Origin of the sequence: Lacihabitans sp. LS3-19 (assembly GCF_024343575.1) — a bacterium.
GTDB lineage: Bacteria > Bacteroidota > Bacteroidia > Cytophagales > Spirosomataceae > Leadbetterella.
Window position 1 is genome coordinate 1 of the sequence record NZ_RJUA01000014.1, and the last position, 57,671, is coordinate 57,671.

At 35.5% G+C, this 57,671-nt stretch carries 59 protein-coding genes (1 of these 59 running past the window's edge); 10 read left to right on the top strand and 49 right to left on the bottom strand.

The window, feature by feature from the left end; all coding sequences use genetic code 11:
* Positions 1 to 383: 383 nt before the first annotated feature.
* The 4 genes from EGI22_RS11360 to EGI22_RS11375 are packed head-to-tail and all read right to left on the bottom strand — an operon-like array spanning position 384 to position 4,333.
* Positions 384 to 1,370 (bottom strand): MoxR family ATPase, encoded by a 987-nt coding sequence (locus EGI22_RS11360; protein ID WP_255068504.1) that lies wholly within the window; start codon positions 1,368 to 1,370, stop codon positions 384 to 386.
* Between the two features lie 8 nt (positions 1,371 to 1,378).
* Entirely contained in the window at positions 1,379 to 2,614 is a 1,236-nt protein-coding gene (locus tag EGI22_RS11365) for a DUF4350 domain-containing protein (RefSeq protein ID WP_255068506.1), read from the bottom strand.
* Positions 2,611 to 3,345 (bottom strand): hypothetical protein, encoded by a 735-nt coding sequence (locus EGI22_RS11370; protein WP_255068507.1) that lies wholly within the window; start codon positions 3,343 to 3,345, stop codon positions 2,611 to 2,613. The genes EGI22_RS11365 and EGI22_RS11370 overlap by 4 nt, the downstream gene beginning before the upstream one ends.
* Positions 3,335 to 4,333 carry a stage II sporulation protein M gene (locus tag EGI22_RS11375; RefSeq protein ID WP_255068509.1) on the bottom strand — a complete coding sequence of 333 codons (999 nt, stop codon included), beginning with the start codon at positions 4,331 to 4,333 and terminating at the stop codon, positions 3,335 to 3,337. The genes EGI22_RS11370 and EGI22_RS11375 overlap by 11 nt, the downstream gene beginning before the upstream one ends.
* Before the next feature lie 192 nt (positions 4,334 to 4,525).
* Between EGI22_RS11375 and EGI22_RS11380 the strand changes: the two genes are divergently transcribed.
* The 4 genes from EGI22_RS11380 to EGI22_RS11395 all read left to right on the top strand — a co-directional run bounded on the left by EGI22_RS11380 (position 4,526) and on the right by EGI22_RS11395 (position 7,343).
* Positions 4,526 to 5,296, top strand: coding sequence for an RDD family protein (locus tag EGI22_RS11380; RefSeq protein ID WP_255068510.1), 771 nt, complete (start codon positions 4,526 to 4,528; stop codon positions 5,294 to 5,296).
* Positions 5,297 to 5,375: 79 nt separating this feature from the next.
* Entirely contained in the window at positions 5,376 to 5,786 is a 411-nt protein-coding gene (locus EGI22_RS11385; protein ID WP_255068511.1) for a DUF805 domain-containing protein, read from the top strand.
* A 117-nt stretch (positions 5,787 to 5,903) separates the two neighbouring features.
* Positions 5,904 to 6,680, top strand: coding sequence for an SUMF1/EgtB/PvdO family nonheme iron enzyme (locus EGI22_RS11390; RefSeq protein WP_255068512.1), 777 nt, complete (start codon positions 5,904 to 5,906; stop codon positions 6,678 to 6,680).
* 129 nt (positions 6,681 to 6,809) lie between these two features.
* Positions 6,810 to 7,343 (top strand): VanZ family protein, encoded by a 534-nt coding sequence (locus EGI22_RS11395; protein WP_255068514.1) that lies wholly within the window; start codon positions 6,810 to 6,812, stop codon positions 7,341 to 7,343.
* A 150-nt stretch (positions 7,344 to 7,493) separates the two neighbouring features.
* Here the strand turns inward: EGI22_RS11395 and EGI22_RS11400 are convergent, their stop codons facing one another.
* A complete protein-coding gene (locus EGI22_RS11400; RefSeq protein ID WP_255068516.1) occupies positions 7,494 to 9,125 on the bottom strand; it encodes a carboxylesterase/lipase family protein in 1,632 nt (543 codons plus the stop codon).
* A gap of 91 nt (positions 9,126 to 9,216) precedes the next feature.
* On the opposite strand from EGI22_RS11400, the gene EGI22_RS11405 reads away from it, so the two are divergent.
* On the top strand, positions 9,217 to 9,915 hold the full coding sequence (locus EGI22_RS11405) for an NUDIX domain-containing protein (RefSeq protein WP_255068635.1): 699 nt from the start codon (positions 9,217 to 9,219) through the stop codon (positions 9,913 to 9,915).
* On the opposite strand, the gene EGI22_RS11410 is transcribed toward EGI22_RS11405, so the two are convergent.
* The 7 genes from EGI22_RS11410 to EGI22_RS11440 all read right to left on the bottom strand — a co-directional run bounded on the left by EGI22_RS11410 (position 9,912) and on the right by EGI22_RS11440 (position 15,250).
* A complete protein-coding gene (locus EGI22_RS11410; protein ID WP_255068517.1) occupies positions 9,912 to 11,090 on the bottom strand; it encodes an acyltransferase family protein in 1,179 nt (392 codons plus the stop codon). The two genes, EGI22_RS11405 and EGI22_RS11410, sit on opposite strands and share 4 nt — an antisense overlap.
* Before the next feature lie 386 nt (positions 11,091 to 11,476).
* Positions 11,477 to 11,599: a hypothetical protein gene (locus EGI22_RS11415; RefSeq protein WP_255068518.1), complete on the bottom strand. Its 123-nt coding sequence runs from the start codon at positions 11,597 to 11,599 to the stop codon at positions 11,477 to 11,479.
* Positions 11,584 to 11,787 carry a sulfatase-like hydrolase/transferase gene (locus tag EGI22_RS11420; RefSeq protein WP_255068519.1) on the bottom strand — a complete coding sequence of 68 codons (204 nt, stop codon included), beginning with the start codon at positions 11,785 to 11,787 and terminating at the stop codon, positions 11,584 to 11,586. The genes EGI22_RS11415 and EGI22_RS11420 overlap by 16 nt, the downstream gene beginning before the upstream one ends.
* A gap of 375 nt (positions 11,788 to 12,162) precedes the next feature.
* Complete coding sequence (locus EGI22_RS11425; RefSeq protein WP_255068520.1) at positions 12,163 to 13,104, bottom strand: hypothetical protein; 942 nt, start codon at positions 13,102 to 13,104, stop codon at positions 12,163 to 12,165.
* A 582-nt stretch (positions 13,105 to 13,686) separates the two neighbouring features.
* Entirely contained in the window at positions 13,687 to 14,016 is a 330-nt protein-coding gene (locus EGI22_RS11430) for a hypothetical protein (protein ID WP_255068522.1), read from the bottom strand.
* 18 nt (positions 14,017 to 14,034) lie between these two features.
* Positions 14,035 to 14,277 (bottom strand): sulfatase-like hydrolase/transferase, encoded by a 243-nt coding sequence (locus EGI22_RS11435; protein ID WP_255068524.1) that lies wholly within the window; start codon positions 14,275 to 14,277, stop codon positions 14,035 to 14,037.
* A 70-nt stretch (positions 14,278 to 14,347) separates the two neighbouring features.
* A complete protein-coding gene (locus tag EGI22_RS11440) occupies positions 14,348 to 15,250 on the bottom strand; it encodes an MBL fold metallo-hydrolase (RefSeq protein ID WP_255068526.1) in 903 nt (300 codons plus the stop codon).
* Positions 15,251 to 15,371: 121 nt separating this feature from the next.
* Between EGI22_RS11440 and EGI22_RS11445 the strand changes: the two genes are divergently transcribed.
* From EGI22_RS11445 to EGI22_RS11455, 3 genes are all read left to right on the top strand, one after another.
* Entirely contained in the window at positions 15,372 to 16,094 is a 723-nt protein-coding gene (locus EGI22_RS11445; RefSeq protein WP_255068528.1) for a YqjF family protein, read from the top strand.
* A 62-nt stretch (positions 16,095 to 16,156) separates the two neighbouring features.
* Positions 16,157 to 17,482, top strand: coding sequence for a M24 family metallopeptidase (locus EGI22_RS11450; protein WP_255068529.1), 1,326 nt, complete (start codon positions 16,157 to 16,159; stop codon positions 17,480 to 17,482).
* A gap of 31 nt (positions 17,483 to 17,513) precedes the next feature.
* Positions 17,514 to 18,431: a sugar phosphate isomerase/epimerase gene (locus tag EGI22_RS11455; RefSeq protein ID WP_255068530.1), complete on the top strand. Its 918-nt coding sequence runs from the start codon at positions 17,514 to 17,516 to the stop codon at positions 18,429 to 18,431.
* A 326-nt stretch (positions 18,432 to 18,757) separates the two neighbouring features.
* On the opposite strand, the gene EGI22_RS11460 is transcribed toward EGI22_RS11455, so the two are convergent.
* From EGI22_RS11460 to EGI22_RS11520, 13 genes are all read right to left on the bottom strand, one after another.
* A complete protein-coding gene (locus EGI22_RS11460; protein WP_255068531.1) occupies positions 18,758 to 19,285 on the bottom strand; it encodes a DinB family protein in 528 nt (175 codons plus the stop codon).
* Positions 19,286 to 19,290: 5 nt separating this feature from the next.
* Positions 19,291 to 20,163 carry an alpha/beta fold hydrolase gene (locus EGI22_RS11465; protein ID WP_255068532.1) on the bottom strand — a complete coding sequence of 291 codons (873 nt, stop codon included), beginning with the start codon at positions 20,161 to 20,163 and terminating at the stop codon, positions 19,291 to 19,293.
* A gap of 39 nt (positions 20,164 to 20,202) precedes the next feature.
* Complete coding sequence (locus EGI22_RS11470; RefSeq protein WP_255068534.1) at positions 20,203 to 20,760, bottom strand: TetR/AcrR family transcriptional regulator; 558 nt, start codon at positions 20,758 to 20,760, stop codon at positions 20,203 to 20,205.
* 49 nt (positions 20,761 to 20,809) lie between these two features.
* Entirely contained in the window at positions 20,810 to 21,895 is a 1,086-nt protein-coding gene (locus EGI22_RS11475; protein WP_255068535.1) for a hypothetical protein, read from the bottom strand.
* A 104-nt stretch (positions 21,896 to 21,999) separates the two neighbouring features.
* Positions 22,000 to 22,572: a DUF2911 domain-containing protein gene (locus EGI22_RS11480; protein ID WP_255068536.1), complete on the bottom strand. Its 573-nt coding sequence runs from the start codon at positions 22,570 to 22,572 to the stop codon at positions 22,000 to 22,002.
* Between the two features lie 89 nt (positions 22,573 to 22,661).
* Entirely contained in the window at positions 22,662 to 23,615 is a 954-nt protein-coding gene (locus tag EGI22_RS11485) for an alpha/beta fold hydrolase (RefSeq protein WP_255068537.1), read from the bottom strand.
* A gap of 155 nt (positions 23,616 to 23,770) precedes the next feature.
* The gene (locus EGI22_RS11490) at positions 23,771 to 24,577 is read right to left on the bottom strand and encodes an SUMF1/EgtB/PvdO family nonheme iron enzyme (protein WP_255068538.1); all 807 of its coding nucleotides are present in this window, start codon (positions 24,575 to 24,577) and stop codon (positions 23,771 to 23,773) included.
* 63 nt (positions 24,578 to 24,640) lie between these two features.
* Positions 24,641 to 25,765 (bottom strand): Fic family protein, encoded by a 1,125-nt coding sequence (locus EGI22_RS11495; RefSeq protein WP_255068539.1) that lies wholly within the window; start codon positions 25,763 to 25,765, stop codon positions 24,641 to 24,643.
* Between the two features lie 113 nt (positions 25,766 to 25,878).
* The gene (locus EGI22_RS11500; RefSeq protein ID WP_255068540.1) at positions 25,879 to 26,874 is read right to left on the bottom strand and encodes a GRP family sugar transporter; all 996 of its coding nucleotides are present in this window, start codon (positions 26,872 to 26,874) and stop codon (positions 25,879 to 25,881) included.
* Between the two features lie 79 nt (positions 26,875 to 26,953).
* Complete coding sequence (locus EGI22_RS11505; protein WP_255068541.1) at positions 26,954 to 28,522, bottom strand: ADP-ribosylglycohydrolase family protein; 1,569 nt, start codon at positions 28,520 to 28,522, stop codon at positions 26,954 to 26,956.
* Between the two features lie 215 nt (positions 28,523 to 28,737).
* Positions 28,738 to 29,679, bottom strand: coding sequence for a nucleoside hydrolase (locus EGI22_RS11510; RefSeq protein WP_255068542.1), 942 nt, complete (start codon positions 29,677 to 29,679; stop codon positions 28,738 to 28,740).
* A gap of 8 nt (positions 29,680 to 29,687) precedes the next feature.
* Positions 29,688 to 30,590 carry a ribokinase gene (gene rbsK, locus EGI22_RS11515; protein WP_262925435.1) on the bottom strand — a complete coding sequence of 301 codons (903 nt, stop codon included), beginning with the start codon at positions 30,588 to 30,590 and terminating at the stop codon, positions 29,688 to 29,690.
* A 71-nt stretch (positions 30,591 to 30,661) separates the two neighbouring features.
* Positions 30,662 to 31,411 carry a DeoR/GlpR family DNA-binding transcription regulator gene (locus tag EGI22_RS11520; protein WP_255068543.1) on the bottom strand — a complete coding sequence of 250 codons (750 nt, stop codon included), beginning with the start codon at positions 31,409 to 31,411 and terminating at the stop codon, positions 30,662 to 30,664.
* Positions 31,412 to 31,464: 53 nt separating this feature from the next.
* Here EGI22_RS11520 and nudK point away from each other — a divergent pair, with 53 nt between their 5' ends.
* Entirely contained in the window at positions 31,465 to 32,034 is a 570-nt protein-coding gene (gene nudK / locus EGI22_RS11525; protein WP_255068544.1) for a GDP-mannose pyrophosphatase NudK, read from the top strand.
* A 560-nt stretch (positions 32,035 to 32,594) separates the two neighbouring features.
* On the opposite strand, the gene EGI22_RS11530 is transcribed toward nudK, so the two are convergent.
* The 16 genes from EGI22_RS11530 to EGI22_RS11605 all read right to left on the bottom strand — a co-directional run bounded on the left by EGI22_RS11530 (position 32,595) and on the right by EGI22_RS11605 (position 47,423).
* Positions 32,595 to 32,972, bottom strand: coding sequence for a VOC family protein (locus tag EGI22_RS11530; RefSeq protein WP_255068545.1), 378 nt, complete (start codon positions 32,970 to 32,972; stop codon positions 32,595 to 32,597).
* Between the two features lie 198 nt (positions 32,973 to 33,170).
* On the bottom strand, positions 33,171 to 33,677 hold the full coding sequence (locus EGI22_RS11535; protein ID WP_255068546.1) for a thioredoxin family protein: 507 nt from the start codon (positions 33,675 to 33,677) through the stop codon (positions 33,171 to 33,173).
* A gap of 86 nt (positions 33,678 to 33,763) precedes the next feature.
* Positions 33,764 to 34,783, bottom strand: a complete 1,020-nt coding sequence (locus tag EGI22_RS11540) for a proline-specific peptidase family protein (RefSeq protein WP_255068548.1) — start codon at positions 34,781 to 34,783, stop codon at positions 33,764 to 33,766.
* Between the two features lie 324 nt (positions 34,784 to 35,107).
* Complete coding sequence (locus EGI22_RS11545; RefSeq protein WP_255068549.1) at positions 35,108 to 35,566, bottom strand: DinB family protein; 459 nt, start codon at positions 35,564 to 35,566, stop codon at positions 35,108 to 35,110.
* Positions 35,567 to 35,805: 239 nt separating this feature from the next.
* Positions 35,806 to 36,780 carry a permease gene (locus EGI22_RS11550; RefSeq protein ID WP_255068550.1) on the bottom strand — a complete coding sequence of 325 codons (975 nt, stop codon included), beginning with the start codon at positions 36,778 to 36,780 and terminating at the stop codon, positions 35,806 to 35,808.
* Between the two features lie 16 nt (positions 36,781 to 36,796).
* Entirely contained in the window at positions 36,797 to 37,180 is a 384-nt protein-coding gene (locus EGI22_RS11555; protein WP_255068552.1) for a rhodanese-like domain-containing protein, read from the bottom strand.
* Between the two features lie 4 nt (positions 37,181 to 37,184).
* Positions 37,185 to 37,418 (bottom strand): thioredoxin family protein, encoded by a 234-nt coding sequence (locus tag EGI22_RS11560; protein WP_255068553.1) that lies wholly within the window; start codon positions 37,416 to 37,418, stop codon positions 37,185 to 37,187.
* A 62-nt stretch (positions 37,419 to 37,480) separates the two neighbouring features.
* Positions 37,481 to 37,771 (bottom strand): helix-turn-helix transcriptional regulator, encoded by a 291-nt coding sequence (locus EGI22_RS11565; protein ID WP_255068554.1) that lies wholly within the window; start codon positions 37,769 to 37,771, stop codon positions 37,481 to 37,483.
* Positions 37,772 to 37,950: 179 nt separating this feature from the next.
* Positions 37,951 to 38,823: an aldo/keto reductase family oxidoreductase gene (locus tag EGI22_RS11570; protein ID WP_255068555.1), complete on the bottom strand. Its 873-nt coding sequence runs from the start codon at positions 38,821 to 38,823 to the stop codon at positions 37,951 to 37,953.
* A gap of 373 nt (positions 38,824 to 39,196) precedes the next feature.
* Positions 39,197 to 39,763, bottom strand: coding sequence for a dihydrofolate reductase family protein (locus EGI22_RS11575; protein WP_255068556.1), 567 nt, complete (start codon positions 39,761 to 39,763; stop codon positions 39,197 to 39,199).
* A 43-nt stretch (positions 39,764 to 39,806) separates the two neighbouring features.
* A complete protein-coding gene (locus EGI22_RS11580) occupies positions 39,807 to 40,700 on the bottom strand; it encodes an NAD(P)-dependent oxidoreductase (RefSeq protein ID WP_255068557.1) in 894 nt (297 codons plus the stop codon).
* A gap of 298 nt (positions 40,701 to 40,998) precedes the next feature.
* A complete protein-coding gene (locus EGI22_RS11585) occupies positions 40,999 to 41,790 on the bottom strand; it encodes a nucleotidyl transferase AbiEii/AbiGii toxin family protein (protein ID WP_255068558.1) in 792 nt (263 codons plus the stop codon).
* Positions 41,787 to 42,578, bottom strand: a complete 792-nt coding sequence (locus tag EGI22_RS11590) for a type IV toxin-antitoxin system AbiEi family antitoxin (protein ID WP_255068559.1) — start codon at positions 42,576 to 42,578, stop codon at positions 41,787 to 41,789. Before EGI22_RS11590 ends, EGI22_RS11585 begins: the two co-directional genes overlap by 4 nt.
* 546 nt (positions 42,579 to 43,124) lie before the next feature.
* Entirely contained in the window at positions 43,125 to 43,802 is a 678-nt protein-coding gene (locus tag EGI22_RS11595; RefSeq protein WP_255068560.1) for a carboxypeptidase-like regulatory domain-containing protein, read from the bottom strand.
* Positions 43,803 to 44,154: 352 nt separating this feature from the next.
* Positions 44,155 to 45,495 (bottom strand): amidohydrolase family protein, encoded by a 1,341-nt coding sequence (locus EGI22_RS11600; RefSeq protein WP_255068562.1) that lies wholly within the window; start codon positions 45,493 to 45,495, stop codon positions 44,155 to 44,157.
* 503 nt (positions 45,496 to 45,998) lie between these two features.
* Entirely contained in the window at positions 45,999 to 47,423 is a 1,425-nt protein-coding gene (locus EGI22_RS11605; RefSeq protein ID WP_255068563.1) for an aldehyde dehydrogenase family protein, read from the bottom strand.
* Positions 47,424 to 47,585: 162 nt separating this feature from the next.
* Between EGI22_RS11605 and EGI22_RS11610 the strand changes: the two genes are divergently transcribed.
* Complete coding sequence (locus EGI22_RS11610) at positions 47,586 to 50,612, top strand: aminotransferase class III-fold pyridoxal phosphate-dependent enzyme (RefSeq protein ID WP_255068564.1); 3,027 nt, start codon at positions 47,586 to 47,588, stop codon at positions 50,610 to 50,612.
* A gap of 107 nt (positions 50,613 to 50,719) precedes the next feature.
* Here EGI22_RS11610 and EGI22_RS11615 read toward each other — a convergent pair whose 3' ends face one another.
* From EGI22_RS11615 to EGI22_RS11650, 8 genes are all read right to left on the bottom strand, one after another.
* Positions 50,720 to 51,910: an FAD/NAD(P)-binding oxidoreductase gene (locus tag EGI22_RS11615; RefSeq protein WP_255068565.1), complete on the bottom strand. Its 1,191-nt coding sequence runs from the start codon at positions 51,908 to 51,910 to the stop codon at positions 50,720 to 50,722.
* Positions 51,911 to 52,163: 253 nt separating this feature from the next.
* Entirely contained in the window at positions 52,164 to 53,042 is an 879-nt protein-coding gene (locus tag EGI22_RS11620; protein ID WP_255068567.1) for an AraC family transcriptional regulator, read from the bottom strand.
* 19 nt (positions 53,043 to 53,061) lie between these two features.
* A complete protein-coding gene (locus tag EGI22_RS11625) occupies positions 53,062 to 53,481 on the bottom strand; it encodes a DsrE family protein (RefSeq protein ID WP_255068568.1) in 420 nt (139 codons plus the stop codon).
* 15 nt (positions 53,482 to 53,496) lie between these two features.
* Positions 53,497 to 54,534 carry a c-type cytochrome gene (locus EGI22_RS11630; protein WP_255068569.1) on the bottom strand — a complete coding sequence of 346 codons (1,038 nt, stop codon included), beginning with the start codon at positions 54,532 to 54,534 and terminating at the stop codon, positions 53,497 to 53,499.
* A gap of 6 nt (positions 54,535 to 54,540) precedes the next feature.
* Complete coding sequence (locus tag EGI22_RS11635) at positions 54,541 to 56,226, bottom strand: bifunctional UDP-sugar hydrolase/5'-nucleotidase (protein WP_255068570.1); 1,686 nt, start codon at positions 56,224 to 56,226, stop codon at positions 54,541 to 54,543.
* Positions 56,227 to 56,258: 32 nt separating this feature from the next.
* Positions 56,259 to 56,732, bottom strand: a complete 474-nt coding sequence (locus EGI22_RS11640) for a DUF6691 family protein (protein WP_255068571.1) — start codon at positions 56,730 to 56,732, stop codon at positions 56,259 to 56,261.
* A 4-nt stretch (positions 56,733 to 56,736) separates the two neighbouring features.
* Entirely contained in the window at positions 56,737 to 57,309 is a 573-nt protein-coding gene (locus EGI22_RS11645) for a YeeE/YedE family protein (protein WP_255068572.1), read from the bottom strand.
* Positions 57,310 to 57,508: 199 nt separating this feature from the next.
* On the bottom strand, positions 57,509 to 57,671 hold the 3' end of the coding sequence (locus EGI22_RS11650; protein WP_255068573.1) for a rhodanese-like domain-containing protein. The gene runs 1,256 nt beyond the window's last position; the window shows 163 of its 1,419 coding nt (coding positions 1,257-1,419); the start codon falls outside the window, past its right edge; the stop codon is at positions 57,509 to 57,511.

Here is a 57,671-nt window from a genome sequence, read left to right on the forward strand (position 1 = left end):
CCCCATTTGATACTCATTTTGGTTGAATATGCTAACGTTGTAACGAAAACCAAGGGCGTTGCCCCCGGCTATTGATTTTGCCCCTTCGGGGCTATTTTGAAATTTCATTTTTCAATATCGCACCGTGAGCCTCTCTGTATACTTTTTACTAGATGCCCCGGACTATTGATTTTGCCCCTTCGGGGCTATTTTGAAATTTCATTTTTCAATATCGCACCGTGAGCCTCTCTGTATACTTTTTACTAGATGCCCCGTGCTATTGATTTTGCCCCTTCGGGGCTATTTTGAAATTTCATTTTTCAATATCGCACCGTGAGCCTCTCTGTATACTTTTTACTAGATGCCCCGGACTATTGATTTTGCCCCTTTGGGGCTATTTTGTTTTATCTTGGTATTTCCATCGTATTAAACAATTCCCCTAGAACCTCGTCCTCGGTTATGCCTTCCATTTCGGAGTCGGCGGTTAAGATGATTCGGTGTCTTAAAACCGGTAAACCTATTGTTTTTATATCTTCTGGAATCACGAAATCTCTACCCGAAATAGCTGCGAGGGCTTTTGAGGCTTGCATTAGTGCCAATGAAGCTCTTGGCGAACCACCCAAAGCTATTTGCTTATGATTTCTGGTGGCCTGCACTATATCGGTTATGAATTTCAATAGGTGATCTTCAATTATTATTTGTTGGATCGTTTCTTTTAATGAAAGAATCTGCTCTTTCCCTAAAATCGCATTTACGGTTTCAGTAACCTGAATTTGCGTTTGATAATTGAATTTTTTCAATAGTTCAATTTCTTCATCTGGCTTTGGATAGTCCACCAATATTTTCATGAAAAATCTATCCAGCTGAGCTTCTGGGAGCCTATAGGTGCCTTCTTGCTCTATAGGATTTTGGGTTGCCAACACCAAAAATGGTTGCTGCATAGGAAAGGTTTGCCCATCTATGGTAACTTGTTTTTCTTCCATTAGCTCAAACAATGCCGCCTGGGTTTTAGGAGGAGAGCGGTTTATTTCATCTATTAGAATAATATTGCTAAAAATAGGCCCGCGTTTGTATTCAAACTCCAAACTTTTTGGGTTGAAAACCGAAGTCCCCAACACATCAGACGGCATAAGGTCAGGCGTGAATTGTATACGTTTAAAACTAATGTCTATGGCTTGGGCCAAGAGTTTAGCCGTTAAGGTTTTGGCAACACCTGGCACGCCTTCCATTAATACGTGTCCGCCGCATAATAAGCTGGTAATGAGCAAGTCAATATTCTCCTGTTGACCAATGATTACTTTTCCTAGCTCGTTTTTAATTTTGGAAACGGCCAAGGCGAGTTCGCCAAGTTCTATTCGGTTGTTAAATATTTCTTCTTCTTGATTTTCCATTGAATAGTCTATTTTGTAAATTTATATACGTCTCTGTAAAATTTTATTAAGTCTTTTTTGCTAAATATTTCCTCCGAATTTATCAGGTTACATTGTTGCACTAGTTCCAAAACATCCTCAGGTTTTTTGTTGGTTTTTTGGGCTATTTTTTCAGTGTTTTTTTCTGTGAAATCTTTTGGGAAAATTCGGTATTTTGAATGTAAAAAGTCATGTAACTGCAATACCAGTTTTTCGGCGATTTTGTTGTGGTCTTTTTTTAACCAATACAATCCGGCCAAAGCTTTTGTGAATTCGTAAGAAGTATTTTTGATTTCAGGAAGTACCGGAATTGGTTTTTGAACCCTTCGCATATTTACCAAAATAAACAATCCAATAGCCAAAATAAAAGTAAATACTGCCCAAGCCAATGGCGGATTTCGCATTATCAAATCCCAAAAAAAGCTTTCTCTAGGTACAGAAGGGTCGCTTTCGGGTCTTTGCGTTGGGTGGTTTCTATAAAAATTATCCCAAATTATCTTTTTGTTTTTTGCACCTGTATAATCTAAAATCAGATTGAAGTATTCGAAGTTGTTTTTATGCAACAAAAAATAATTGGTCATAGTCATGGGCCGCATTTGTATGAAAAAATGTCCATCGCCCAAAGGTAAATCTACCAAACCCATGCCGCCAGATTTATCATAACTGAGGATATTCAAGGTGTCGGCTTTTGAGATATAGCCTTCATTGTAAAAAGAAACCGCATGCCCTGGATACGAAAACGTTTTATTCAAACTATCCCCACCTTTCCATCCAATCGATATAGAATCTTTTTCATCAATTATTGGCGGCCATTGGTTGTAAAATACCGCACTTTCCTCGAGATTCAATAAAGTGTCTAAAAATGAAGGTTCTATCGTAAAAGCACTGATATATAGGTTGTTGCCATTTGATACAAACGCTAAGAGCTTGCCTATTTCTTCTTGTGTAGGCAAAAAATGTGGGCTGGCTATTACCAAAAACTTGTTTTTCTGCTCAAATTTTTTGTTGAGATAGTCGGGCTTTATGTCGTTTATTTCAAAACCTTCCTTTGAATATTTGGAAAGCGTTTCATAGAAATATTTGATGTCATAAGGCCTATAAGTGCTTGTTTTGTAGCTGATTTTGTCATAAAAAATTTGCTTTGATTTTCCTGGTCGTGTACCCAAATACACCAAATATCCCAATATTAGGACAGTTATTGCAGCTATTAGTATCCTTTTTGTCATATATATTTGCCTAAAAGGTTTTTATAGTTGGTGGTGATTTTTTGATAAACTTCTTCCTGAATTTGGAATTCGCCAAACCATACTGAATTATAATAATGCGTGCATTTTTCAAATTCTATCGCATATTTATTCCCACGCATTTCATCACAATATTGTCGGTTGGTTTTGTTGATATGAAATACAATCAATCTGCTTTTATCTAGTTTTTTTATAAGCCATAAATAGTATAATCTCACCGCCAATCTATAATTTTTACTTTCTTCGGCATTGGCTATTTGGGAGGCAAAGTTTATGTTTTCTAATGAACCTATGTCCTCTATTTTGGTGTCTTCAGTAATTATTTCGTTTACTGGAGCATTTGTTGGTTTGTTAAAAACATTGCTAAATTTCGTAGTTACAATCAAATAAATTACTGCAGCGGCTAGTATTGCCAAAAATAACCACTGAATAAATTCAAACGATCTACTAAAATATTCTTCATCAATTTCTGACTCGTTTTCTGTTTTTCTGCCTGAATATTTATCACCTTTTCTGTTAGCATTTGTTGAATCATCCAGATTTCTATTTTTCGATTTTACACTGTCCATTGGCGGTAAACCGTCCACATACCAAAGTTCTGGGTCTGATTTTTTCAAAGAATCCACAAATGGTTTTGAGGGAGATTTTTGTGCAAAAACGATTTGCCCTAACAAAAACAAAACCAGAAGAAAATACCAAGGTTTATTTCTCATGACTGATGTTTTTAAGGTATTGCTCAAGTGGTGTTTCTTGAGCCAGTTTTCGACTATAAATAAAGAAATACCAAACTAAAAATGTCCAACAAGCTATGAATAAAACCACCAATAGTCCTGAAACTAAGAGATTGGATTTTTGCAAACCAGCACTGCCTAGTCGGGTTATGTAACTTTCTATAAATGCTGCAATGAAGGTAAATGGAATAGTCCCGATAAATATTTTGGCACTCTCAAACATGCCTTTTTTGATCGCTTGTTTGCGTGTAAGTGTATATGGAAACAAAAAACTTAAGCCTAAAATCAATCCTGCGGTGCATTCTAAAATCAATCCCATTAGCTCAAATGTGCCGTGAAGATTTATCACAAATATGGCCTGAAAACCTAAATGGTGTTTGAAAAACATTGTTAAAAATGTACCTACCATGAGGCCGTTTTTGAAAGTATGATAAAATGTGCCAATGCCCAAAAGCACCCCAGACATAAAGACCAATAGACCCACAAAAAAATTGTTTGAAAATATCATCAAGAACATTTTGAAAGGCGAAGCGTCGGCATATACGCCAAAGGGAATTCCTTTTCTGATGTTGTCTTCGGTCATGTCTACGTATCCTTTTCCTAAAACAGCTTCAATGAAATTGGGCTCGATATTAGAGCAAATAGCTCCTAAAACACAGAAAATTATAAAAAATGCTGTGGCTAACCAAAGTACTTTTTGGTTATGACCCAAAATGAGCGGAAAGTCTTTTTTCCAAAAATTGACAATCGGGTTTTTATCTTGTTTTTGATAAATAGACTTGTAAACGCCTGCTGAAAGAAAATTCAGATAGCTTGTGATTTTACTGTGTGGATAATGTGTTTGGGCATAGGATAGGTCACTTGTAAGGTCAATAAAGTCAGATGATATTTCGTCAGGGTCTTCTTTTTCTGAAGCCTCAATTTCAAGCCATCTCGACCTATTCTTGTCTATAAATGTGGTTTCTCTCATAAAAAGCTGCCTGAGATTGGGTTTTTAATAGGTTTTTTTATTAGGAACAATTCAGAATAATATTCTAAATCTATACCTGAAATATTTCTTATCAAATTTCTTTCCAATTTTTTTTCGGCATAAAAATTGAACAGCAAATTTAAAAAATATTCAAAGTTTGCAATTTTATATTTTTCCTCATAAACTTACAGCATGAATGCAATAAATATTCCAACTTTTTTAAACATCGACCTGGCTTTTACGCTTAGTGGTACAGCCCGAAGGTTTGGTGCGTTTTTTATTGATTGGATCATAAAGTTCGGGTATGTTTTTTTTATTTCATTTGTATTTTCAATTCCTATTTTCTCTGATAGTTTCCTCCTTGGTTTCGTTATTTATTTACCTCTTTTTTTCTATACTTTTTTGTTAGAATGGCTATTTAAAGGCCAAACAGTCGGCAAAAAACTTATGAATATCAGAGTGATAGGTGTAGATGGAAATTATCCTTCAGTTAGCCAATGTGCCATTAGATGGATGTTTTTGTTAGCAGATGCTTATGTGTTTTTCTTGGCGGCTTTGATTACCCCTTGGTTTGGAGCTGTTTCTTTTTTGGGGCCTTTGGTGGGTGCACTTTTGATAGGCCTTACCAAAACCGAACAAAGACTGGGAGACATAGCAGCCCAAACCTATGTTGTGAGTGCCAAAGAGGACCATTTCAGCATTGAAGATACTATTTATTCTTATGCCAATAAACGGACAAACTACATCGTAAAATACCATGAAGTAATGAAACTGTCTGACAAAGACATGACTATTATTAAGAACCTTTTGGAAAAATCCGAAAATCAAATCGACAGTGATTTGGCTAATCGATTGGCTAAGCATGTGAAAAAATTATTAAAAATAGAAACCGAGGAAAACGACATGCTTTTCTTGAAAAACTTATTGAGAGATTATAATTACTTGTCTATCAACGAAAAATAATTGGAGTCCAGAAACCACACATCAAACGGGGCGAATCTGAAAAGCCATACGAGTAAGAAAACCACAAAAATCAATTTTTATGTTAATCGACTATTTTTTCGGAGCTTTTAAAAAGTATGCGGACTTTAAAGGCCGAGCTAGAAGAAGCGAATATTGGTATTTTCAACTTTTTAATATACTTACAATTATTGTTTTAGCCATGTTGGGTTTCCCAATATTTAAAGACGCTGGAAGTTTTATTATTTTACTTTATGTTCTTATTTCAATAATTCCGACTTTAGCCTTGGTAGTAAGGCGATTACATGATGTAGGTAAAAGTGGCTGGTTTTATTTTATAAGTATTGTACCAATAATTGGCTCTATTTGGTTATTTGTTTTGCTAGTTACAGACAGTGATTTTGGACCGAACGAATATGGCCCAAATCCGAAGGGAATTGGAAATGAAGATGATGAGGAAGATGAAGTTCAAATTTCACAAATTGGTCAATAAAACTTTAGATTTTCAAAATGGCTGCAATTTAAAATGAATTGCGGCCATTTTTTATGCGTTTTAATTTGGGTAAAAATCAATAATGATCTAATTTTAATCCATCAAATGTATTTATTAATGAGAGTTTTAATTCTTTATTTTTCAATAATTCTAACAATATTTTCTTGTAAATCAGACCCCGAAATTATAGAAAAAGATGGGATGGTTTTGGTAAAAGGGAAAGATGGTTTAAAGGACTTTTGGATAGATAAATACCCAGTTACAGTTGCACAGTTTGCTGAATTTGTAAAAGCCACAAACTTCAAAACCCAAGCAGAAGAGTTTGGAGATGCAGGGTATTTTGACTTTAAAACTGGTCTGTGGAGTTTAAAAAAAGGAGCAGATTGGCAATATCCATTAGGGAAAGATACTATAGCGGCACCTCTGAATCATCCTGTCACGCAAGTGTCCTGGAATGATGCCGTGGCATATTGCAAATGGGCAAATAAACGCCTTCCAAGCAGCGAGGAATTTCTTTTTGTAGAGAAAAACGGAAACCCAGACTATGAAAAAACCTATACTTGGGGCGATGAATTCATAGAAAATGGAAAGTATAAAGCCAATTTTTGGCAAGGAGTTTTTCCCTATGAAAATACGGTGGACGACGGTTTTCTAACTACTTCGCCTGTTGGCTATTTTGGTTTGAACAAATTGGGAATGGGTGACGTTGGAGGTAATGTTTGGCAATGGTGCAGCGACGAAAATCCCGAAAAGCCAACAGAGTGGTACCAAAGAGGAGGCTCATACTTGTGCGACCCAAAAGTCTGCCACGGATTTAAACTTGGTGGAATTTCTTCCTCCACACAAGAAACTTCACTTCAGCATGTTGGTTTTAGATGTGTTAGGGATATTTAGGGTTTGGGTTTATTGGTGAATTTGTTATTAGTTAATTGGTTATTTAGTTATTAGTTAATTAGTTATTGGTGAATTCGTTTATTGGATTTTTTAACAATTTGTCTTTTGTAGGAATTTATGAATTTGAAAATGAATTGGAAAGAAGAAAATGATTCTACCAAATTAACCATACTGCTTTTTAGCATTTATTTGGCTGCACTTGCGTGGATTTTGATATTCAAATTGGGTGTTCGGTTTTCATATATGGAGCAGCGACAAGTAAATTTGATTCCATTTGTTGATTATTTTTCGAAAACTGGTAAACTAGACCTCGCAGAAGTCATAATGAATATTTTCATTTTTATTCCTCTTGGTGTTTATGCAGCTATTTTATTCAAAAGGTGGTTTTTTATATCTAACGTTTTCTTTTTTTTCTTGACAAGTCTTCTGGTTGAAAGTATCCAATTTGTTTTTAAAATTGGGGCATTTGACAGCTCCGATATAATTACCAACACATTTGGAGGAATTATTGGTTTCTTTCTTTTTCAGTTATTTGCAAAAGTGTTTAACAGTAGTGAAAAAGCTCAAAAAATCACAAATGTTATTGCAGGCATTGCTACTTTTTTGATGATAATATTTTTGATTCTTCTTAAAACAAATCAACTAGGTGTAAGATATCAATAGTTTTAGATTGCTAGTTTTTTGTGAGGTTAGAAAATTTAATTCTAAAGAATTATAAAGCTAAGATGCTTTAAGTAAGCCTTGTATAAACTATTTGTAAAAAGTAAAAGCACCCTAAAAGATGCTTTTACTTTTTTTTGAATAACCTAAAAATTACTTATTACCATAAGCCTTATCCAAAAACTCATAACGAGCATCGTTTTGGGCTTTTTCGGTTTTTGAATCCGCCGTTATTACCATTACTGCAGGTTGTTTATCACCTGGTTTGGCTACTTCCCATACTGGCAATTTATCGCCGTTTGGATTTCCCGTTTTTATGAAATTCGCAAAATAATTAAACATCGTTTCAGAGGCTTTATAGTCATCTGCGGTCCAGTCATAATCTTTGATTAAGTGCAGGTTGCCCATGCAATATTCAATTTCGCTTGCGTGAGATGCACCCACCGGTTCTGGTGCTTTTGGAGCATTGCTGTCTTTTTTAACTGTTCCTCCAGCCAAGCCTTCCGTACGGCTTTTGTCTATCAAAGCAGGGCGAATCTGGCTAAACATATATCTGTAAACTGGTTGAGAGCTATTGTTGATGGCCAAGTTTGACCATTTCCATGTACTGTACGAAATAAACCTATCTGACGCCAATGCCGTAGCTGACAATTCGGTTTCTTTATCGTTAGCATGAGGATAAAGTTTCAAAACCTCGTCTGCTGTTTCAGGATATTCTTTTTTTACTCTTGTAATAAAATTCTCTGGCGTATTAGGCATGCCATACATAAATCCACCAGCAGGTATTTCTGCTGAGTTCCAGCCTACCAAAAGCGGCACTTGCGAATGTTCTTTCGCACTGAATATTTGTGGCAATGTTTTAGGTAAAAAGTAATTGTCCAAAACTACCGGAAAACCAAAACGCTTTGATTCATCGTACATTTCATACAAATCTCTTGTTGACAATGCTCGCAATTGTTTCAAGGTAGGAGCACCCGCTTTGTTCGCAAATTCCGATCCTTGTTTTTCGGCTTCTTCCAAGCTCACTGGGGACATGGTTGGATTTATTCCAGCTCCACTTTCGCCTATTGCTCCTGCTATCAAGCCTTTGGTAAGTGGCGAAGCCATTTGGTAACTTACTGATATTGAGCCTGCAGATTCACCCGCAATCGTTACTTTTTTAGGGTCACCACCAAATTTGCTGATGTTTTTTTGCACCCATTTCAATGCAGCTATTTGGTCATAATAACCATAATTTCCAGATCCTTTATAGCTTGATTCAGCCGTCAACTCTGGGTGAGCCAAGTTGCCAAAAATATTCAAACGATAGTTGCAGGTTATAACTACGATGCCTTTTTTGGCCATGCTTTCTCCATCATATCTCGGTTCTGAGGCATCTCCGGCTACATTTCCGCCACCGTAGAAATAAACCAAAACTGGTAAATCCTTGGTGTTTCTTTTGGCTGGTGTCCACACATTTAAATACAAACAATCTTCGCTAAGACCATCTGAGCGAGAGTTCATATCGCCGAAAACAACTTTTTGCATGGGTCTTGGCCCGAAGTTTTTGGTTTGTTTTACACCTACCCAATTGGTCACTGGTTGCGGCAATTTCCAACGAAGATTGCCTACGGGTGGCTTTGCAAATGGTATTCCAAAATAGGTTTGGATACCAGTTTTTACGTCATAATTGCCTTCAATCGTTCCATTTTCTATTTTTGTTTGTACCGAAAAGAAATTATTTTGGGCTTGGATAGACGTAAAAGCGATTATACAAAAGGTGAAAAGAAGAAAGATTTTTTTCATTATTTAAAGTTTAAAATTAATATTGTCTCATATTGAGACAATATTAATTAGTTTTATAAATAAATCCTATTTATTTTTGAAAAAATAAGTAATAGACTTGCCTCAAAATTCTTATCTAAAACATATTGCCTACGACTCCGTTGTATTTGGTTTTTCGGGTGAAAAACTAAAGATATTGCTAATGAAATACCACAATACGGGCTTTTATGCTTTGCCTGGAGGTTTTGTTGGTGTTTCAGAAAACCTCAACGATGCAGTAAGGAGAGGATTAAAAGAGCGAACAGGTCTTGATAATATCTACTTAGAGCAATTTTATACTTTTGGAAACTTGGAGAGATATAAGCCAGAGGTGATGCAAACCATTTTGGAAGCTAACGGAGGACTTGGAAATGGGCTTGAATGGCTTTTAGATAGATTTATTTCTGTAGCCTATTTTGCTTTGATAAATTATAAAGACGTTATTCCACAGCCAGATGCCTTATCCGACTCCTGTGACTGGTATGATTTAGACACGCTTCCAACTTTGATTTTAGATCATGCTGAAATTGTGAAAAAAGCCTTAGAAACACTGAGATTTAACCTCGACAGGAAATTGGTTACGACCAATCTTTTGCCTACCTATTTTACAATGAAAGACCTCCAAAATGTATACGAAGCGATTCTTGGAGAAAAACTTCATAGAGGTACTTTTCAAAGAAAAATGTTGGGACTTGGTGTACTCAAACGCCACGAAAAACAATATACCGGTGCTGCCAATAAAGCTCCGTTTTTATATAGTTTTGAAGATTAAATTTTTATGAAAATTTTCTTTCTAAACATCCAAAGCAATGCCAACCATTCTATGAAAAGAACCAATCCACCATTTACCAAATGCTCATATTGCTCTCCAAATATTTTGGCGAAATTATGCCCTAAATGAATTGGTAAATTGTCAGCAATAAAATAGACCAAAGTGTGAGCGATTACATAAGCGGCGATTGAATTGATACCAATAATTCTTAAAAACTCAAACCATTTCCCGTTGTTTTTTATTTCTACCAAAAAATAGAAAATCGATAACAAAATAAAACACCAGCCACCACTGAAAAGCACCCATGTGGGTGTCCAGATTCGTTTTACGTTGGGACAAATACCCGTGATATTTAGAATAAAACCAATAGCTACTAATGCTATACCATACATCAAAAAGGTTTTTAGTTTTTCTTGATTGGTTTTGGCAGATTTTAGGATATTTCCTGCAAAAAGTCCCAAAATCATAGTGCCAAGGGTGGGAATAAAACTCAAAGTTGCATATCCACCGCCATTAAAAAGAAAGGGTTTTTCTCTTGGAAAAAGATTTAGAAACCAGGTGTCAAAAGCCCATGCAAGGTTTGTGTTTTTGTTCCAGTGAGAAGAAATACCTGACAACCAATGTGGCCAATCTGGAGAAACTCCTACGGAATTAAGGTCAAAATTTGCCTCGGGAAGTGGAAAAAGTACAAAAGCCAGCCAATAGCCAAAAAGAATAATACCTAAAGAAATCATCTGCATTTTGGGCTTTAAAAAGCCAATAACGAACAAAAATGTATAACCCAATCCGATTTGAGAAAGTGTATCTTCAAAGGTCCAATAAGTCATTTGTCTATCTATTGATCTAAGAAAAACACCGAGCAAAACCAAAATAAGCGATCGCTTGATGGTATGCATTAAAAGAGATTTGAAATTTGCTCCTTTTGAGAGCCTCGCCGCGATAGAGTAGGGGAGAGCCACGCCAACTAAAAATGTAAATGAAGGCTGAATCATGTCGTGGAGAGAGCAGCCAATCCATTCTACATGCGATTGGTTAAACGCTAAAAACTTCCAAAAACCGCTTTCGGGAATAGCCTTTGATACTTTTGAAAACTCAAGTACCTCAGCCATCATCAAAAACATTACAAATCCTCTATAAATATCTACTGCATGGTTTCTTTTTACTGTATTTTCCATTTTGTTATAGGGTTGAATAGGCAAATATATGAAATAGAAATAGCTTAATTATCAGGAATATTAAAGTTCTTTCTTAACAATATTGCTAAGTTTTTGCAAGTTTGAATGTTTAAGTTGGTCATGTTTTCATTTAGGTCTTTTATATGATCAATAAGTTCTTTTGCTAAAATATTCCTTTTTTTATCATTTTTCCTTTTATACAATTCGACGTATCTATACTTGATTGTTCTAATTGCATAACCCATTTTTTCAGGACTCTTACCGTTTTTTGGAAATCTACCTAATAGAAATTGGCTATATGCCGCTTCTTTTGTATTCTTTTCAAAGTCTATTAGAATTGGAACAAAACTTTTTGCTTTTAATTGGCTTGGGATTTTTAGTTTAGCTTAATCACAAAGAGATGAGAATATGTCAACTAATTCAACAATTGATTTTGTTGATTTTCCTTTAGAGTTTACGCCTGCACCACTAATTATCTGTGGAAGATTGGTGTCTATTTCTTCGCACATGAGTTGTGTTCTCCGAGTTTATACCCATGGCCTCCCCAAAGTACAAGTATTGTATTTTTTGATAAACCTAAACGGTCTGATTCGTCAAGTAATCTCCCAATTTGTGCATCTATGTAGGATATGCATGCATAGTTGCCATGAATTAACTCTAGTTGTTTATCCTTGGAATGGGGCCTGTCTCTAGGCAATGGTAAATTTCTGAAGTCATCATAACGTCTAAATTCTTGGTCGCCATGGTCAGCAAATTCAGGACTGTTTTTTTGGGTAAATTTATTTTCTGCAGTTTTTAACTAAAGTTTCGAAGAAAAGTTAAACTATTGGTTATCAATGTAATATAAACTATATTTTTTAATATAATCTTTGATTATCGATTAAATAGATTTTATCAAAAAACTAAAAAATATATTGACATATTCAAAGATTCAAAAACCTTATCCAGAATTTTGGCGGTCTAGACGAGGCTTTTGAGGCCTTTTTCAGGCAACCAGTGTTGTAAAAATCTCAAAATAACTTTTATTTTACCCCGAAACTTTAGATGGTATAAAATATGAATAACATATGGTTCAGTTTCCGATAGCTACACAATTCCAAGTAATATTATAATTGACAGAGCTTGCACTATGATTTATTAGCCTTGCTTTACATGAAGTCGTATTGCAGCCATATAATACCAATTCAACCATATAAAGTTGTCCAACAGTACCCCCAGTTGCATCAATATCACCTACAAATACCCGAGGCGTACTTGTGAAACCTGCCGGTAAGCCAATAGACCCTTCCGCAGATATTGCATGAGCACCTAGAATTGCTCCAAACGTTGCGGTAGTAAAAGGAATAATTTTCAGATTGGTTTCAGAACTGGGATTGTAAGCAACTCCTTTTCCATTATTCACTGTTAAAGCACCTAAAGTACTTACGGCACCGTCTAGAATTGTTGTGCCATCCACATGCAAATTATTATTAAATTCTACATCGCCATTTACAGTAAGAGCCTTACCAGCTTGCGGGCCTGTACTTAACCCTACGCCTAATGCTTCTATCCCAGCGGTACCATTTACATCTAAATTATAATCTGGGAAATTATCATTAATAGCAAGCCTATTGGCAAATCTTACATTCCCGTTTACTGTAAGAGGAAAGTCGGGGTCTGTAGTTCCAATGCCAACATTACCTGTTGAATATGAAATTTTAGTTCCGTTTACGTTCCATTGGTTTCCAAAAAGACCAGCTTGCCAAGCTGTACCGTCATAAAACTTAAAAGTATGACCCGTAGTATTGTAATACAAAAGGCCTTCAATGGGACTAGCAACATCTGAGCTTAGCCTTGGAAGTAAAACCCCCTTAGTACTGCTTCTAACATCAAATATTGAAGAAGAATAAGGTATATCCGTTCCACCAACATTCGAAATAACCGTACCATTTGGAGAATCTATAGTTTTTGTGTTTTGGGCAATTAAGGCGTAATTGGTACTAAAAAAACCAACGAGAAGTAATATTTTTTTCATCCTTACAAAAATGTTTTATTTGTTAAATTTCAGAATGTTACTGGCTTGCCAAAAGATGTGAAATTTTCATGTTCAATATATAACCTCAGAAAATCTCGACCAATATCTTAAAACCCATGCGAAACTGGTCGTAGCCCTACCCATCGCTCTGTTTGTGTGCTAATTTTATTCGCTCATGGACATTTAATAATTTTCTTTTTTAAATGTAAACTATTAAAATAAAAAAAGCTATTGGATTTTATTTTACGGAGGAGGGCAATTAGTAACTAAAGTTTCGGAGAAAAGTTAAACTATTGATTATGAATTAATTAGATTTTATCAAAAAACTAAAAAATATATTGCATATTCAATGATTCAAAAATCTTATCCAGTATTTTGTCAGTCTAGACGAGGCTTTTGAGGCCTTATTCAGGCAACCAGTGCTGTAAAAACCTCAAAATAGCTTTTATTTTACGCTGAAACTTTAATTTTTAATTTATTTCTTTCGTATGGATCCCAGTATTTTTTAGGTGCATTGATAGGTAAATGAGGCTTATAAAAACCAACGAAAAGGAAAGAAGGTTCTTTAGACTTTTTCAATTTCTATAGTTGTTTTATGGCTTCAGATGTTTGAGCTTCATCAAAATAGGAGTAGTCACCTACATTTTCGTTTTCAGTTGCATTAGCTTTGATATACCAAATACCATATTTATCTATTCTAGAAATGTTGTTTTCTGCTAAAAATTTAAGTTTTTTTTCTTCTATAATTTTTAAATTTTCTGAACCTGCATAGATAGCATCTGGGTCAAATTGATAGCCTTCAATATGGATATCTTTAGTCCAAGAGAGAGAGTCGGGGGAAATGTTTTGAAAAGTTTTGCCTAATCCGATTGTTGTATAGCTATTTTGTTTAAAATATTGTGGTATTGTCATCAAATCACGGTTAGTTTTTCACATATCAGTCTGTAAATCCCAGACTTTTAAGTTATCAGATCTAAGACCAGTAAGTAGACTTGCCCTTGACAGATTACAAACTGCTTGTTGGCAATAGGCTCTTTCAAATACGACGCCGTTTTGGGCCAAGCGACTAAGATTCGAACTTATAATATCAGGGTTTTTATATGCTGCAAAATCAGGTCTTAAATCATCCACAGGGATAAAAAGAACGTTTATTGGTTGATTTTTTTTTTTCATTTTCGAAATTAAAAGCAGTCGATAATTAGAAGAACAAAATGGCTATTGTTTTATTCATATTTTGAATTTTTTAAAGATTGATAACTTGACCACTTTTTGAAATTTTAAAACCTGATTTTAGAGTATATATGGTCTCTTTTGATTTAATATTCAAAAGTGGATTGGTGTGGTTGAGATGAATAAAATGCACTTTTTCTTTTTCATTTTGTGGCAAATCCGCTAACAATCCCATCGTTTCAGTTACGAATGGATGTGGCACTTCACTCATAGGTCTGGCTATTTCTCCATCTTTATAAAAAGTGCCATCTAGTAGAAGAAAATCGTTTTCTTTCACCAATTCTTTTAGATCTTTATTCCATTTTTGCCATTTGTCAATGTCTGGTATAAATATCAGGCTTTTTGTATTCGTAATTATTTTATAACCAACGGTTTCTGAGAATTCATCGCGATGTGGTACTTTGAAAGGCATCACTGTAATTCGTGAATTTAAAACCATTTCTTTGCCGTCTTCAAGGTTTTCTAAGCTTATATTTTGCAAACTTACCAATTGGCTCCAAGGGTTATTGGTTTCTAAAAAAACCTTCATTTTGGGCATAGCGTACACTTTGGTTTCTGTAGCACCCATCACTTCTCTGCCCAAATTCATAAGACCCGTGTAATGTCCAATGTGGGCATGGGTGAGGAAAATCCCGTCTAGAGATTTATTGTTTTCGGTTGTTTTATTGAGCAGATATAATTGTTCCGAAAAGTCAGGCGTAGCATCGAATAACCATTTTTCATTGCTTATTGGGTCAACTAAAGCAATGCACGAAACCCCAATATGTTTCTCAGGTTTAACCCAAATGTTTTTGCAGCATTCTTTCATGCAAGCAGCCTGAGGGAATCCACCGTCTTGTGCAGTTCCAAGTATGATTACGTAAGGATTTTGGGCATAAACTTGTATGGTTAAAAAAATAAAGAGTAAAATTTTCATTTTATGTTTAGCAATAGTTTTGAAAATGAAATTTAAGATTTTTTATCCAAAATTCTCAATTGTAATTTATATTAGTATTTTGCAAAAAGAAAATTAAACTGAATTTAAAACTAAGCAAGAATTGACGATCAATGAAATATTAAATTCAACTGAACACCGAAATTGGGTGAAGCCTAAAGAAAGTTGGAGGTTTTATCAAGAATGGAATGAAGCTGTCTTTTTCCATTGGAAAGTTGAAGTAGATATTTTACAGAAATATATTCCTAATGGCTTGGAAATAGACCTTTTTGAAGGTCAGGCCTGGGTTTCACTGGTTGTGTTTAAAATGGAAAAGATTCGACCGAAAGGTTTTCCTGCTTTTTCGCCAATATCAAACTTTGACGAGATAAATATTCGAACTTATGTGAAATCAGGAAATAAAACAGGCGTTTATTTTTTAAGTATAGAGGCGAGTTCTAGGATATCATGTTTTATAGCAAGAAAAATATCAGAATTACCCTATCGGTTTTCTAATATTAAAAGGAGTTTTGGTAAAATCCATTCAGTAAATAATACCTTTGAGGAGAGTCTTAAAATTGAATATCAACTAAGTGAAAATGTAAATGAAAAGAGTGATTTAGATAAGTGGCTAACTGAAAGATATGCACTTTTTCAAGACGCCGATTTAAAAATAAATTCTTTTGATATTCATCATTTAGAATGGCCGCTCAAAGCTATAGAAGTTTCTTATTTTAAGTTAAATTATAATAGATTTGAAAATTTAATTGGGAATACGCCGGATAAAATTCAGTATTCAAAAGGTGTTAAAGTATTGGCTTGGGGGAAGAAGCAATTGAATGTTTAGATTAAACTATTTCTAAACCAAAAAATATATTTAAATTATTAAAAAACAGATATTTGATAAATATGAGAACTATTTTGATTTCCTTCTTTGTACTTACGACTTCTTTGGTTTTTTCTCAAAAAATACTCTCTGAAAAAGAAAGAGCAGTAGTTATTGATGAAATACTCGAGGACAGAATGACCAATCTTTTGCCGAAATTGATGCGAAAAGCGGGCATAGATATGTGGGTGATTATCGGCAGAGAATACAATGAGGATCCTGTCATGAAAACTATGTTGCCAGCAGTTTGGCTTTCGGCTCGTCGTCGTACCATGATGGTTTTTATGGACAAAGGTGGTGACGAAGGTGTGGAAAGATTGGCCATAGCTCGCTATGATGTAGGACATCTGCTAAAAGGCGAATGGGACCTCAACACCAATCCAGACCAATGGGATGCTTTGGTAAAGCTAATAAAAGAAAGAAATCCAAAAAAAATAGGCTTGAATTTTTCCAAATATTATGCACATGCCGACGGATTGACTTTTACCGAACATGAAGAGTTTTTTAAGAAATTACCGCCTGAATTTCAAAAGAAAGTAGTTTCGGCTTCTGATCTGGCGGTAAACTGGCTTGAAACCCGCACCGAAAGAGAAATGGTAATCTATCAGCAGATTTGTAGAATTTCACATGAAATTATTGCGGAAGCGTTTTCTGATAAGGTCATACAACCGGGTGTTACTACCACTGATGATGTGGTTTGGTGGATGCGTCAGAAAGTTACGGACTTGGGCTTGGAGACTTGGTTTCATCCAACGGTTGATGTACAAAGATATGATCCGGAAAATTTTGACCACTTACGTACTTTCTCTAAAAGACCTGAAAAACAGGTTATTATGCCTGGGGATTTATTGCATTGTGATTTTGGTATTACCTATTTAAGGCTCAATACCGACCAGCAGCAGCATGCTTATATTTTAAAACCTGGTGAAGAAATTATACCTGATTATTTGGTAAAGGCATTTGCCCAAGGCAATAGAGTTCAAGATTATCTAACGGAGAACTTTAAGGCTGGAAAAACTGGAAATGAGATTTTGGCGGATGCTTTGGCCCAAACCAAAAAAGAAGGAATAAACGGGACTATTTATACGCACCCGATTGGCAACCACGGGCACGCTGCGGGTCCAACTATAGGTATGTGGGATAATCAAGGGAAAACCATCGGGCCTGGTGATTATCCCTTGAATCCGAATACGGCATATTCTATTGAGCTGAATGCCGCTGTGCAAATACCCGAATGGAAAAAGACAGTTAGAATTATGTTAGAAGAAGACGGCTTTTTTGACGAAAACGGAGCTTTTAGATACATAGATGGAAGGCAGAAGGAGATTTACATGATTCCGAGAAAATAATTCAGAATACAAATCAAACAAAATTCAACCCATGGAAAGAAGAGATTTTTTAAAGAACGCCGGACTTGGATCGGCGGCATTGGTACTGCCCCAGCCTCCAATTCAAACTGAAATCAGCTTAAAACCTCGTATAAAACTCAGTGTGTCTAGCTATTCTTACTGGCACTTTAAGGGCGATAAGTTTCCGATAGAAAAAGTAATTGACGATGCCGCCCGAATGGGTCTCGATGGTATTGACATTTTGCACCGACAAATGGAAGGTGAAGACAATGCTTATATTCAAAAACTCAAACGCCTTGCTTTTGAAAACGGAATAGCACTCACCTGTTTGTCTATCCACCAAGGATTTGTGTTTCCCGATGCCGACGAACGCAAAAAAAATATTGATCACACGCTACATTGCATTGAACTGGCCGCCAAAATGGGCATTCCCTGTTTACGACTAAACACTGGGCGATGGAATACCATAAAATCTTTTGATGACTTCATGAAAGCTCGTGGTATAGAACCAGCCATAGCTGGCTACACCGAAGATGACGCTTTTGGTTGGTGTATAGATGGCGTGGCTCAATGTGTGAAGAAAGCAGAAGAGTTGGGGGTTTTGTTGGCATTGGAAAACCATTGGGGTTTAGCTGCAACTCCACAAGGCATGTTAAGAATCCACAAAGCCATCAATTCTCCTTGGCTACAATTGCTAATGGATACAGGCAATTTTTTGGAAGATCCTTACGATAAACTAGAGATGATAGCCAAAGATACTTGTTTTGTACAAGCCAAAACTTATTATGGTGGTGGGGTTTGGTATAGCCTAGACCTGGACTATGAGAGAATCGTAAAAATTCTTAACAAAGTGAATTACCAAGGGTATATTTCAATCGAATTTGAAGGCAATGAAGCCGCAGAAACTGGTGTTAGAAAAAGTGTAGAAATGCTGAGGAAATATATTTGAAAACCCAGAAAGGATTGCCACGAATGCACGAATAAATTTACCCAAATAAAGAAAACGTTTGGCATATTTGTGCATTCGTGGCAAAAATTTAAAATTTACTAAATTCTAAAAGAAATAGGTAGAAATCCATTGGAACTAAAGAATTTCCATTGAAACCAAATGCTGCATATTTTATTTAGTTCAATCAGGAAATGAAAATACCTGAATGGAAAAAGACCATTGAAATTATGCTCGAAAAAGATGGCTTTTTTTACGAAAACGGTTCTTTTAGGTACTTAGATGGCGGAAGAAAAGAGATTTTTTTCTAGTTCTAGAAAATAAAATTCCTATTTCTCAAGAGCGATTCTTACTGCTTTTTGATGGTGTTTGATATGGTAATCCACAAATCCCATCATTTCTGAAATGGTTAGTTTCCCTATTAAAGGATGTGGTAATTGGTACGTATTTAATTGTTTTTCAGACCAATTTCCTAATAAGCTGATAAGCTTTTCATGTATTTCTACAAAAGCTTTTTTCTCTGATTCCAGATTGGCGTCGGGTTTCATTCTCGGTTCAAAACCTGTGGCTTGTGTTCTAGGTTTGGCGTTTTCGATAATATAAATATCAACGATGGTTTGATAATCTCTTGAGCCACCTTTAAACTTTCTTCCGAACTTATACCAAAGGGCTATTTTTGGTGCTGCCAATGCTCTGTTGATGATTTTTGCACTCAATGTTAAGTGAGCGAAGTTTTGAGCTGCTGACCATTTGTTGTTTTTTGAAGCGAAAAACTCTTCATTATTAATGTTTTGCGTTTCTGCAATTAGGCTATCGCAGGTGCTTTTGAGCATGTCAATGATTTCTTCTTTTTTCATAATGTTTACTTTATAAATTGTTCGAGTTTATTTAGGATGATAGGCCAAAGAATTTCTTTATGTTTTTTGCGAAAAAGGCTAAAGTGTCCAATTTCTTTTAAACCATAATCTTTGGGGTTTAGCCAATTGAAATTTATTGATTTTGAGCTTTTTACATGTTTCCAAAATGCTGTTACGTTTTTCTCAGTGGCTATGTCATCGTCTGTGGAGATATAGACCTCTATCGGGAAACTAATATTTTGAAAACCTTCAATTCCTTCAATGTTATTAAAGTATTTTTTATCAAAAAAGTAATCAGAAACACTACACCAATCTCGCCAATCGTTGAAAATGTTCTTTGGAATATCTTCCATAATTCCCAATTTTTTTAGTTTTCCATAGCCAAACAATGCCAAACTTATTGGTCTGATGATTTCAAAGAAATAAAAATTTCGGAATCGGTCTTTCAATTTCATGTTTCCACCATAACCCGAGGAGGTATTTACCGTCACCATACCTTTTACGTTTCCGTTTGTATTGGGCACCAAACCTATCATTTGGCCACCAACGCTATGTCCTAAAATTAAAAGAGGTAAGTTTGGAAACTCCTTTTTGCAAAAATCAATAGCAGCTGCCATGTCGTATTTTGCCCAATCTGTATATTGGTATATGATTCCCTTTAGTCCAGTTTTTGGCTTCGATTTGCCTATGCCGTGGTAGTCATAATACAAAACTGCGAAATTGTTGTCCATTAAATATTGAGCAAAAGAACTGTAGAATTCTTTCGGAACTGCTGTTGCCGAATTTATTTGTATTATGGCTTTCGGATTCTCTGGTTTTAGTAAAATTCCAGCCAGATTTACATCGTTTTTACTACTTATTTGAACCTTATTTGACATTTATACCAAACGTTTGTTTTATAAATAATTAATTTTTTTTTAATTCATTTTTGCCATTGTTCTCACAAAAACATCTTTGAGATATTGGTCGGAGTCATACAATTGGCTAAACATTACGGCTCCTTCAAACTCCATCACGGATTGTTCTGCCAATCTTTTTGAGGTGCTTTCTGTGTGTTTTTCTAAAAAAATGTGCGTCATAGCTGCTTTCCAATCATCAAAAACTCCTTTTAGTGTTTCTTTAAAAACCAATGCTTGGCCAGCGGTTTCCAGCGTAGTATTGCCCACAATACATCCTCCTTCAGTGCCCAAAAGGGCTTTTCCTAGCTTGAGAAGCATCTTTTCCATTCTTTCTTGACCAGATAATTCTATCAAATAGGCTATAGAAAATACTTTTGTTTGGAGATAAGTTCTGACGTTTTTTAATACTTCCTCCATAAGAATTTCTTTAGAAGGGAAATAATGGTAAAAACTGCCCTTCTGTAATCCGCAAGCTTGGGCAAGGTCGCTCATGGAAGTGTTGTAATAACCGTTTTTGCGGAACACCTTCAGGGCTTCCACTATAATTTCTTCCTTATTTGTTTTTGAAATAGGCATTCACAAACGTATAATTTTATTTTTTACAAAACAATCGTTTGGTAAAATATTATTTATTGGCTATTCTGCCATAAATGAACTTTATGAGTTTATATAGCAACCAAATTATTGTTGTAAAAATTATGAAAACGCCAATAAACATAAGAGTAGGATGACTAAGAATATTTGATAGCATGATTATTCTAGATTGTAATTTTTTGACATTTTCTATTTCCTCAGGTTTTTCTTCGATTTTAATGTCATAATCAAAACCAATAAGTCGAGGCATAAAACCTTTCCAAACGGCACCTTCGAGGCTAAAGATATGGATTTCGTCGGCAAATTGAGCGGCATGCCTCAAATCATTAGAAAGGTCTTCCCATGTAAGTGAAGGCATAGAAGGATCTATTCCGCCACCTGTACTTCCTAGTGCCACTGCTTTTAGATTTTGCTCTCTACCATTTACCTCCAAAATTCCGTAGGCATTTCCCATAAATGAAGTATAAAGCATCGGTATTTCTTTTTCGACTTTTACATCTAAAAATCCACTGAGTTGTTGTATAGAGGTAGTTCCGTTTTTAGTTTCATCTTTAATAAACGAAGCAAAATAACTTTCTATTGGATACCCATCTTTTTTTATGATTTCTAATAATTTATTATATGTTTTGAGTCCATCTATGATCTTTTTTTTGTCGTAAAGTCTTGGTGGTAAACTCATAAAAAACTTCCATTTGTTGGCTTTGAAAGCTTTTAGGTCGTTCATATCAAGCTCTAAATCTATGCCAATTCCTTTGAAAACAATCCCTTCTTTGTCAGCCCAAGCCTTAACTTCTTTATAACGTTCTATGGCCAATTCACCATTGCCCGCATGGAAAAAATAGCCTTTTTCTTCTGATAATAGTAACCAAGCCACCACAGGAATTCCTGCTTTATTTAATTCTCTCAATATTTCGGCTCGCTCGGGTGTTAAGTCCAAAATGCCCATTCTTATTTCCGCTTTTAGGGTAGAAAGCGTCGGAATTATTCTTGGGTCAGCGAAAAAAGTTTTTAATTCAGGTCCCTTCATTTCATTGAAAAATGAAAGTTGGGGAGTTTTGGCAAAGCAAGAATGGGTGAGGATAAATAAGAAAACTAAGATTGAGAAATTCTTTTTCATTTTTGGGTTGATTTTAAGGCTAAATATACTATATTTTTGAATCGTTTGAAACAAAAAAAGCCCATTCTTGCGAATGAGCTTTACCTATACTTAAGCTTCAATTTTTAAAATTCTATTGGCACTGAAACCATTGTTTTGTCCCAGGCAATATTCATGTCTGCTCCTTTGGTAGCACTTTTTGAAAACTGTATCGAAAAGTTTTCTACCATTTCTTCTGTTGGTTTAGTTTTAACTTTTACGCTCAATACATTGTCTTTTTCTTTATACTCTGCATCTCCCCAAACATCCAATTCTTTGTTTAGAATAATGGTCCATTCGTTTTCAGAAGGTATGGCAAATAACGTGTAGCTTCCTGCTTTTACCTTTTGTCCCATTATGGTAACGTTTTGATAAAACTTAATTTCAGAAGCTTCGTTGGCTCCTAATCTCCATAATTTGTCATAGGGCACCAATTTGCCAAAAATCTCTCTGTCTATTTTAGCTGGCCTTGTATAAGTAATACGAACACGGGCTTTTTCACCACCTATTTTTTCTGGAGCGTAAGTGCGATCATGGGCGTAATTGTCTGGGTAGTAAGACATATCCATCACGCTTTTGTCAAGACCCCTGAATTGTTGGGCTTGGGTGGTAATTGTAATAGTTAATAGAAGAATAATGTACGAAATGTTTTTTCTCATGATTTTAGTTTTTTCTCAAATATCGCTATTTTGTTCAAAAAGAATGTTGTTTAGATGACAAATTGGAGGTTTTTATCGGCTAATTACACTCAATAAACCTTATTGATAAATTCTTTCACTGCTTTTACGCTTGCTTTTGGGTCTTCTTCCATAGGTACATGACCTAGGTTTTTCAATATTACCAAAGTGTCATTTGGCAAATCGTCATGGAATTTATAGGCAGATTCCACAGGAATAAGTTGGTCACCGTCACCCCATAAAATTAAGGTAGGTACTTTTATAGTTTTAATTAGTTCGCTTGTATTGTTTTTGCTAGCTGTATTTTTTGTTGAAGCCAAACGCTCTTTAAACGCTTCTCGATTGCCCTCTCTTAGTGTAAGTTCATAATATCTATCAATCAATTCGTTTGAAACTTTTGATGGGTCAAAATAAACATTCTTAACACTGGATTCAACCATCGCTCTTGGCGTAATATATTCTAGTAAATTGCTTAAAATGGGTATTTTGGCCAATTTAAATGCTAATGGAACAGAGGTAGACTTTAGCGGATATCCTCCTGCATCTACCAATATTAGCTTTTCTATTTTTTCAGGATGCTCAATTGCGTAATTCCAGCTAACCGATCCTCCTAAAGAGTTTCCTCCCAAAATGCACCGATTTTTTTTTAGCTTAATTAACAAACTGTCCAGCATTTCTACATAAGCTTTTTGCGAATAATCGTGATTGGCATTTGGCCCAGTAAGTCCGTAAGCTGGTAAATCGAAGGTAATAATGCGTTTTGTTTCTTTAAGTTCAGAGACCCAAGGTTCCCAAGTATGAAGGCTCGCAGCAGTGCCATGGATAAGCACTAAAGGTAAAGAGTCTGAAGCTAGACCTTGATCTCTAAAATGCACCTGAATACCATTAATCGGCATAAATTCCGATTCTTCATTTGCGTATTTGGATTTTAAATAATCTACGGATAAATCATTCTTCCAAAACGTAATAATCAAAGCCAAAAGGCCAACAAAAAGTGTAATAAATAGTATTTTTAGAAATTTCATTTAATCGTTATTCCTTTCGAAAAAGCAACGTTTATTTTTTTAATAGATTAATATTTAATTAATTACCTGTATTTCGTAGTAAACGATAAAATTAATCACAATTTCGATATTTTTTTTAAAAGGCTGTATATTACCTATGATATTTGAAGAAATATTTATTGTACCAAAAGCTTTAAAATTGGTCTAAAACCAACTTCTTTGCTCGGTACTTCTATGAATTGTTTATTATTTATTTCTAAAGCTTTTGCTTCGGAGTTCCAACTACCGCCTTTTACAGCTTTAGGTTCATCGGTCATTTCTGATACATTTCCGCTCATTTGATATACTCCAAATGCGTTTTTATAAAATGAATAAACATCTGATGTAATTACAGAAATATTACCGTTTATGGGTTCACCTGTTTTATAATTAGCTAAGTATTTTCCTTTTCCGGTTTTTAAATAAGGGCTGCCCCAAGGAAACATAGAGGTATGTTTATCTCCCCTTGCTGCTCTTACCCATTCTGCTTCACTTGGTAGTTTAATTTCTATTTTTTCTTTTGATTCTAATTCTGCATTTATTGTCTTTTCTAACCATCGGCAGTATATTTTTGCAGCGTTATAACTCACACCAACTACAGGATAGTTTTTAAAACCAGGATAAGTAAAATATTGATTTTTGAAATCTTCATTTTTACCATTTGGGCTACTCCATACCTCAGGATCAGGAAGAGCTTTTTGGTAGTCGGGTGTATTTTTGATAGCTTTTAGAAACTCTTGATAGTCTAAATTGCTGACCTCAGATTTTAGAATATAAAACTCTTTTACCTCCTGAAATTTGTCATCCACTTTTGCTTTTCCAGCAGGAATGTATGCCCAGTTTCCTTTTATTATTTTATCAAGTTTTTTTGAGATGGTAGGTTTAGAAGTCCAAGAAATGAAAATAAATGCGACAAAGATTGAAGTGAATAATAATTTTTTCATGATAAATAGGTGTTTTTAATTTGGATTTTTAACGAAAAGAAACGCACTTTATTTTTGAAAAATTTATAGCATAAAGAAAGATTCGAGATTTTCAAAATTTATATGATATCGCGTATGTTTTAATTCGCCGGTTTTAGTGAGTGCATTAATACTTACCAATTCTTGTAAATCTCTTGTTGCTGTTGCAGATGATGTCCCACAAATTGTTTTATAATTTGCAGCACTTAAACCACCTTTAAATCCAACAATGCCTTCTTCAAAAACACGAAGTAAAACCTTTAATTGTCTTTCGTTTAAGGAGGAATTGAATTTTATAAAAAACTTGGTTTTTGCTATAATAAATTCTATTAATTTGATTGTATATTCTTGAGATTCTAAAATTTTTTTTCCAAAAAACAACAGCCATTTGTCTATATTCAAACTAAAATTTGAACTCTGAAGTGCCTCATAATATTCTTTTTTATTTAATTCAATGACTTTTGAGAACGAATTTAGCGTAGGCGTTTTTAGTTTTTGTGAAATTGCCTTTTCAACTAAAGCCCTACCCAATCTGCCGTTCCCATCTTCAAAAGGGTGAATTATTTCAAAAACCAAATGTGCAATTCCGACAAATTCAATGAAAGAATATTTTTCAGAATTCGATATGTTTTCCAAATACCAATTGATAAATTGCTCCATTTCGGATTTAACAACTGCTGATGGTGGGGCTTCATAATATACTTTTGGAGCATTCAAATTTCCTGAAACAATTTGCATAGGTTCAATATGCTGCCTGTAATTTCCAATTACTTCAATATCTCTTCTGCCATTCATGAGCATTTTGTGCCATTCAAAAAATGTCTGGTGAGCAAGTGTTTGGTCAAATTTAAGATGCACATCTACCATCATTTCAGAAACACCAGCTGCATTGGCAGGTATTTTTATATAATCGGTTTTTAAACCAAGATGCTTTCTGATAGAACTTTGGACGGATTCTCTTTGTAATATTTCACCTTCGATACCTGATGAAGAAACAGCTTCTTGAGTTAAAATTTCTATTTTAAGATTTTCTATATCATTTGGCTGAATATGACTTATTATGCCAATTATTTTACCTGAATTCTGAAGAAATTCATTCTCCAATTCCACTAATTTTGAAGAATCATATTCGAAATTTGGCCAGTTTTTATTTTCCCAGATCCATTGCATGAGCTATAGAAATTGTTTTTATAGCTCAAATATAATCAAATTATGAGTTATAGAAAGTGTTTTTATAAATCAAATTTTTAAAATCATTTTGAATATTTGGCAAATTTCTAACTTTATCTTGCCATAATAATCATTCCCAAGCCTACCAAATAGCACAATAGCATAATGTTGAGTAAGGTAGAAGTGCCTTTTGGAGCATCTTTAAATTCTTTCCAAATAAATATTCCCCAAATAGCCGCTATAATTGTTGCACCTTGCCCCAAACCATAAGAAATGGCAGCACCTGCTTTGTCCGAAGCCAATATGCTGAAAGACATGCCGATACACCAAATAGAACCTCCCAAAATTCCCATCAAATGACTCTTGCTAGTGCCTTTGAAATAATCTCCAAAACTAACAGGATCACCTACGAAAGGTTTATACATTAAGATGGTATTGATGATAAAATTGCTTAGAAATATACCTATTGAAAAGAATACCACGGCGGTGTAAGGACTAAGTTTACCAGCTTCAGGTTGTGTGAAGTCAGTAAACATGCTGTTTGCTACATATTTATAAAATAATCCCATCAACAAACCGGCAATTACCGACAGTGCTAAGCCTTTTGTTGAAACTTTAGACGCGGCAGATGCCATTTTACGGTATGCTGAGGCATTTAATAATATAGCAGCTACAACCAATGCTACACCCAAAAACAACAAAGTCGAATTGCCCAATGGATTGTCAAGATAGTTTACAATTACGCCAACTACCAAAGCTAAACCTATCCCGACTGGAAATGCAACGGACATGCCCGCGATGGAAATTGCAGCCACGAGCAAAATATTGGCAATATTAAATACCAATCCTCCAATCAAAGCCGAATTGATATTGCCTTGATCTGCTTGGTGGAAATCTTCCAGAAAACTTCTGCCACCTTCCCCGGAACTGCCTAAAGTAAAAGCAAAAAGTAAACTTGTAAGCAGTATGCCGATCACATAGTCCCAATAAAAAAGCTCAAATCTCCAACCTGCGTTGGCGAGTTTTTGGGTATTTGCCCAAGAGCCCCAACAAAGCATAGTAACTATGCAAAAAAGGACTGCAATAGAATAGTTTTCAATGATAAACATAATAGTTTTAAATTTTTTTAGGGTTATTTAAAAAATATCCGTGTCTAATCCCTTAGATCCGTGTGCTAATCATGACTTTTCAATTCTTCTTAGGAAAAAACTTCTTCGGACCAAAACGATAAATTGTCTGGTTAGTAAAATCATTGGCTTGGTCACTATAAACTAACACCTCACTCACTCTACAATCTAAAGTTTGGCTAGGGTTCAAGATTTTTAATTTCACCTGATGTTTTCCTTTTGGAATGTCATATTTCCAAGCTATTTCATGTCTTCGGTCTTTAAAACTTGTCGGTAAAAGGGCTTTTTCTATAAGTTTATCATCTAAATAAACTTCTACTTCGAATACATACTGACTTTCAGAAGCCCATTTTGCCATTTCGCCTTTTACGACAAATCCAGTACCTTCAAAATCGAAACTGTACTCATCTTTAAGATTTACATTTGCATAAACTTTGTCTACCGGATATACACCTTCAAAACTCTTTTCCATTTTTACAGTTTCGGGTTTTTGTAGAGCTATCGTGATTTTATCCCCATTAATTTTGCCGCCATTTCTTTCAATATTTTGAAGTGCGTGTTTGAATCCAATATCATAAACTTTGTTTAATGAAATGGTAGTGTATTTAAAATCAATGTCTTCTGCTTCTTTTAAACCCATTTTCCAATAGTCTGGGATATTTGAATAACCCAAAACAGTTCCCAAAATTCCACCTGCTGAGGAAGGATTACAGTCGGCATCTTGGCCGCAACGTGTCGTTATTTCCATGGTTTGGGTATAGTCGCCGTTGCCGTATAATAAACCCAAAACCACATAAGCCGAGTTTAAGGTTGCGTCTATGTTGAAAGGTGCAAAAACACCGTCTGGACAACCAATATCTTGAGCCCATTTGTCTTGTAAGGCATACCAAGTTTTTTTCCAGTCCGTCGGATTTGCCTTGTGTAATACGATCACATCTGCTATACATTTGTAATAATTACTTTCTTTTGGTATAGTCTTAAGTGCCTCATTTATAATGTATTTGATGTCTGTGGACGTAAATGCCAATGTGTAACAAGCTCCAAGAAATACGCCTCCATAATAGCCATCGCCGGAGTTCATGATATGGCCAATTTTGTCAGAAATAGCAGATGCAGTATTTGGCATTCCGGGAGACATCAAACCAGCGAAATCACATTCGATTTGATAGTCGATACAGTCGGCATGTGGGTTATTTTTCCATTGGCCAGACTCTGGTGCCGATATGCCATGCAAAATATTATATCTGGCGGCTTGGTTCGCATGCCAAAGTGCATAACCAGCATTGGCGAAGGCATTGGCATGTGAAGAAACTGGAGCATCCAGACCTTCTTTTTCGAAAACATCGACAAATGTCAAATCCATGTAAAGATCATCGTACAAGCCTGGATTATTGAGCATTGTTTTTTTGAGGTAACCATCATACCAAGGCACAGGTTGATATTCGTTGATGATGGTGCCATTGTATCGAAATTCCATCGGTCCGCCAAAAGTCACGCCTATGGTTTGACCTGCCCAGCCTCCCATTATTTTGTCTTTCAATTGGGTTTTGGTAAAGGTTATAGTTTTTTGTTGAGCAAAGGAAATATTTCCCAAAATCAGAATTAAAAAAACGACTTTAAAAACTTTCATATATCTTATAATTAGTGTTTTATGATAATTATTTTTTGTTTAATTATTGAATAGAAATTTTATTTTGTTGGATTTTTAAAAATAGAATTTTAAAAGAAAACTAAAGAAGTGCAATCAAATTTATATCAATTATTTGAACCATGTATTCAAATCTTCAATTGTAAAATCGTAAATCGTAAATCGTAAATCGTAAATCGAATCAATCGAAAATCTCCTCATCTTTCCAAATTTTGCAACATATACCCTTGCATTATTCTTTTCAAAAACTCATTGGAATCTATCCAAACGCCTATTTCGGCATTGGGTGGTTTTGTTTCATTCATTCTTGTAAAACCTTGATCATCAACATAAGTATTGACTTTTTTAGTTTTAAAAAGCTCTGGATAAATGATCATGCCAATGGCCACAGGGTCAAACAAGGTGGGCGTTTCGTGCCCCCAAAGTACATAAAGGGCAGACAATGCGTTGGTAATCGGCGACTGACGCATAAGCAATAAATCTCTTTTGGCTTTGTCGAGTTTTACCATGGCGGTTACGTCCAAACCAGCGTATACTATGTCTGCACCAGAGTTTACAAATTTTTGCGAAGCGGGAATATCCACTTTTACGTTCCATTCCGCGTTGATTTCTGGGCTAGTATTGTAGCCAATATAAAACGAACCAAACATGGCATAAACTTTCTTTGCCATTTTGAGGGCATTCGGGTCTTTGTCTATCACATCTGCCATATTAGTGACTGGACCGACAGAAATGATAATGACTTCTTTGGGGTATTTTTTGATGTTTTCAATGATAAAATCCGCCGCTGATTGCTTAATAGGTTGCAATTTATTGAAGTCTTTTGCCCAATAATATTGCTCTGCATACCAATTGGCACGAGCATCTTTTGAGGAAGTATTTCTTCCCAAGGCAACAGGTATATGGCTTTGGCCTGTTTCATAAAGCATTTTTTGAGCTACTTTTGCCCGATCGTCAGTTCTGCCATAGCAAGTCGTAATTCCCAAAATCTCGAGTTTGTCTTGTTGGGTTAAAAGCATCGCCAAAGCAAAAGCATCATCTATATCATCTCCTAAGTCGCAATCAAAGATTACTTTTTGTCTTTGTGCATTTGTCCAGAAACTAATAATGAGGAAGAATACTGTAAATCTTTTTTTCATTTTTAAAATTAGCTATTTAGTTCATTTCGGTAAGGAATCGAAGCTTGAGCACCCATTCGGGTTACGGATATAGATGCAGCTTGGCAAGCAAACTTTACGGCATTTTCTATAGTTTTGCCTTCTAATACGCCCACACAAAAAGCTCCACTAAAGCAATCTCCTGCAGCAGTTGTGTCTAATGCATCTACTTTTTCGGTTGATATTATACCCGAAAAATTTTCATTTTTAAGGTAAGCTCCTTTTGAGCCTAAGGTTATCACAACATTTTCCACCCCTTTTTGCATTAAAATTTCTGCGGCTTTTTGAGCAGAGTTTTCATCTGTTACACTTATTCCTGTTAAAATTTCAGCTTCTGTTTCATTGGGTGTAATTGCGAACAAATATTGGAATATTTCCTCTGGTAAATTCGTGGCAGGTGCTGGATTTAAAACAATTTTAAGCCCTTTTGCTGCCGCATTTTTAATGGTATGAATTACAGTTTCTAGTGGGGTTTCTAATTGTATTAACAATAAATCTTCAGCTTCGAAAATTAAACTTGCTTTATCTAATTCATTTTCAGAAAGTGTGCTGTTAGCTCCAGAAGCTACCGTGATGCTGTTTTCTCCTTTTGCATCAACGTTTATTAGGGCTACACCTGAAGGTAGAATTGGGTCAGTAAAAACAAAAGAAGTATCAATGCCTTCTTTGTCAAATTGTTGAAGTGCTTGGTCGCCGAAAATGTCTGTACCAACTTTGCAAACGAAGACGGTTTTGCCTCCAAGTCTAGCCGCCGCAACAGCCTGATTTGCTCCTTTACCACCTGCGTTCATAAAAAACTCTCCTCCAAGGATGGTCTCACCGGGGGCGGGTAATTTGCCCGACTTTATGACCATGTCGGTATTTGAGCTACCAACTACAATTATTTTATTCAAGATTTTATCAAAATATATCTAAATAAAGTCATATTTATTGAAATATTCAAATTTGCCGGAGATAAATTTTATTATTGTAGATTTAGACCTGAGGATGTATATTTATCGGCAATTTCTAAAGGAATTTTCGAATCTGTAATTAAGTTTTTTACATAAGATATTTCCGCAAAAGGCAGGTATTTATCTTTTTCAAATTTGGTGGAATCACAAAGAAAGAAAGTTTCCAGAGCATTGTTTGCCATAGTCATAGTCATTTCTGCTTCTTTTTCAGAGCTTGAACTTAAACCGTTTTTTATAGAAATCCCATCAACACCTAAAAAAGCTTTATTGGCTTTGTATCTGGTTATGTGCTCATTCGCTATTTTGCCATGGGCCGCCTGTCTTTCTGCGTCTATTTCGCCTCCAGCAAAATTCACTTGTACCTCAGTGTTTAAAAGTTCGTTAACTATTGGAAGTGAATTCGTTACGACTTTTATTTTTTTACTTTTTATATATGGGCACATCCTAAAAACCGTACTTCCGCAATCTAAAAAAACAATATCGCCATCTTGAATAAGTTTGGCTGCTTTTACACATATTTCGTCTTTCAAGTCAGCATTTATTGTGGATTTGTTGGCAAAGTCAATTGGGGTTTTAGTAAGGCTGATTTTCATTGCTCCTCCGTGTGTTCTGTAAACCAAGCCATCCTCTGCTAAAGTATTTAAATCTCTCCTTATAGTTATTTCGGAAGTTCGCATTAAAAACGCCAAAGATTGAACTTCAACGGAGCCATTTTGCTCTATTATTTCTAAAATTTTAGGCTTTCTAGTTTGGAAACTCATTCTAAGTTTTATATTTGTTCAAAAATAATCAAAAATAAACAAAAACAATCAAAATGAATATAAAAAATATTAAGAAGGAGGTGCTTTCCGACAATTGGTATGTTTTGCAAAAAGTTACCTTTGATCACCAAATGAAAAATGGAGAATGGGTCACGCAAAGTAGAGAAGCTTATGACAGAGGAAACGGAGCTGTTATTTTATTGTACAATAAAACTAAACAGAAAGTTATTCTGACCAAACAGTTTAGAATGCCGACTTATCTTAATGGCAATCTTGATGGCATGCTTATAGAAGCTTGTGCGGGACTTTTGGATGCCGATAATCCGGAGGATTGTATCAAACGCGAAACTGAAGAGGAAACAGGCTACAAATTAAGCGAGGTAAAAAAGGTTTTTGAAGTTTACATGTCGCCCGGCTCGGTTACTGAGATATTGTATTTTTTTGTTGCCGAATATTCTGAAGATTTAAAAATTAATGAAGGTGGAGGTATTGATAATGAAAATATTGAGGTGCTTGAGTTAGATTTCGAAGAATCCTTAAAAATGATTAAAACAGGAGAGATAAAAGATGCAAAAACCATTATGTTACTTCAATACTTAAAATTGGAAAACTTGATGGGATGAAAATAAAGTTTTTTTTAGCCAGGAATACATTCATTAATATAGATATTCATAACTCACTGATTAGTGAAAATTAAAGCATTAGTGGCAATTGGTTTAGTATTTTTAGCCACAAATTGACAAATGAACACTAATGATTTTTACCGTTTAGATTAGTGAAAATTAGTGCATTCGTGGCATTTGGTTTAGTATTTTTTGCCATGAATATACGAATGAATACAAATTTTTTTTACGTTTAGATTGGTTAAAACTAGTGTATTAGAGGCAATTGATTTAGTATTTATGCCACGAATTCACGAATAATCACGAATTATTTTTAACGTCTAGATCAGTGAAAATTAGTGCATTTGTGGCAATTGGGTTTATTTTTTTTGCCACGAATGCACGAATGAACACGAATAATTTTTACGTTTAGATTGGTTAAAAATAGTGCATTATTGGTAATCGGTTTTGTTTTTTTGCCACGAATTCACAATTGAACACGAATGATTTTAACTTCTAGATTAGTGAAAATTAGTGCATTCGTGGCTTTTGGTTTTCTCGTAACATTTAGCAATTACCAATTAATCAACAGGCTCCCACAATTCGATTTTGTTGCCTTCCAAGTCTAAAATATGGACAAATTTACCGTAATCATACGTCTCGATTTTATCTAGGATTGTCACGTTTTCTTTGCGTAGTTCTTCGACCATAGCTTCCAAGTTTTCAACTCTATAGTTTATCATAAACTCCTTTGTTGATGGTTCGAAATATTTCGTGGTTTCTGGAAATGGATTCCACTGCGTTTGTCCTGTTTTGGTGCTATCATCATTGTCTTTCCACTCAAATGTCGTTCCATAAGGCGTGGTGTCAAATCCTAGGTGTGTTTTATACCATTCGTTTGTTGCCTTTGGGTCTTTGCTCTTAAAGAAAATTCCCCCAATGCCAGTCACTCTTTTCATGTTTGAATAATGTTTTTTATTTATTAATATAGAATTGAATCTATATCCTAAAAGAAATGAAATAGTAATTAATTTATCGTCAAAATAGTTTTTTTCATTCTCTGATAGTTTTTGTTTTAAATATTTGATTTATAGTGTTTTAAATTTTTAAAAAACAAGAAATCCAGCAAATGTTAAATTTCAAATTGGGTTATAAGCTCACTTTTCATAATGCTTTGGATCAAGTGCTGATGGAGACCAATTTTGGAAAAAAGCCAACACTTTTTTTGTGCTATGTCCTTTGCCTTCCTCAAGATATGCACTGTTTTCGGTATGGATTCTATTCCCTTTTCCATCTAAAACTACAAAAACTGGAAAACCAAATCGCTGCGGAAAATCCAATGAAGCCAATACCTCTTTGTTGTAGTTTTCGGGACTATAATTTAAATGGTATATTACAAAATTCTTATCGACGGCATTTCTCAATGTATCATTCGAGTTTATTTTTCGGTCAAATAAAAGGCACCAAGAGCACCAATTTCCTCCAATTTGTAATAACACATGTTTTCCTTCGGCATTAGCTTTTTTTATTGCTGAAGCTATTTCTGCTTTAGCATCTTCTGTTGGATCGTATAATTTTTTATTGATTTGTGTCGTCGTACTTTGTGCTAATATGAGTTTGCTGATTAGTAAAAATGTTAAAGTAAAGAGATTAATTCTTTTCATTATTCTTGAATTTTTTAAATGAAGTATATTTGGCTTAAAATATGATTTTAGTTTTTCTAGAATATTAAACCAATATGGTTTTTGAATTATAAAGTTTCAGCGTCAACATCTTTAATAAATTGTATAACGCCATCCATGAATACTTTTTGATCATCCCACATGGCCAAGTGGCTACCGTTTGGACAATAGAGATATCGGCCCTTTTGTACCATTTTGCTTTGTTCTTCCATCGCTTTTGGGTCCATAGTGTCATATTTGGCACCAATCATTAAAGTCGGAACTGCGATTTCTTTTAAACGATTTTTTATGTCCCAGTTGGCTAATCGCCCGCTAATTCCAAACTCGCTCGGACCTTGCATCAAGGTATATACTTCCATATTTCCGTGTTTCATTGATCGGTTAAATCCATCTGGCCATTCTTCCAAGCGGCACAAATGTTCTTTGTAATAATTTGGGAGGAGCAATTCCATATAGCGAGGATTATCAAAATCTTTTTTGGCTTCTATGGCTCTGATTTCGGCAAGTACTTCTGGCTTCATTTGCTTTCCAAGTACTTCGTCGGCATATTTGCCATATTCTGGAGCACTCGCTACCATGTTGGCTACCAACAATCCTTTTAAATTCTTTTGGTATTTCAAGGCATATTCCATGGCAAGTATGCCTCCCCAAGAGTTGCCAAGTACATAAAAATTTGAACTATCTGCCCCTATAGCCTGTCGAACTTGTTCCACTTCTTCCACAAAACGCTCGGTAGTCCATAAACTTTGGTCTTTGGGTTGGTCGCTGTAGTATGAACCCAACTGGTCGTATTCATAAAACTCAAAACCTTGTCTTTGAAAAAACGTTTCGAAACACTCCATATATTCATGCGTCATAGCTGGACCTCCGTGCAAAAGCAATATTTTTATTTTTGGATTGGTGCCAAAACGCTTGGTCCAAACCTTAAAATCGCCAACTGGAGTTTTGATCGGAATCATTTTTACTCCACCAGATTCTGGGGAATCTCCGTAGTTGAAATAATTTTCCTGTGAAACCTCCGACGAGGTAGTTTTTTGTTGACAAGAAAAAGTAAAACTAATGGCTAAAATGAAAATGAGGGTTCGCATACATCTATAATTTAAATGGTTATTTGCTTTAATGGCCAAAGGAAAGCCATTGTACCAAAGTACAAATAAACCTCAAACGGTGCAAATGCTTTTATTTAGTTGATTAATTATTAGAGTATTCTAAGAATTATAATAATATGAAAGCCAGATAAAATGCTAAAAATGAATACGTTTAGAGAAATGAATCGGAAGGATGTTAAATTTTTGACTTGAGTGTTTTTTCATGTTTGGCTTCTACTTTAAAAATAGCGAAATTTATTTTTTTAAATTCTAAAAGTATCATTTTATAGGTTATTTTCAATATAGTATCCTATTATTTCAATATTAAAATATGCCATATTTATTAATTATAGCTATTTGACCGGCATGATATGCTGTATGCGAAACAATCCTCCCAAAGGCCTCAATCTTGCTTTTTGTGCCAAATTCTTTTGTGCTTATTTCTATCTCCCAGTCAGCGTCAGTTTGTTTTTCAACAATTGTTCTCAAACTTTCAAATGAATATTTAATGTATTCAATTAGCTCTCCAAGGTTTGTCCATTCGCCTGTGTCTCTCTTATCTATTACCGTTTTTGCGGTGACTTTTATGTCAGCTGCTCCGAATACATTTTTTGAAAAAAGCAATTCAACATCTCCAATATGTCGAAGGAGGAAACCTACAGAATTGGGCGATAAACCTAGTTTCTTTTTCAAATCCTCTTCTTTTATGTTTTCCAATTGGTTTGAGAGTCGTGTTCGAGCCTCAGTAAGAAGTTCAATTTGTAATTCAGTTTTTGTTTTCATTGGTCTTTTTTTTGAGATTTAATTATTTCATTTTCTGCAAATTAGCTTTTATTCTTGAAAGGTCTCTTCCTGTTTTCTCCTGAATCAATTTGTGTTTGGTAATGCTAAAACCGAAATTCTATTTGTACATTAAAAAATCCAGCGTCTTATCTTTTTCAATTAAATCAAAGTAATGTTTTTGCCCTAATTAAATATCAAATTGGAAGTAAATAACGTGCAAAGGGATAACGCTTATGAAATCATAAAATTAGATTAAACATGTAACCTGAAATAATGATAAAAATCGTAATTACTGAAAAGAAAATAGCGATCAATTTCCAGGTCATTACTTTTTTCAAAAGCGTAGCTTCTGGAATGGATAAACCTACTACAGCCATCATAAAAGCTATGGCGGTTCCTATTGGTATACCTTTCTGTACAAAAACTTGAATTATTGGCAAAACACCTGCAGCATTGCTGTACATAGGAACACCCAAAAGTACAGCTATAGGCACTGCCAGAGGGTTTTCTTTGCTGATATATGCTTCAAAAAATCCTGTCGGGATAAATCCATGCATACCAGCTCCTATGCCAATACCAATAATAATATACCAAAATACGCCTTTGATTATTCCCATTGCTTCTTTAAAAACCTCTGGTATTCTTTGAAGAAAACTTTTCTTTTCTTCTTCAAAACCACCTTCCTTTTCAGCATTTTTTAAAATACCTCGCACCCATGGCGTTAGGTATTTTTCTAGTTTTAGTTTACCAAGAATTCCGCCCCCAATCATACCCAAAATGATACCACTCGATACATAAATAAGGGTAGGTTTTAATCCAAATAAGCCAATAAACATAGCAACGGCAACTTCATTAACCAATGGTGAGGTAATTAAAAATGCGAATGTTACCCCAAGCGGAATACCTCCTTTTACAAAACCAATAAAAAGAGGAACTGAACTACAAGAACAAAATGGCGTGATGGCTCCAAAAGTGGAGGCAAATAAGTATTCCAAACCAAAAAGCTTGTTTCTAGATAGGAAATTACGGATTTTGTCTACAGGAAAATAAGAGTTGACCAAACCCATGATAGATGTTATCAGAAATAAAAGGATTAGGATTTTGATCGTATCCAATATGAAAAAATCTAAGGCGTCGCCCAATTTGCTCCCATAGGGAATGCCCAAAATACTATACACCAACCAATCTGCGAGTTTCTGAGTCCAGGTAAACATTATGTATTATTTGGATTTAACAACATCCTGAACTTGAGCAGCAAGAAGTGTTTTTTGGTGAAATATTTACAATGCCCTTGACAGGAAAACCACGCTCCACCCAACGGTTCATGCCATGTTGCATATTTACCACATTTTCATATCCATGATTTACCAAAAATCCAGCAGCTCTCAAGCTCCTTCCTCCATTTTGACAAACCACTACAACGTTTTTATTACGAGGAATTTCAGAAAAACGATCTTCGAATTCACTCAGTGGAATGTAAAGGATGTTAGGTACATCAAAAGTTGATTTTTCTACTTCGTCTTTTTCTCGGACATCTACCAATACCGCACCGTCTTTTACCCATTTTTGGGTGCTTGTTGGGCAAATTTCTTTTACTAAGCTTTGTGTTTCCATTAATTTATGCTGTTAAAAACGCTTTGATTTCTTTTATGTCAGCAACTCTTCCTTTTACTTTAATCACGTCGTCGATCATCAATACAGGCGTGGTAAGTATATTGTATTTCATCATTTCTTCAATATCCTCTATCTTGGTAACAATGGCTTGTGTTCCCGTTTGTTTTAAAGCTTCCAAAACATTGTTATACGTGGTTTTACATTTGGGGCAACCCGGCCCAAGTACTTTGATATCCATTATATTAGTATTTAGTATTTCGTAAAATAACGAATATAAAAGCCTAAAAAAAATGACTGAGGTCACAATTCAAAAAACTCTTTGAAAAGCTCTTTTGCCTCAACCCAATTTTCTTTGTTTATGCAATATTTTATGGTCGGAGGTGAAATAGTACCTTGAATTAGACCTGCTTCTTTTAAGGCCGAAAGGTGTTGTGAGACTGTAGAGTTTGCAATGGGCAGTTGACTTGAAATGTCACCAGCAAAGCAACTGCATCTTTTCTCTAAAAAGTTAAGTATAAAAATACGAGCAGGATGACCCAAAACTTTGGCATACTTTGCAATTTTCTCTTCTTTTTCTGAATAGGAATTCATTTTACGATGCTCTTATTTATTAGTTTTTCGCAATAATATGAACAAGGGAATTCTTTCCCAATCTTTTTCCATGAATTTTTTAGCACCCTTCCTGTTTTTGGGTAAAAATAAAGATGATATCAAGATTTATTTGCCTTACAGGTTTTATAATCAATTCAAAACTAACATTTTAAATAAAATCAAGGCACAGGAACACCTGCACTTTTTGTCCAAAGGGCAAACCAATCTTGCATTTCCATCTCTACTTTAGTGGCCTTCATTAGGTTGGCGATACGGACTGGGTCAGCTGTACCACAAACTGGCAGAATTCCTGCGGGGTGTTTAAGAATCCAAGCAAGAAGTATTATATCTATCGAAACTTCATATTTTGAAGCAAATTCCGACGCGATTTTCTTGATTCTTTGAGATTTTTCATCGTCTTTTTTAAAAACAGTTCCCAAAGGAGACCAACTCATCGGCCTGATGTTATGGGTTTGCATGTAGTCTAAACTGCCATCAAGCATGGCCTCAAAATCTGTGATTGAAAACTTGATTTGGTTATAATCTACTTTTGTTTTTGTCTCTATTAAATCTGTTTGTGATGGGGTGAAATTTGAAAGGCCGAAATCAATAATTTTTCCATCACTTTTAAGTTTTTCTATGGCTTTTGCTATTTCGTCGGCTTGCATCAATGGGCTCGGGCGATGCAATAATAGCAAATCTAAATAATCGGTTTGTAAGTTTTTTAATGATTGCTCTACAGACCAAACAATATAAGATGCAGAATAATCATAATGTTTTACAAAGGTTTTTCTTGGCTCTGACAGCATTTGAATACCACATTTCGAAACCAACTGAATTTGACTTCTGTCTATTTTGCTTTCGCTAAAAGCCTCTCCAAAAGCCGCTTCAGTGGTGTAGTCTCCGTAAATGTCAGCGTGGTCAAATGTTGTGATTTCGTTTTCAAGGCAACAATTCATCAGGTCAATCATCTGCTTGGTATTGCAGTCTTTTCCCCAAACGCCCCATGTCATTGTACCGGCTATAATCTTAGAAAATGGTTTTTTACTCATGTTTTTTTGAAAGTGTTTTGTATTTAAAAATTACTGGTATACCACAAAAATATATTTTAGAAACAAATCGGTCATACATGGCCATTTAAGCTACTTTTTTTGTCTTGGGTGAAAATGACCCCATATTTACTTTGTGTCGGCTGCCGCCTGGGCCTTCATTTTTTTTCGAAAAAAAACGAAGCAAAAAAAACAGCACCCAGCAAACTCACGCACTCAAAATTCTCTTAATCGGTAGTTTATATTAGGAATATTTCCGAAAGAGAATTTTGATTGCGTTCAAACAGTGCTGGCTGATATAATGAACCCTATTTATTTATTTTTACTCGGATAACGGTATTAAAAAATCTAAAATAACAAAAAATGAAAGGACAATTTAAATATCCTTTTTCAATTGGTAATGTAACAATGAAATGCCATTTTCAAAAGGTTTAGCTTCTAGCAAAGTAAGTTTTTGTCGTTTTTCTAAAAGATCAAAAATCCTGATGCCTTCAAATCTCATTTCTGGTATTACTAGGAAATAAAATTCGTCAATGTGTCCTCCAGCTATCAAAGCAGAAACAAAACTTGCACCGCCATAGACCAAAATATCTTTGCCCGTTTGATTTTTTAGGTTTGCTATTTCGTCTGTAAGTTTTCCTTTTGCAAGTTTGGTGTTTTTGCCAAAAGGTTGGTCCAGTGTTTTGCTGAAGATAACTTTTGGAATGTTCACCATTTTTTGTGCAAAGGCATATCTAGGATTTTCGGCCTCAAAACTTTCAAAATGTGGAATGAAATTTTCCGCCATTTTTCTGCCAAGCAATAGTGTATCTGAGCTATCCGGAAGCTCATTGACGAGTTCCCAAACTTCTGGGTCTGGCATTAAGTCCCAATCTTCTTCGCCATTTGGTGCGGACACAAAACCGTCGATCGTAATTCTAACTTGTAATTTTATCTTTCGCATGCTTACTTATAAATTAGAGTTTTGGCCTATGTTTAAAGCCAAATCATTCCTCTTTTACATATTTTCGCCAATTGTGTTGCTCTTTAAAGCCCAACACTTCACGGATTTTTTGATTTGAAAACAAAGCCTCGTGCTCTTCCAATTCACGGGTGATTGGCACATTGGCGAAAAACCTTTCAATTAACTCTTTGTTGGTCAAAATTGCTCCATTGTGATCATTTCCGGCATTGAAAACCTGATAGCCAAGGCCGTCTTTTTGCAAACATAAATCCACAATCTGGCCCAAGTCTCGGGCATCAATATAACAGAAGGCATTTCTACGGCGGACTCTGGGGTTTTTAAAATAATGGGGAAACAGTTCGGCGTATTCATGCGGTTCTATCACATTGCCGATGCGAAGAGCATAAATATCAAAGCCCGAGCGACGCTGGAAGCTCCTTGCCGTTTTTTCGTTCACAACTTTTGACAACCCATAGCTATCCATCGGGTCAACGTCATAGTCTTCTTCCAGCGGCAATGATTTTGGGTCAGTTTCACCATCCGAAAAACAAATGCCGTAGGTGGTCTCAGACGAAGCAATGATAATTTTTTTAATTCCCAGTTTCACGGCTGCTTCTATCACATTGTAAGTGCCAATCGTGTTTACTCTAAAAGTCTCGTTGTCAGGTTTTATCAATATTCTGGGAACGGCCGCGAAATGCACCACCGCGTCAAATTTGGGTACGCCATTGCCGATTTCCAGTTCGTGCAAACCCGTATAGGAGCTCATGGCATTAAACATTTGCCCAGAATCCGTAATGTCTGCTATAAGATTATCAACCCCAGGATAATCCAAAGGCCGCAGATCAACATTCAGCACTTTATGGCCTTGCTCGAGCAGATAAGGTATTACGTGTTTGCCCGCCTTGCCTGTTCCTCCTGTAAATAATATTCTCATTTGGTGTTTTTTAAGATTGAGTTTGGTTCAATTTTAAACAATTTCGAAAAGTTCACACTATCATTTCTACCAATGATGTGTAAAAACATTTTCAAAGTTTATCTATACTGTAAAGAAATGGCAAAAAACTATTTATTCCTAAAAGTGGGATTGAGAAAATTGGTTTTTAAAAAGCTTAAAGTTTAATCAATAGGGCAAATTTTTATTCAAGGGATAATAAAAAATGGCAAATAATAGAAATCAAAAAAATGCTAATAAATATTCTAATTGATCTTATTATTGATGTTAAATTGTTCATTTAAATCTTTTCAATTAATTCTGTTTTTAACCAATCAAAAGCCTCTTTTTTATTATAAGAAATACCCGATCTCAATAAAGCTTCCATATCCCCTGTAAAAGCAACATCATTTTCTTTCTCTTCGATGTTTAATAGAAACTCTTTTTTACTTGGTGGTCGGTTTCCCGTTGCAAAAGTTGTGTATTCTTTGAAGCATGTAATTATCTTTTCAAAGTCCAATTCGAGATTTAGTCGGGCATAATTTAAATCAAACAAATCTCGTCCTTTACTTCGTTGATAAAGTGCCCTCAGTTTAGTCCCCAATAATTCATTAATGTCATAAGTTCGGATTTCTACTTTACCTGAAAACCAATCACTTTCTACTTCAAATGGAAATTCAACCCAATCTAAAACATTAAAATGCTCTTTGCAGTTTATTTCCAATTTCAATCTCATTCGTATTTCTTCATATTCCGATGTAAAACGATATAAGGCTTTTGCTCCATGTCCTCTCACTTGAGTCTTTCGTGGTTCTTCGAAAAAGGCAATTACTTTAGCAAGTCTTTCCATTATTGGCTTAATCGGACCTTCTTTTATTTGAACTAAATCAATATCCTCTGAATATCTGGGAGCAGGCTTTAAATATAATTTATGCAATGCTGTTCCGCCTCTAAATGCAAGATTTTCTCTCAAAAATTCATCGGAAAAGATTTCTACTAAAGCTCTTGAGATAATTAAATCTTGTTCAACCTGTGCAAATTCTTTCCATGGAGCATATTGTTGCCATTTTGCTATATCTGGTCTTGGTATCATAAATCGCTTTCAAGTTTTATATTAACATCAACCTTCCACCGATTCCCAACAGCACCAGGTTTTTCATTTGACTTTGGACTTAACAATACAGGGAAAAAAATTCCTGACTTCAAGTTTGTAAATATCACTTCCTGAAATTCCTCATTTAGCTCCAATTCTTCAATCAAAAAGCCTAGTCTTTGCAATGTACTTCTATTAGGATACCAACTTAAAAGTTCGATTAAATCAGATTTTGTTAATTCTTCGCATAACTCCTCAATAGTCGCTAACATTCTATTGATTCCTCCAAGCTTTGTTTGATAATGAATTAAGTCAACTATTGTTAAGGCAGGACTAGATATTTTATAAATTCCCGCATCTGATTTCTTGTACTGAATATTTTTATTACTCCAATTAGTTGTTGTAAAAAAACGAATGTCAATTGCGTCTTTTGAGATATCGTTGAATTTTGGTTTTTCTGTAATTAGGTAATCTCTCTGGACTTGCTGATGGCTCGCTCCATGAAATTTCGATGCAGAAAATAATCCTATATAATATTTTCTATTTAAATGCCTAAAAAGTTTCTCACAATATAGCTGTATTGGTAATTTCTGGGAAGAAGAATATCTAGGTGTTATAATTAAATAAAACCCCTTTCTGAGATTTAAAATCTCTTTTTTTTTAATCAATCGAGAGAGTTCACTTTTTATAGAAGTCTCTGGTTTATTGATATTATCAATTAACTCATCTAAGGAAAATGAATACTCCTCATATGATAAAAGCTGTTTTATATAAGTCGCAACTGTCAATCTTAGTATATTTTCGAGAAAGATAGGCTAAAATAACATTAATCTCAAATTATTACTACGTTTTATTTGTGGTATGGCAAAAAATAACTCTTTTAAAAATTTTGGAAGTGGGTCAGCAAGTGGGATTTTTAAATGTATTGTTTGTGGGTGGCATTGGCTCGGTTTCCTAGCATTTAACACAACATTCCAATATCCGCAACAAAATAAAAATTCTTCCATAAATATTTGCAATTTTGATTCAAATATCAAACCCATTTTAGGTTTTAAGCAATAAATCATGTTTTTATTTGATCTATTATGAAATTCAGTTTTTCAAATGATATCTGATATTAACCGTTATAAACGTTTATTTGTAAAGTGCTTTTTATTAATTGTTTAAGTGGTGTTTTTGTAGAGAAAAAAGGAAAATTGCCTTTATTTAACGCCACTACCAACGTTTTGCAGCTACCCGAAGGGCTGGATTTTTACCACAAAACTTTCTTTGGAACACGAAACCCCGCCTTTTGGGTAGGTGCTGTTATAGGGCGATTTTTTGTTTGTTATGTCCTAAAATTTAATTGGTAAAGTTACTCTCATGTAAACTTTCTTGCCGTCTTTTTCTGCTGGTGTCCATTTCGGCATTTCTTTTATTAAATTTAGAGCGACCTTTTCTATTGGTGATATTTCTCCTTTAAAATATCGCTTAAAAATACATTCGTTTCTTATATTTCCTAAAGTATCGACAATGAAAGTAATATAAATTGAACCTTGCCATTCTTCTTGCTCTTTTGGATATCGAAGATTTTTTGCCAAGTATGCCATGAAAGCAGTTTGTCCGCCAAAGAATTCAGCGTTTTGCTCAGCAATTAGATATACTTGTTGATTGTCCAGAATGTCAGGATTTGGAATGCATGTCGAGTCTTTAGATGGTAAAATTATTTCTTTTTCGAGTTTTATTATTTCTTGACCGCCTTCAGGAATACTTGTTTCGTGTTTATTGTAATTTATATTCTCGACAATAATTGTCATAGGGGGACATCGAAAACCACCTGAAATACTTGATAGCTCAAAATGACCTGTCGAGTCAGTTGTTGTTTTATTCCAGTCTTTATTTTTAATGCAAACTGATACACCTTGCAATGGTTTTCCTGTTTCCTTGTCAATTACTGTCCCCGTAACTCGTTGATAACAGTCGCAAGATGTCAGAATACTTAGTCCAATTAATATATTTAAGATTTTTGTCAATGTGTCGTCTTTTAAAATGCCCTACAACATTTCAATATCCGCAACAAGATAAAAATTCTTCCCTAAATATTTGCAATTTTGATCCAAATATCAACCCTATTTTAGGTTTTAAGCAATAAATCTTGCTTTTATTTGATTTATTATGAAATTCAGTTTTTCAAATGATATCTGATACTAACCGTTATAAATGTTTATTTGTAAAGTGCTTTTTATTAATTGTTTAAGTGGTGTTTTGTTTATAAAAAAGGAAAATTGCCTATAATTAACTCCACTACCTAACATTGAAGAAAGACATTTATTTTTTCTATAAAATGCCTTTCTAATTTTAAAAGATGCTGTTTGTTCTTTATAATCATTTCACTCTCTCGCCATGTTTTATCACCATTTTTACATCTTGCAAAAGCGAGATATAGCGTAGCACATCACCTCTTACGGTTATGATATCGGCGTATTTTCCCTCGCTTATGCTGCCGTAGTCTTTGTCTACTTTCATGGCCACTGCCGGCCAATAGGTGGCGGCTTTTATAGCGTACATAGGGTCTATGCCCATTTTGTTTACCCATACATCCAGCTCGTTCCAGGTGCTTTGGCTGTGGAACTTCATCGGTATGCCGCTGTCGGTGCCTATCATCATCACCACACCGGTGTCTTTTAGTTGCATGAGTTTTTTGGTAAGCGTGGGCTTCCGTATGGGAGTCAACTGAAAGTAGGGCATCTGTCCAGGGTGTTTTAGGGAACCTTTTATGTCGTCTATGATGTCTTGCGGTAGGCCCAAATGCCAGCTAGGGTCGTCGAGTTTTTCGGGGTTGTCTCTCATGTATTCGTAGTTGTAGAGTCCCTCCACAGTAGGTGTCCAGAATAGCGGCCCCATATTCATCTTGGCGGTGCGTTCTTTTATGGCTATCAATATATCCTCAGGATACTCCGGTGCTGAGGACAATCCCGTATGCTCAAAACAGTCAACGCCAATCTCGAGGCCCACGCGTATTTCGTTAGGTCTATGGCTGTGGGCTATTACGGGCAGGCCGTATTTGTGGGCTTCGTTTACTATGGTCTGTGCTTCGGCTTTGGTCATTTCGTCGTGGTCTATGAGTTTTATCACGTCTACACCTGCGTCAGCTAGTTTTTTAACTTTGGCCTTTGCATCTGCCTCGCCATATATGCCCCAACGGAACGCCTCTGTGTTGGGGTAGGGGCGGTGTTGTAGAAATGGCCCCGAGACATAAATAGTAGGTCCGGGTATTTTGCCTTGGTTTATTTTATCTCTTACTTTTATGCTTGCCTCCAGCGGTGCTCCCAAGTCGCGGGCACTTGTTACGCCTGCCATCAAAAGCTGGTGTGCGGAAGAGGGCATAATGATAGACTCGAATTTGTTGATATAGGTGCTATCCCAATGGGTATAATTGCTGTGGCCGTTGATCATGAGGTGCACGTGCATGTCCCAAAGGCCAGGCATCACGCTCATACCTTCGGTAGAAATTATCTCGGCATCTTTTGGTATGGCCAATTCGCCCTCTCTACCCACGGCTTTTATGCGGTCGCCTTCAATGATGACCACGGAGTTTTGGATGGGTGCACCACCAAAGCCGTCAATCAATGTTCCACCCACGAGGGCTTTGATTTTTTGGGCATTGGAGGTGAGGGAGCTTAATATTGTAATTATTAGTAGGGCGTAAAATATTGGTTTTTTCATGAGTATTAAGGGAGTTTTATAAAGCAATAATAAAATTTGAACAATAAAATTTAATCTAAATCTAAGCTATCAATCATTTCTGGTAATTCGACCAGCTTGAGGTTTTCTTTTTCTGATTTATTTTAAATTGAAAGTAGATAAACTGTGTCTTTTTCAAAATAAAAATATGTAATTACTCTTGCTCATCCACTCTTCCCTTTACCTTTTGATTGAATTGTCATTCTTATTTTGTAACAATTTTTCCCGATTGAAACACCAGTTAAAGGATTGTTTTCAAGTTTTTTTCAGAAGATTGGAGAAGTCATTTTTAATAGAATGCTATTTTTTCCTTAGTCATTTGTTGGGTTTTCTTAACAAATGAGAGGCTTTTTAAAATTTCCATTCCAAAAGCGGAATTTTCGTCAGCTATTTTGACTAATATTTTCAATTTATTTTTTGATTTATATACGAGTTAAAGCCTTTTTTATTTCTAACGAAAATCTACACTGAATTTTATTCTTCCATCAAAACAACTTCACAATTAGGGCAATCATTTTTTCTTTGAAGCCATTATAGGGTGGCATTAATAACTCGAGTGTACTCGGTAAGTGTTGGCGATATACGCCTCGGGCATTTGTGAATTCTTGAAAACCAAAAATTCCGTGTGTTTTGCCTATTCCGGAGTTGTTAGAGCCTCCAAACGGTAAGTTTGGATTGAAATAGTGCAGGTCGTTGTTGTTGATACAAGAGTTGCCTGCACGGGTATTGGCCATTATTTTCTCTATGTTTTTGTTGCTCTTGCTATAAATATAAAGTGCCAAAGGCTTTTCTCCATCGTTGATTCTGTTGATAGCATCGTCGAGGTTTTGATAGGTCAAAATTGGCAAAACTGGCCCGAATATTTCGTTTTGCATCAGTGCCGATTCTTGTGGGACATCACATACAAGTGTTGGCTCAAGAAAACTGTTTTTGCTGTCTGATTTTCCTCCAAATATCACTTTTGCACCTTTCGAAACCGAGTCTTGGATATAGCCAACTACTCTTTCGGTGTGTTTTTCGTTCACTATGTTTCCATAGGATTCGGACTTGCTCGGGTCTTGGCCAAAGAAGGTCGTCATGACTTTTTCCATGGCGGCTATCAATGCATCTTTTTTGCTTTCATGTACCAAAATATAATCAGGAGCAATACATATCTGACCGCTGTTATGAAATTTTCCCCAAACTATACGCTTGGCTGCTGTGCCGATAGAGGCTGTTTCGTCTACTATGGTTGGTGATTTTCCACCCAATTCGAGTGTTACCGAAGCCAAGTTTTTGGCCGCAGCTTTCATTACGATTTTGCCTATTGAAGGTGCCCCGGTGAAAAAAATATGGTTAAATGGCAAGTCGAGTAGAGAAGTCGAAGTTTCTATTCCGCCTTCTATCAAGGCTATTTCATTTTCGTTGAAAAGGCTTTTGATAAGTTTGGCCAAAACTTTTGAGGTTTCTGGCGTAAACTCCGATGGTTTCAGAATCACGGTATTGCCACCTGCAATGGCCGATACCAAAGGACTCAAGAGTAAGTTAACCGGGAAATTCCACGGGGCTATGATCAAACAAACGCCTTTGGGCTCGTAAGTGATGTAAGATGTAGAACCAAAAAACGCCAAAGGTGTATCAGCAGGTTGTTTGGCGGTCCATTTTGAAAGGTGGCTTATGGTATGTTTGATTTCGCTTGTCACCGGAAATATCTCCGACAAATCCACGTCTGCCTGTGGTTTTTTGAAGTCTGCCATCATGGCATCTCTAATTTCCTGACGGAAAGTAATTTCCAAGGCTTTTAATAGAGATTTTAGTTTAGCTTTTCGGGCTTTGATGGGCTCGTTGGCAACAGCATATTGATTGGCCTTTTGTGCCAAAAATATCTTTTCAATTTGGTCGGTACTTACGGTATCTGCAACGAAATTCATTTTTCTTATTTTTAGGTTGATTGAAATTAAGACAAGTTAGAATAAAAATACGAGATATTTCGGTTTAAGATTTCGAAAGAATTCCATATATTTTAAATTATTAACTTTCGTTTAAATTTTTCGCTTAGATTTAAAGTTTTTTACCAATTGCTTATGTCGAAAATGGAATTTGAAAAGATTCAGATTACCTTAATTGAAGCTCATAAAATTGCTTCGGAATATCTTTCTGTTGTTGATGAAATATCATTTCTCCCTGGTGAAATAGATTTTAATTTTAAGGTCAAATCAGGCGAAAATAACTTTATTTTGAAAGTAAGTCGACCTGATTTTGATTTAAAATACCTTGATTTTCAGAATGAATTGTTGCAGCATTTAGAAAGCAAAAACGTTCCTTTTTTGTTTCCGAAAATTATCAAAAATCAGGCTGGAGATGGCCAAATGGATTATTTGGATGCGAATGGACAGCTTAGAAAAGTGCGAATGTTGGAATGGATTGAAGGTGATTTGTTTTCAGACTATTTTCCCAAATCAGAAAGTTTGTATTATTCTTTGGGTAAAAAAGGTGGAGAAATCACAAATGCACTTTTGGATTTTAAGCATCAGCTAGCCATTCGTACTTTCGATTGGGACCTAGCCAACGGACTTTGGACAGCGAACCATTTGGATGTTTTTACGGAAAACGAAAGAGAAATTGTGGTGTATTTTTTAGAGAAATTCAAGAATATCCAAAAAGATTATGCTCAATTAAGAAAAAGTACCATACACAATGATGCCAACGAAAACAATATCGTGGTAAATTCTAAAAATGGAGAAATTGCAGCCATCATAGACTATGGAGATGCTGTTTATTCTCAGATTATCAATGATTTGGCTGTTAGTTTGGCTTATGCCATTATGGATACCGAGCAACCCTTGCAAGCGGCCATTCCAATCGTAAAAGGTTATCATGAGGCATTTCCATTACAAGAAAAAGAGCTGGAGGTTTTGTATATTTTGGTTGCTATGCGACTCGTGATAAGTGTAACAAAATCAGCCATTAACAAACAAAAAGAACCAGAAAATAAATACCTTTTGGTAAGCGAAAGACCCGCTTGGGATTTATTGAAAAAATGGAAAGATATTCCTGAAAACTTTGCCTTCTATTGCTTTAGATCTGCTTGCGGATTTGAACCTTGTCCTCAAAATTTGGCATTTCAAGAATACACCAAAAACAATCTATGGACAGTAAAAGAGCTTTTGCCAGAAGCAGAATTTTGGGAAGTAGAAACTTTGGATATTTCTATTTCTTCAAAATATGTCGGCAATTACGCCAACTATATCGGAAGTGATAAATTGTATGAAAAAATAGTTGAAAACTATACCCAAAATGGCTCATTGTTGGTGGGCGGTTATGGAGAAGTGCGACCAGTTTATACCACGGATGCATTCAAAACTAGAGTAAATGAAGGCTTTGAACATCGTACGGTTCATTTAGGCGTTGATTTTTGGCAAAAAGCTGGTACGAGTATTCTGGCTATCGAAGATGGAGAGGTATTTGGTTGTTTTGACAATGCCCATCCGAAAGACTATGGCCCAACTTTGATACTGAAACATAAAAAAGAGGGTTTGGTTTTTTATACCCTTTACGGTCATTTGAGTAGGGAGAGTTTGAAAGAAAAATATATTGGTAAAAAGATAAAAAAAGGTGAAAAAATAGCGGAAATAGGTGAGGAGATAGTAAATGGCGGTTGGGCTCCACATTTGCATTTTCAGGTGATTTTGGACATGTTGGGTCATGAAACAGACTTTATAGGCGTGTCTACGCCAAGTCTTTGGCCCGTATATTCGAGTATTTGTCCTGATCCAAATGCTTTTTTTAAGATTTCGGAATTGAAACAAAAAGAATCAAAAACCTTTGCAGAAAACCTGAATTTTAGAAAGCAACATTTGGGAAAAAGCTTGAGTTTGTCTTACGAAAAACCTCTAAATATAGTGCGTGGTCAAGGGCAGTTTTTGATAGATGATGCTGGTCAAAAATACCTAGATACCGTTAATAATGTTGCACATGTAGGGCACGAACACCCAAAAGTGGTGGAGGCTGGTGCATCCCAAATGGCTCTATTAAACACCAATACAAGGTATCTGAATGATGAAATCTTGGTTTTTGCGGAGGAACTTTTACAGACTTTTCCGCCAGAACTTTCGGTTTTGCATTTTGTAAACTCAGGCAGTGAGGCCAACGAGCTAGCTATGCGAATGGCTAAGGCATTTTCAGGTCAAAAAGATATGCTAGCCTTGGAAGTTGGGTATCATGGCAACACACAAGCCTGCATAGATGTGAGTTCGTATAAATTCAATGGAAAAGGAGGAGCAGGTTGCCCAGAGCATACCCATATTGTGCCACTTCCTGATGCTTTTCGAGGGATTTACAGAGGGAAAGGTGCAGGAAGCAAATATGCAAAACACGTAAAAGATGCGATAGAAAATATACAATCAAATGGTAGAAATGTGGCTGGATTTATAGCAGAAAGCATTGTAAGTTGCGGTGGTCAGATAGACTTGCCGGATGGTTTTCTGAAAGAAGCTTATGGATATATCAGAGCGGCAGGAGGTGTTTGTATTGCTGATGAAGTGCAAGTTGGATTTGGGAGAGTTGGGAAGGCTTTTTGGGGTTTTCAATTGCATGGAGTTATGCCAGATATTGTCACAATGGGTAAGCCCATCGGAAATGGGCATCCTTTGGCTGCTGTAGTTTGTACCAGAGAAGTGGCAGAAGCATTTGCCAATGGCATGGAGTATTTCAATACGTTTGGAGGCAATCCAGTTTCTTGTGCGATTGGTAGGCAGGTTTTAGCTACTATAAAAGAAGAAAAAATGCAAGAAAATGCCCTGGAAGTAGGGGAGTATTTAAAAAATTCCCTAAATGAACTACAAAAAGAATTTCCAATTTTTGCTGATATAAGAGGAGAAGGCCTGTTTTTGGGAATAGAACTTTGTGACGAAAATCTTCAACCTTTGCCTGATCAGACCAATTATTTGGCCAATAGAATGAAGGATTTTAAAATTCTAATGAGTGTAGATGGACCAGATCATAACGTTCTGAAAATTAAGCCGCCTATGTGTTTTTCTATAGCCGACGCTGATTATTTATTGGATTGTTTGGGTAAGGTTTTGTTGGAATATCCACTGGCTAAAGCCAGTGGTAATTGAAATTAATCTTTTGATAATTAATTATTTATATAAATCTTATTATGTAAAATAACAACAAAAAAAGCTTCCACTGGAAGCTTTTTTTGCAATTATCATTTATTCAATTTTTAGGCCTTGCCTGTTAAGATTTGGCTCCAATACATACGTGGAAGTACTTGTTTTTTAAGTTGATACATACTCCAGCGTTCTTTGCTTTGATCAAATGGGAATGTCTCCATTGGGTTGTTTTGGTAGTCAAATTCTGCCAAAACCAGTTTGCCGTAGCCTGTAACCAATGGGCACGAAGTATAGCCAGTATATTCTCCTTCGAATGGCTGATTTTCCATCAATGAAAGTAAATTGCCAACCACTACGGGTGCTTGCTTTCTGATAGCTGCACCCGTTTTAGAGATTGGCAATCCTGCTGAATCTCCTAATGAGAAGATATTAGCATATTTATTATGTTGAAGTGTATTAATGTTGGTATCTATCCATCCAGCAGCGTTCGCTAATGGACTTTTTTGGATAAAATCTGGGGCAGATTGAGGTGGCGTGATGTGTACCATGTCAAAATCAACCCAAGTTTCTTTGTCTTTATTGCCTTCGCCTATTCCCGTAAATTTCAATTTCTTGTTGGCACCATCTATTTCATCTAGTCGCTCCATCATGTGCAATTTGATGTCGGCCTTTCTACATACTTCCAATAATGTTTTTTCGTATTTGTCAACAGCAAAAAGTCTACCAGCACCACTCCAGTAGTGAATGTCAGCTTTGTCTAAAACACCATGTTTTCTGAAATAGTCGGCTGCCAAATACATGATTTTATGAGGGGCACCTCCACATTTCACAGGTGTATGTGGATTATGGAAAATCGCTTTGCCTCCTTTAAAGTTCTTTAAAACTTCAAATGTATAGGGAGCAGTTTTGAAGCTATAATTAGAGCAAACGTTGTTTTTGCCAAGGGTTTCTGGAAGTCCTTTTATGGCTCCCCAGTTTAGTTGAATACCAGGACAAACCACCATATAATCGTAAGAATAAGTTCCACCACTTGTAGTAACTTGGTTTTGCTCTGGATTAAAAGATTCTGCTGCTTCTTTGATCCATTTTGCCTTTTTGGGCATCACACTAGCTTCTGTTCTTTCGGTTTTGGCTATATCAAAAGCTCCACCTCCAACCAAAGTCCAGGCTGGTTGATAGTAATGTTTGTCTGCTGGGTCAATTATAGCGATATCCAATTTTGGGTTTTTTCTGAAAAGCTGAGCAGCTACCGAAATACCTGCGTTTCCGCCTCCCACGATAATAATCTGATGGTGAGTCATTTTAAATTTTATATTTAATAATTAGAGATTGATATTTAGAACTATAAAGTAATTGTCTAATTTTTTCTTACAAAGTTCATAAAAGTATCTCCTTTTTGAATAGGACATTTTACTATTTGTATTGTAATTATTACTTATAAAATTATTCTCTGATAATGAACCTGAAAAAAAACGATTTTGTAGGATAGAAGTCTTATAATTAAAGCATTAATATATGTGCTTCAGTTAAGAATTTTTGAAATTAAAGTATAGATTAAGTGAGTTTTAATCGAAATTGTTCGGGAGTTTGTCCTACTGCTTTTTTAAAAACTCTGATAAAATAAGAGCAATCCTCATAACCTAAATTGTAGCCCATTTCGCATATGGACAGTGGCGTGTGTATTAGCAATCTTTTGGCTTCTAAAATGATTCTCTCTCTTATCATTTCACCTGCAGTTTTGCCTAATGTGTTGGAGCAAATGGCGTTTAGGTAATTAGGTGTCATGTTCATGATGGAAGCGTACTCTCTGACACTTTTTAATTTGCTATGTTTGGTCTCTATTAGAGATTCGAACTGGCGGATTTTAGATAATATCAAGCTTGAGCCTGAAGAAGAAAAGTTTGGCTGATAAACTCTCAACGAACGGATCAAAATAATTTTCAAAAGTGTTTTTATTATAGCTTCATGGTTGTCTAGCCTTTTATTGAATTCGTTCAGCATGTCTTCAAAAAAATGATTAATTACCATTGCTTCATTTTCTTCAAAAAACACCATTTGAGCTTCGTTTTGGCTATTATGAAAAAAAGGCAAATTGGGTAAGGAGAACATCGGTTCTGCTACATTGTAAAATTCTTTTTTGAAAAATAACGTAAAACCCTGTATGTCATCTGAGAGATTCCATTCATGAATCTGCGTATCGTTCATAAAAAACAAGGTATTGGGTACAACTTCAAACCGCTTAAAATCGATATCATGTGTACCGCTACCCTGTGTGATATAAAGAAGATTGTAAAAGTCGTGTCGATGTGGAAAGTGTACGTTATCCATAACAGCAATATGATCTTCTAGACGACGAATATCTAAATTCATACTTATGTTGGAGCCGCAATTGTTGATTTGCTCTATGGTATATTTTAGGATTTTCTTTTCCATTGGAGCAAAGTTTAAATTTTTATAATCCAGCTTTTATATATGACCAACCTTGTTCTTGCTTCATGATAATTTCGCCTATACCCATCGGCACTGTTTGCATAAAAGGTAACAATTGGTCTTTGGTCACTTTTTTCTTCCTCATAGTGTTTTCGCAGACTACCATTTTTATGTTTTTATTTTCCACAAAATCTTTCAATTCTTTGGCAAAATATGTTTTTTCAGTCATGGCCATAGCTATACTTCCTCCATGAAATACTACCTCAACTTGGGCTTTAGGCCAGCCTTCTCTAATGTTTTTTAAATTGCTAATCAGAGATAGTTGAGACAATGAATCTGGAGAAACAAACTGGAAAACCACCTTATGTTTACTTCCGTCGTCAATTTTTTGAGCAAAAGATAAGGTACTGATAGTCAATAAGAAAAAAAGGATTTTTTTCATGATATTTTAAAAGTTTTATTTATTTTTTTTGTAAAAATCGTCAATTGGTTTAAAAGGTCCAAACTTATGTTGTTGCTCTGAAAAAGCATCTGCATAAGGCCCAAATGGATGATCCACAGGCTTTCCTGCCACTTTTGGCCAGTCTTTGCTTAAATCTTTTCCTGGTCTTGGTCTTGAATCCACATATGCAGCAATGTCCCAAGACTCCTCATCTGTTAGTTGCGGCTTGTCATAAGTCGCTCCAAATGGCATATTGGCTTTAATATAACCCGCAAATCTGGACAATCTAAACAAACCAGCCCCATGGTTATAGCTATGAGGTCCCCAAAGTGGCGGGTAAGTATATGCATTTCCTTCTGCATTCATTATTCCTTCACCATTTTTGCCATGGCAAACTACACATTTTTCTTCATAAGCTATTTGGCCTCTAGCTGGGTCTGCTGCTCGGTCCAAATATTTTAACTTCCAAATTCCTGTACCATTCGGGATGCTATCTTTCGGAACAAACTGCCCAATAAATTTGATATAACTCACCATTGCTCTCATTTCGCGGCTATTGCTATCAAGTCCTCTACCATTCAGACTTCTTTCAAAACAATCGTTGATGCGTTTTTCAATGCCCTCTACTGTTCCAGAGCGTTTACGCATTTTTGGGTAGTTGGCCAATACAGCTCCGTAATTGTTCCCCCACGGTCTTGTTCCTGCATCCAAGTGGCAATTCTGGCAATTCATGCCGTTTGAAGTATGAGCAACTTTTCCCTTTGGGCCTAAATATACCGATGTGTTGGCTATTAATTCTTTTCCATATTTTATGAGTTCTGGATCTTTTTCATGCACCAATGCATCCATACTCATGGCTTGCCACATGGGTTTTTGGGGAACAAAAACTTCTGATTTTTCTTTTTTCTCTACTTCTTTTTCATCACTTGAAAAATCTAAAACATTGCTAGAATTAAGTGCCAAACCTGTAACCAAAAGAAAAGGCATGATAGCCAAAATATAAAGTACGTTTTTTAATACTTTGAAAGTCGTAAACAAATTTTTGCCTTCCATTTCTATTTACTTAAATTCATAATTATAACCTCTCAACTGTGTCAGAAGTGTATCTGGAGCGTCCGTTGCTGTAGCTCGTTTTTCGAGTTTTGGCGACACAGGCGAATTAGCTGCAAGGTACTCTTCTACCGCATCATGCAAAAGTATATTGAGCGTTTTAGGTTCTTTTACATGGTCTATTCTGCAAAGGGTATCTATCGGGTCTCCTTCTCGGTCACATGCTAATATAGAGTATTCTTTATCTAAGTCCAAAGGCATACCACCAATTTTAACCCAATTTACACGTTTTCCAGTTTCATTGCCAATGGTAAAATTTACTTGCATACCCGCAAATCTAACAAACCAACCTCCGAAACGTTTGGAAGGCTCAGGTGCGAAAGCATTTTGTAGTTCTTTTTCAAGCCATGCCATTATTTGTTTTCCACTTACCCAGGCAGATTTAGCTTCGGTGTCAAGTGGCAGCATATTCCATAAAAACTCCTTTGATATGTCTATTAAGCCAGTTTTTGGGTTTTTTGTCGATAGCGGTTGGCAAAACCTGAACCCGTTTGAAAGGGCAATATCTGGCTTGAATTTCCACATGATGGCGTCGGTTATCATGTTGTCCATGGGTGTTTCCATTACATAATACCGCATCAAAGGTACTTTAGATGTGCCGATTATCTTATTCAAATCTTTGGTGTAAGGAGCCATTGCATTATCTATCATTTTTTGCAATTTCTGGTCCGGCTTATATTTTTCAGGGTCAACCTCTAGCAATTGATATTTGAAATCCGCTAATTTCCCGTCTTTTATAATTAAATCCAATTTGCCAAGAAATGAACCAAAAGAGCCACATTCTATCACTTTAGTGTATTTGCCTTGTATAGGTTCTCGGAGTCTTTCGTGAGTATCCGCACCTAAGATAAAATCTACATTTTCTGAAGAGGGATGATTAGCTAAGCCAACCTGTTGTGCCAAACCTGTATGTGTGGCTACCATTACCAATGTACATGCTTCTACCTCTCTTAGATATTTTACATATTTTGCTAAGTTTTCCTGAGGTAGAGTAAATTCTAAGCCCTCGCTGTATGCTGGTGGTTGTCTTTTTGGAATTAAATGGTCCGTATAGCCAATCACCCCTATTTTGATTCCATTTAAATATTTAATCCAATAGGCAGGGTATACCAAATCTCCGCTGTACTCGTCATTGGTTTTATGCCACATGTTTGCACATATTTTGGCAGCATTGGCATGCCCCATGTCATAGAGCATTTGTTTCTTTTTGTAAACCACTTCCCAGTTTCCAGGTAGCATAAGGTCATAACCTATTTCATTAAAAATTGGAATAAGTGCCTCTCCTTCTGTCAAGGTGGCAAGTGCATGTCCATGGAAAAAATCTCCTCCGTCATACACAATCGTATTTTCAGGATTTTCTTTTTTCAATTCCTTTATCATGGTCTTTAAAACTGCCAGACCGCCTCTTTTTCTAAAAACATTCTGTTTGTTTTCCAAAAAAAACTCGTCATGGGTGTTTACTTGTCCGTGAATATCAGATGTTATTAAAAAAGTAATTTTGTTAGAATCCTTTGGAGAATCTAATGTTTCCGGACTTTTTGCATTTAAAGCCAAAGGCGTTACAGCCATGCCTAAGCCAGATAAGATTGATTTTTTTAAAAAATCTCTCCTCTGGTCTATGTTTTCATTTTTCATAAGGTTGAATTTTAAATTAAACAATTAAAGTTTTAATGTGGAAGTTTTTTTTGCAGCAAACCATAGGTCCATGTTCCTACAATTGCACTTAAAAACGTGACAATTACTACCATAAATCCTGAACCAATTTGAGCAAAGAGTGGACCTGGACATGCTCCAGTTAAAGCCCAACCAAGGCCAAAAATAAAACCACCATAGATATTTCCTTTAGAAAAGGATTTCTTTCCAATAATAATTTCCTCTCCATTTAAAGTCTTTATATTGAATTTTTTAATTAGGAATATCGAAATCATGCCGACTACAATGGCAGTGCCAATTACGCCATACATGTGGAAGCTTTGGAGTCTGAACATTTCCTGAATTCTGAACCAAGAAATGATTTCGGCTTTTACAAAAACGATACCGAAAAGTGCTCCCACAATCAGATATTTAATGTCTGAAAAATAGCTTTCTTTTTGTTTGAGTTCGTTAGGTGCGTCACACACCGGATGGGTATCTACTAGCATTTTTTTATTTATTGATTAGGTTAAAAATTATTGGAAGGCCGAAATGCGTCATCACAAAGCCGCCAAGCATAAAGAAACCAGTAGCTACCAGAGATGGCCACTGTAAGCTTGCTATACCCATAATAGCATGTCCAGAAGTACAACCTCCAGCGTAACGGGTTCCGAAACCAACAAGGAATCCACCTATTACGAAAAAGAATAAGCCTTTTAAAGTAAATAGATTTTCGAAATTGAAAATATCTGAAGGCATCAAACTAGAAAAATCGCTAACACCTAATGCTTTTAAATCTTGCATTGTACTTGAAGCAATTTGGATATCAGAAGGGTTGCCTAAAAAATATGTGCCAATAAATCCCCCAAATAATACGCCAACTACAAAAAATAGATTCCATATTTCTTTTTTCCAATTGTATTTAAAAAGTGGAATATTGGCAGGAACACATGCTGCACAAATATGCCTTAGGGAGGATGAGATACCGAAATTTTTATTTCCGATAATCAAAAGAACGGGGACGGTAAGTCCAATAAATATGCCTGCAATAGACCAATGCCAAGGCTGTTTTATAAATTCCAACATTTTTATTTATGATTTAAATACTTTAAATAATACACAAGGATTATAGCATTGATTCAGATATTAAAATTATTTATAATTTTTATTTGAATATTACCATATTAAAATTTGAAAAAAATATTGGGGTTCACATTCATGTACCCCAATATTTGATTTGCTATTTAAACCTTGGCCCGGTTTTGAAAAAACTATGGCTTAAAAATTATTTCATTTTAGTCTGACAAACAAAGTCAGTTCTTGGAACGTCTGTTTCAGAAATTGCTTTAAACCCACCTGCTATATCTACTACATTGTCATACCCTCTTGATTTTAAGATAGATGCTGCAACCATGGATCTGTATCCGCTAGCACAATGTAAGTAGTTG

Coding starts and splice junctions, on each gene's coding strand:
- EGI22_RS11360 (WP_255068504.1), bottom strand. CDS start 1,370: ATGGAAAATCAAGAAGAAGAAATATTTAACAACCGAATAGAACTTGGC.
- EGI22_RS11365 (WP_255068506.1), bottom strand. CDS start 2,614: ATGACAAAAAGGATACTAATAGCTGCAATAACTGTCCTAATATTGGGA.
- EGI22_RS11370 (WP_255068507.1), bottom strand. CDS start 3,345: ATGAGAAATAAACCTTGGTATTTTCTTCTGGTTTTGTTTTTGTTAGGG.
- EGI22_RS11375 (WP_255068509.1), bottom strand. CDS start 4,333: ATGAGAGAAACCACATTTATAGACAAGAATAGGTCGAGATGGCTTGAA.
- EGI22_RS11380 (WP_255068510.1), top strand. CDS start 4,526: ATGAATGCAATAAATATTCCAACTTTTTTAAACATCGACCTGGCTTTT.
- EGI22_RS11385 (WP_255068511.1), top strand. CDS start 5,376: ATGTTAATCGACTATTTTTTCGGAGCTTTTAAAAAGTATGCGGACTTT.
- EGI22_RS11390 (WP_255068512.1), top strand. CDS start 5,904: ATGAGAGTTTTAATTCTTTATTTTTCAATAATTCTAACAATATTTTCT.
- EGI22_RS11395 (WP_255068514.1), top strand. CDS start 6,810: ATGAATTGGAAAGAAGAAAATGATTCTACCAAATTAACCATACTGCTT.
- EGI22_RS11400 (WP_255068516.1), bottom strand. CDS start 9,125: ATGAAAAAAATCTTTCTTCTTTTCACCTTTTGTATAATCGCTTTTACG.
- EGI22_RS11410 (WP_255068517.1), bottom strand. CDS start 11,090: ATGGAAAATACAGTAAAAAGAAACCATGCAGTAGATATTTATAGAGGA.
- EGI22_RS11415 (WP_255068518.1), bottom strand. CDS start 11,599: ATGTGCGAAGAAATAGACACCAATCTTCCACAGATAATTAGTGGTGCA.
- EGI22_RS11425 (WP_255068520.1), bottom strand. CDS start 13,104: ATGAAAAAAATATTACTTCTCGTTGGTTTTTTTAGTACCAATTACGCC.
- EGI22_RS11430 (WP_255068522.1), bottom strand. CDS start 14,016: ATGACAATACCACAATATTTTAAACAAAATAGCTATACAACAATCGGA.
- EGI22_RS11435 (WP_255068524.1), bottom strand. CDS start 14,277: ATGAAAAAAAAAAATCAACCAATAAACGTTCTTTTTATCCCTGTGGAT.
- EGI22_RS11440 (WP_255068526.1), bottom strand. CDS start 15,250: ATGAAAATTTTACTCTTTATTTTTTTAACCATACAAGTTTATGCCCAA.
- EGI22_RS11450 (WP_255068529.1), top strand. CDS start 16,157: ATGAGAACTATTTTGATTTCCTTCTTTGTACTTACGACTTCTTTGGTT.
- EGI22_RS11455 (WP_255068530.1), top strand. CDS start 17,514: ATGGAAAGAAGAGATTTTTTAAAGAACGCCGGACTTGGATCGGCGGCA.
- EGI22_RS11460 (WP_255068531.1), bottom strand. CDS start 19,285: ATGAAAAAAGAAGAAATCATTGACATGCTCAAAAGCACCTGCGATAGC.
- EGI22_RS11465 (WP_255068532.1), bottom strand. CDS start 20,163: ATGTCAAATAAGGTTCAAATAAGTAGTAAAAACGATGTAAATCTGGCT.
- EGI22_RS11470 (WP_255068534.1), bottom strand. CDS start 20,760: ATGCCTATTTCAAAAACAAATAAGGAAGAAATTATAGTGGAAGCCCTG.
- EGI22_RS11475 (WP_255068535.1), bottom strand. CDS start 21,895: ATGAAAAAGAATTTCTCAATCTTAGTTTTCTTATTTATCCTCACCCAT.
- EGI22_RS11480 (WP_255068536.1), bottom strand. CDS start 22,572: ATGAGAAAAAACATTTCGTACATTATTCTTCTATTAACTATTACAATT.
- EGI22_RS11485 (WP_255068537.1), bottom strand. CDS start 23,615: ATGAAATTTCTAAAAATACTATTTATTACACTTTTTGTTGGCCTTTTG.
- EGI22_RS11490 (WP_255068538.1), bottom strand. CDS start 24,577: ATGAAAAAATTATTATTCACTTCAATCTTTGTCGCATTTATTTTCATT.
- EGI22_RS11495 (WP_255068539.1), bottom strand. CDS start 25,765: ATGCAATGGATCTGGGAAAATAAAAACTGGCCAAATTTCGAATATGAT.
- EGI22_RS11500 (WP_255068540.1), bottom strand. CDS start 26,874: ATGTTTATCATTGAAAACTATTCTATTGCAGTCCTTTTTTGCATAGTT.
- EGI22_RS11505 (WP_255068541.1), bottom strand. CDS start 28,522: ATGAAAGTTTTTAAAGTCGTTTTTTTAATTCTGATTTTGGGAAATATT.
- EGI22_RS11510 (WP_255068542.1), bottom strand. CDS start 29,679: ATGAAAAAAAGATTTACAGTATTCTTCCTCATTATTAGTTTCTGGACA.
- EGI22_RS11520 (WP_255068543.1), bottom strand. CDS start 31,411: ATGAGTTTCCAAACTAGAAAGCCTAAAATTTTAGAAATAATAGAGCAA.
- nudK (WP_255068544.1), top strand. CDS start 31,465: ATGAATATAAAAAATATTAAGAAGGAGGTGCTTTCCGACAATTGGTAT.
- EGI22_RS11530 (WP_255068545.1), bottom strand. CDS start 32,972: ATGAAAAGAGTGACTGGCATTGGGGGAATTTTCTTTAAGAGCAAAGAC.
- EGI22_RS11535 (WP_255068546.1), bottom strand. CDS start 33,677: ATGAAAAGAATTAATCTCTTTACTTTAACATTTTTACTAATCAGCAAA.
- EGI22_RS11540 (WP_255068548.1), bottom strand. CDS start 34,783: ATGCGAACCCTCATTTTCATTTTAGCCATTAGTTTTACTTTTTCTTGT.
- EGI22_RS11545 (WP_255068549.1), bottom strand. CDS start 35,566: ATGAAAACAAAAACTGAATTACAAATTGAACTTCTTACTGAGGCTCGA.
- EGI22_RS11550 (WP_255068550.1), bottom strand. CDS start 36,780: ATGTTTACCTGGACTCAGAAACTCGCAGATTGGTTGGTGTATAGTATT.
- EGI22_RS11555 (WP_255068552.1), bottom strand. CDS start 37,180: ATGGAAACACAAAGCTTAGTAAAAGAAATTTGCCCAACAAGCACCCAA.
- EGI22_RS11560 (WP_255068553.1), bottom strand. CDS start 37,418: ATGGATATCAAAGTACTTGGGCCGGGTTGCCCCAAATGTAAAACCACG.
- EGI22_RS11565 (WP_255068554.1), bottom strand. CDS start 37,771: ATGAATTCCTATTCAGAAAAAGAAGAGAAAATTGCAAAGTATGCCAAA.
- EGI22_RS11570 (WP_255068555.1), bottom strand. CDS start 38,823: ATGAGTAAAAAACCATTTTCTAAGATTATAGCCGGTACAATGACATGG.
- EGI22_RS11575 (WP_255068556.1), bottom strand. CDS start 39,763: ATGCGAAAGATAAAATTACAAGTTAGAATTACGATCGACGGTTTTGTG.
- EGI22_RS11580 (WP_255068557.1), bottom strand. CDS start 40,700: ATGAGAATATTATTTACAGGAGGAACAGGCAAGGCGGGCAAACACGTA.
- EGI22_RS11585 (WP_255068558.1), bottom strand. CDS start 41,790: ATGATACCAAGACCAGATATAGCAAAATGGCAACAATATGCTCCATGG.
- EGI22_RS11600 (WP_255068562.1), bottom strand. CDS start 45,495: ATGAAAAAACCAATATTTTACGCCCTACTAATAATTACAATATTAAGC.
- EGI22_RS11605 (WP_255068563.1), bottom strand. CDS start 47,423: ATGAATTTCGTTGCAGATACCGTAAGTACCGACCAAATTGAAAAGATA.
- EGI22_RS11610 (WP_255068564.1), top strand. CDS start 47,586: ATGGAATTTGAAAAGATTCAGATTACCTTAATTGAAGCTCATAAAATT.
- EGI22_RS11615 (WP_255068565.1), bottom strand. CDS start 51,910: ATGACTCACCATCAGATTATTATCGTGGGAGGCGGAAACGCAGGTATT.
- EGI22_RS11620 (WP_255068567.1), bottom strand. CDS start 53,042: ATGGAAAAGAAAATCCTAAAATATACCATAGAGCAAATCAACAATTGC.
- EGI22_RS11625 (WP_255068568.1), bottom strand. CDS start 53,481: ATGAAAAAAATCCTTTTTTTCTTATTGACTATCAGTACCTTATCTTTT.
- EGI22_RS11630 (WP_255068569.1), bottom strand. CDS start 54,534: ATGGAAGGCAAAAATTTGTTTACGACTTTCAAAGTATTAAAAAACGTA.
- EGI22_RS11635 (WP_255068570.1), bottom strand. CDS start 56,226: ATGAAAAATGAAAACATAGACCAGAGGAGAGATTTTTTAAAAAAATCA.
- EGI22_RS11640 (WP_255068571.1), bottom strand. CDS start 56,732: ATGCTAGTAGATACCCATCCGGTGTGTGACGCACCTAACGAACTCAAA.
- EGI22_RS11645 (WP_255068572.1), bottom strand. CDS start 57,309: ATGTTGGAATTTATAAAACAGCCTTGGCATTGGTCTATTGCAGGCATA.